General features: G+C 73.3%; 38 protein-coding genes and 1 pseudogene (1 of these 39 running past the window's edge). 13 read left to right on the plus strand and 26 right to left on the minus strand.

The genetic code is table 11. From position 1 onward, the window contains the following. The 6 genes from G407_RS0123035 to G407_RS0123060 all read right to left on the minus strand — a co-directional run. On the minus strand, window positions 1-406 hold the 5' portion of the coding sequence (locus tag G407_RS0123035; RefSeq protein ID WP_029032700.1) for an alpha/beta hydrolase. It extends 485 nt beyond the left edge of the window; the window shows 406 of its 891 coding nt (coding positions 1-406); the start codon lies at window positions 404-406; its stop codon lies beyond the left edge, outside the window. A gap of 101 nt (window positions 407-507) precedes the next feature. After that, window positions 508-1,287: a CPBP family glutamic-type intramembrane protease gene (locus G407_RS29590; RefSeq protein ID WP_052341780.1), complete on the minus strand. Its 780-nt coding sequence runs from the start codon at window positions 1,285-1,287 to the stop codon at window positions 508-510. Between the two features lie 38 nt (window positions 1,288-1,325). After that, entirely contained in the window at window positions 1,326-2,471 is a 1,146-nt protein-coding gene (gene recF / locus G407_RS0123045; protein ID WP_029032701.1) for a DNA replication/repair protein RecF, read from the minus strand. A gap of 46 nt (window positions 2,472-2,517) precedes the next feature. Further along, window positions 2,518-3,636 (minus strand): DNA polymerase III subunit beta, encoded by a 1,119-nt coding sequence (gene dnaN / locus G407_RS0123050; RefSeq protein WP_029032702.1) that lies wholly within the window; start codon window positions 3,634-3,636, stop codon window positions 2,518-2,520. 195 nt (window positions 3,637-3,831) lie between these two features. Further along, window positions 3,832-5,808 carry a bifunctional 2',3'-cyclic-nucleotide 2'-phosphodiesterase/3'-nucleotidase gene (locus G407_RS0123055; RefSeq protein ID WP_029032703.1) on the minus strand — a complete coding sequence of 659 codons (1,977 nt, stop codon included), beginning with the start codon at window positions 5,806-5,808 and terminating at the stop codon, window positions 3,832-3,834. Between the two features lie 136 nt (window positions 5,809-5,944). Then, window positions 5,945-6,727, minus strand: coding sequence for an HpcH/HpaI aldolase family protein (locus tag G407_RS0123060; protein ID WP_029032704.1), 783 nt, complete (start codon window positions 6,725-6,727; stop codon window positions 5,945-5,947). A 178-nt stretch (window positions 6,728-6,905) separates the two neighbouring features. Here G407_RS0123060 and msrP point away from each other — a divergent pair, with 178 nt between their 5' ends. After that, window positions 6,906-7,862, plus strand: coding sequence for a protein-methionine-sulfoxide reductase catalytic subunit MsrP (gene msrP, locus G407_RS0123065; RefSeq protein ID WP_029032705.1), 957 nt, complete (start codon window positions 6,906-6,908; stop codon window positions 7,860-7,862). Between the two features lie 331 nt (window positions 7,863-8,193). Here msrP and G407_RS0123070 read toward each other — a convergent pair whose 3' ends face one another. The 6 genes from G407_RS0123070 to G407_RS0123095 all read right to left on the minus strand — a co-directional run bounded on the left by G407_RS0123070 (window position 8,194) and on the right by G407_RS0123095 (window position 15,403). Then, window positions 8,194-9,084, minus strand: coding sequence for a LysR family transcriptional regulator (locus tag G407_RS0123070; protein WP_029032706.1), 891 nt, complete (start codon window positions 9,082-9,084; stop codon window positions 8,194-8,196). A gap of 361 nt (window positions 9,085-9,445) precedes the next feature. Further along, complete coding sequence (locus G407_RS0123075) at window positions 9,446-10,177, minus strand: hypothetical protein (protein WP_029032707.1); 732 nt, start codon at window positions 10,175-10,177, stop codon at window positions 9,446-9,448. 88 nt (window positions 10,178-10,265) lie between these two features. Next, window positions 10,266-10,544, minus strand: a complete 279-nt coding sequence (locus tag G407_RS0123080) for a DUF167 domain-containing protein (RefSeq protein ID WP_029032708.1) — start codon at window positions 10,542-10,544, stop codon at window positions 10,266-10,268. A 1-nt stretch (window position 10,545) separates the two neighbouring features. Further along, entirely contained in the window at window positions 10,546-11,145 is a 600-nt protein-coding gene (locus G407_RS0123085) for a GNAT family N-acetyltransferase (protein WP_084327748.1), read from the minus strand. A gap of 41 nt (window positions 11,146-11,186) precedes the next feature. Then, entirely contained in the window at window positions 11,187-14,429 is a 3,243-nt protein-coding gene (locus G407_RS0123090; RefSeq protein WP_029032710.1) for an efflux RND transporter permease subunit, read from the minus strand. Further along, window positions 14,426-15,403, minus strand: coding sequence for an efflux RND transporter periplasmic adaptor subunit (locus G407_RS0123095; protein WP_052341781.1), 978 nt, complete (start codon window positions 15,401-15,403; stop codon window positions 14,426-14,428). The genes G407_RS0123090 and G407_RS0123095 overlap by 4 nt, the downstream gene beginning before the upstream one ends. 279 nt (window positions 15,404-15,682) lie before the next feature. Between G407_RS0123095 and pncB the strand changes: the two genes are divergently transcribed. Together pncB and G407_RS32805 are read left to right on the plus strand one after the other, a co-directional pair. Next, window positions 15,683-16,978 carry a nicotinate phosphoribosyltransferase gene (gene pncB / locus G407_RS0123105; protein ID WP_029032712.1) on the plus strand — a complete coding sequence of 432 codons (1,296 nt, stop codon included), beginning with the start codon at window positions 15,683-15,685 and terminating at the stop codon, window positions 16,976-16,978. A 157-nt stretch (window positions 16,979-17,135) separates the two neighbouring features. Then, window positions 17,136-17,855: pseudogene (locus G407_RS32805) on the plus strand (CDP-alcohol phosphatidyltransferase family protein); the annotation flags it as partial. Window positions 17,856-17,916: 61 nt separating this feature from the next. Here the strand turns inward: G407_RS32805 and G407_RS0123115 are convergent. Beyond that, window positions 17,917-18,945 carry a lysylphosphatidylglycerol synthase transmembrane domain-containing protein gene (locus tag G407_RS0123115; protein ID WP_052341782.1) on the minus strand — a complete coding sequence of 343 codons (1,029 nt, stop codon included), beginning with the start codon at window positions 18,943-18,945 and terminating at the stop codon, window positions 17,917-17,919. Window positions 18,946-19,085: 140 nt separating this feature from the next. On the opposite strand from G407_RS0123115, the gene G407_RS0123120 reads away from it, so the two are divergent. Continuing rightward, a complete protein-coding gene (locus G407_RS0123120; RefSeq protein ID WP_029032714.1) occupies window positions 19,086-20,423 on the plus strand; it encodes an aspartate aminotransferase family protein in 1,338 nt (445 codons plus the stop codon). 49 nt (window positions 20,424-20,472) lie between these two features. On the opposite strand, the gene G407_RS0123125 is transcribed toward G407_RS0123120, so the two are convergent. Continuing rightward, window positions 20,473-20,796 (minus strand): hypothetical protein, encoded by a 324-nt coding sequence (locus G407_RS0123125; protein WP_029032715.1) that lies wholly within the window; start codon window positions 20,794-20,796, stop codon window positions 20,473-20,475. Between the two features lie 198 nt (window positions 20,797-20,994). On the opposite strand from G407_RS0123125, the gene G407_RS30815 reads away from it, so the two are divergent. From G407_RS30815 to G407_RS0123145, 4 genes are all read left to right on the plus strand, one after another. Next, window positions 20,995-22,425, plus strand: a complete 1,431-nt coding sequence (locus G407_RS30815) for a GGDEF domain-containing protein (protein WP_052341783.1) — start codon at window positions 20,995-20,997, stop codon at window positions 22,423-22,425. Between the two features lie 121 nt (window positions 22,426-22,546). Next, entirely contained in the window at window positions 22,547-24,184 is a 1,638-nt protein-coding gene (locus G407_RS29605; protein ID WP_052341784.1) for a thiamine pyrophosphate-dependent enzyme, read from the plus strand. Between the two features lie 135 nt (window positions 24,185-24,319). Further along, window positions 24,320-25,756: a dihydrolipoyl dehydrogenase family protein gene (locus G407_RS0123140; protein WP_210163152.1), complete on the plus strand. Its 1,437-nt coding sequence runs from the start codon at window positions 24,320-24,322 to the stop codon at window positions 25,754-25,756. 38 nt (window positions 25,757-25,794) lie between these two features. Beyond that, on the plus strand, window positions 25,795-26,268 hold the full coding sequence (locus G407_RS0123145) for a YHS domain-containing (seleno)protein (protein WP_029032717.1): 474 nt from the start codon (window positions 25,795-25,797) through the stop codon (window positions 26,266-26,268). Between the two features lie 39 nt (window positions 26,269-26,307). On the opposite strand, the gene G407_RS0123150 is transcribed toward G407_RS0123145, so the two are convergent. The 6 genes from G407_RS0123150 to rfbF are packed head-to-tail and all read right to left on the minus strand — an operon-like array spanning window position 26,308 to window position 31,573. After that, entirely contained in the window at window positions 26,308-27,078 is a 771-nt protein-coding gene (locus G407_RS0123150; RefSeq protein WP_029032718.1) for a cephalosporin hydroxylase family protein, read from the minus strand. Beyond that, complete coding sequence (locus G407_RS29610; protein WP_052341801.1) at window positions 27,075-28,025, minus strand: NAD-dependent epimerase/dehydratase family protein; 951 nt, start codon at window positions 28,023-28,025, stop codon at window positions 27,075-27,077. The genes G407_RS0123150 and G407_RS29610 overlap by 4 nt, the downstream gene beginning before the upstream one ends. Next, window positions 28,022-28,567 carry a dTDP-4-dehydrorhamnose 3,5-epimerase gene (gene rfbC / locus G407_RS0123160; protein ID WP_029032719.1) on the minus strand — a complete coding sequence of 182 codons (546 nt, stop codon included), beginning with the start codon at window positions 28,565-28,567 and terminating at the stop codon, window positions 28,022-28,024. Before rfbC ends, G407_RS29610 begins: the two co-directional genes overlap by 4 nt. Then, the gene (locus G407_RS0123165; protein ID WP_052341785.1) at window positions 28,567-29,811 is read right to left on the minus strand and encodes a class I SAM-dependent methyltransferase; all 1,245 of its coding nucleotides are present in this window, start codon (window positions 29,809-29,811) and stop codon (window positions 28,567-28,569) included. The genes rfbC and G407_RS0123165 overlap by 1 nt, the downstream gene beginning before the upstream one ends. Further along, window positions 29,808-30,806, minus strand: a complete 999-nt coding sequence (locus tag G407_RS0123170; RefSeq protein WP_210163153.1) for a GDP-mannose 4,6-dehydratase — start codon at window positions 30,804-30,806, stop codon at window positions 29,808-29,810. The genes G407_RS0123165 and G407_RS0123170 overlap by 4 nt, the downstream gene beginning before the upstream one ends. Then, window positions 30,788-31,573, minus strand: coding sequence for a glucose-1-phosphate cytidylyltransferase (gene rfbF, locus G407_RS0123175; protein WP_029032722.1), 786 nt, complete (start codon window positions 31,571-31,573; stop codon window positions 30,788-30,790). Before rfbF ends, G407_RS0123170 begins: the two co-directional genes overlap by 19 nt. A gap of 332 nt (window positions 31,574-31,905) precedes the next feature. Here rfbF and G407_RS0123180 point away from each other — a divergent pair, with 332 nt between their 5' ends. Together G407_RS0123180 and G407_RS0123185 are read left to right on the plus strand one after the other, a co-directional pair. Continuing rightward, complete coding sequence (locus G407_RS0123180) at window positions 31,906-32,718, plus strand: outer membrane protein (RefSeq protein ID WP_029032723.1); 813 nt, start codon at window positions 31,906-31,908, stop codon at window positions 32,716-32,718. 175 nt (window positions 32,719-32,893) lie between these two features. Then, entirely contained in the window at window positions 32,894-33,397 is a 504-nt protein-coding gene (locus G407_RS0123185) for a hypothetical protein (protein WP_029032724.1), read from the plus strand. Window positions 33,398-33,463: 66 nt separating this feature from the next. On the opposite strand, the gene G407_RS0123190 is transcribed toward G407_RS0123185, so the two are convergent. After that, the gene (locus G407_RS0123190; RefSeq protein WP_029032725.1) at window positions 33,464-34,645 is read right to left on the minus strand and encodes an autotransporter outer membrane beta-barrel domain-containing protein; all 1,182 of its coding nucleotides are present in this window, start codon (window positions 34,643-34,645) and stop codon (window positions 33,464-33,466) included. Between the two features lie 216 nt (window positions 34,646-34,861). Between G407_RS0123190 and G407_RS0123195 the strand changes: the two genes are divergently transcribed. The 3 genes from G407_RS0123195 to G407_RS29620 are packed head-to-tail and all read left to right on the plus strand — an operon-like array spanning window position 34,862 to window position 37,730. Continuing rightward, window positions 34,862-35,422, plus strand: coding sequence for a sigma-70 family RNA polymerase sigma factor (locus G407_RS0123195; protein WP_029032726.1), 561 nt, complete (start codon window positions 34,862-34,864; stop codon window positions 35,420-35,422). Beyond that, window positions 35,419-36,162, plus strand: coding sequence for a cupin domain-containing protein (locus tag G407_RS0123200; protein ID WP_029032727.1), 744 nt, complete (start codon window positions 35,419-35,421; stop codon window positions 36,160-36,162). Before G407_RS0123195 ends, G407_RS0123200 begins: the two co-directional genes overlap by 4 nt. Continuing rightward, entirely contained in the window at window positions 36,159-37,730 is a 1,572-nt protein-coding gene (locus G407_RS29620) for a S8 family serine peptidase (RefSeq protein WP_052341786.1), read from the plus strand. Before G407_RS0123200 ends, G407_RS29620 begins: the two co-directional genes overlap by 4 nt. Window positions 37,731-37,864: 134 nt before the next feature. Here G407_RS29620 and G407_RS0123210 read toward each other — a convergent pair whose 3' ends face one another. The 5 genes from G407_RS0123210 to G407_RS0123230 form a co-directional block, all read right to left on the minus strand. Then, the gene (locus G407_RS0123210) at window positions 37,865-38,107 is read right to left on the minus strand and encodes a type II toxin-antitoxin system Phd/YefM family antitoxin (RefSeq protein ID WP_029032728.1); all 243 of its coding nucleotides are present in this window, start codon (window positions 38,105-38,107) and stop codon (window positions 37,865-37,867) included. A 62-nt stretch (window positions 38,108-38,169) separates the two neighbouring features. Further along, window positions 38,170-39,162, minus strand: a complete 993-nt coding sequence (locus tag G407_RS0123215; protein WP_029032729.1) for a KpsF/GutQ family sugar-phosphate isomerase — start codon at window positions 39,160-39,162, stop codon at window positions 38,170-38,172. Continuing rightward, entirely contained in the window at window positions 39,159-40,022 is an 864-nt protein-coding gene (kdsA, locus tag G407_RS0123220; protein WP_029032730.1) for a 3-deoxy-8-phosphooctulonate synthase, read from the minus strand. Before kdsA ends, G407_RS0123215 begins: the two co-directional genes overlap by 4 nt. Before the next feature lie 72 nt (window positions 40,023-40,094). After that, window positions 40,095-41,594 carry a phosphomannomutase/phosphoglucomutase gene (locus tag G407_RS0123225; RefSeq protein ID WP_029032731.1) on the minus strand — a complete coding sequence of 500 codons (1,500 nt, stop codon included), beginning with the start codon at window positions 41,592-41,594 and terminating at the stop codon, window positions 40,095-40,097. Window positions 41,595-41,602: 8 nt separating this feature from the next. Then, window positions 41,603-41,936: cupin domain-containing protein (locus G407_RS0123230; protein ID WP_029032732.1), on the minus strand; the 334-nt coding region annotated here is incomplete at its 5' end.

Below are 41,936 nucleotides of genomic sequence, written 5' to 3' on the forward strand. Positions count from 1 at the left end.
GCGCGCGCCCGATCAGCCGCTGCGCGAGGAGCCCGCCGAGCGAATGCGCCACGACCACGGGCGCCTGCGGCAGCCGCTCGAGCGCGAATCGCACGTCGGCGAGGTAGTCCTCGAGCGTGGTCTCGCGCAGCGTCTCGCGGCCCTCGGAGCCGCCGTGGCCGCGCAGCGAGAGCGCCAGCGAGGCGCGCCCGCGCCGGGCGAGGAATGGCCCGAGATGTTCCGCCCACATCCATGCGCCGCCGAAGGCGCCGTGGATCAGGAGGAGCGGCGCGCCGACGCGCGGGCCGTCCGGCGCGGTCTCCACCAGCTCCAGCGCCGGCCCGTCGGGGCGCGGCACGACGCGCGTCTGCACGGTATAGCCGCCCTGGGGGCCGCCGCGATCGGTGGATGAGGTCTGGCTCGGCATGGCGCGTCGGCCCTCCGCGGGCCCATGGCGGTGCTGCGCTGCACACGAGATAGCCTGTCATCGAGGCGGAGTCATCAGGATGTCGGCGCCCGATCGCGAGATCACGCCAGACCGGCGAGGCCCGCCATGAGCGGTCCCGCGAGCCAGAACACGCCGGCGGTGAAGGCGTGGGCGAGGATCGCGTGCTCCAGCGTGTAGCGCCAGTAGAGCCACCCGTAGAGCATGCCGAGCAGCGCGTTGATCGCGACCGTACGGACCACGAGCACGAGGTTCGGCTCGACGGACGCGGAGAGCGCCGGCAGGTGTCCCGCGCCGAAGGCGAGCGCGACGACGACGATCACGCCCCACATCACGCCCCCCCGCCGCACCGCCGCGCGCCCGCCCGCGAGCTTCAGCACGCCCCAGGCGAGGCCCGTCATCAGGCCGTAGCGCAGCATCAGCTCCTCGGTGACGCCGCCGTAGAGCAGCGCCGAGAGCCGCGGAGCGAGCGCCAGGTCCGGCCCCGGCAGCCCGACGAAGGCGTCCGGCGCCGCGAGACGGAAGAGGACGTCGAGGACGAGCGCGACCAGCGCGAGCGCCGTCGTCAGCGCCAGCGTGCCGACCACGCTCGGGAAGGCGACGAGCGGCAGCGGGTCGCCGCGCAGCCGCGCGGTGAGCCAGGAGCGCAGGCCCGCCTTCTCCGAGACCGCGACGCCGATCGCCACCGCGACGGCGAGGAGCACGGCCGGCTGCGCCACGAGCAGCGCGAGCAGCACGCCGTCCGAGACCTGCGGAGCGCCCTCGACGGCGCGCAGCCCGTCGAGCCCGATGCGCGCGGCCATGGCGAGGATGCCGAGGAATCCGAGGGCGAACCAGGCGAGGAAGGGGAGTGCGAAGCGCATCGAGAACGACCGGGACGGGGGGACGGGGGAGGTGCGGCTCAGGCGCCGAGCGGCGTCGCCCGGCCGTCACCAACGGCGACGATGTCGGCTCGGTTCGCGAGCTCGTCGAACAGGCCCCGGTCGGCGCCGGTGAGCCAGACCTGTCCGGCGAGCCGCAGCAGCTCGTCGTAGAGCGCGGCGCGCCGGCGGGGGTCGAGGTGAGCCGCCACCTCGTCGAGGAGGACGAGGGGCGCGATGCCGGTCATCGTCGCGACGAGCCGCGCGTGCGCCAGGACGAGGCCGACGAGGAGCGCCTTCTGCTCGCCGGTGGAGGCGAGATGCGCGGGAATGTCCTTCGGGCCGTGGCGCACGGCGAGGTCGCTCGCCTGGGGGCCCGTCAGCGTGCGCCCTGCCGCCCGGTCGCGCCCGCGGCCTTCGCGCAGCAGCGCGCGGTAGCGATCCTCGGCGTCGACCGCGGGGAGCGAGGCCACGAGATCGTCGATCTCGCCCTCCAGCCCGAGCCGGGCGAAGGGGAAGGGCGAGGCGGGGTCCTGCGTCTCGGCGACGAGCCCGTCGAGCCGCCCGACGGTCTCCCGCCGCGCCGCCGCGACCGCGACGCCGAGCTCCGCCGCCTCCCGCTCGACGGCATCGAGCCAGCGCGGCTCGCCGTCCTCCTCGAGCAGGCGGTTGCGCGTGCGCAGCGCCCGCTCCAGGGCGGAGACCCGCGCGCCGTGCTCGGCATCGACCGCGAGCACCAGCCGGTCGAGGAATCGGCGCCGGTCGCCCGCCGGGCCGCGGAAGAGCGCATCGAGATCCGGCGTGAGCCAGACGAGGCGCACGTGCTCGCCGAAGGCGGCGGGAGAGGAGGCCGGCGCGCCGTCGATCCGGCAGATGCGCGTGCGCCCCTCGCCGGCGCGCGTCGTCGCGGTGCCGAGCCGATGGCTGCCGTAGACGCCCTCGATGGTCAGCGAGACGGTGAAACCCGGCGCGCCGTGACGAGCCATGGCGGCGAAGTCCGCCCGGCGCAGGCCGCGGCCGGGGGCGAACAGGGAGATCGCCTCGATCAGGTTGGTCTTGCCGGCGCCGTTCTCGCCGACGAGCGCAACCACGGCGGCGCGCGGCGCCAGGTCGAGCGTCGCCCAGGAGCGGAAATCCTGCAGGAGGAGCCGCGTCACGCGCGGGCCGGCTCCCGTGTCATCGGTCATGCTCGTCTCGCTCCGGCGCCCGCGCCGGAGAGCGGGCGAGGCGCCCTCACACGCGCATCGGCATCAGCACGTAGAGCGCCGGCGCGCCTTCCTTGTCCTGGATCAGCGTCGGCGAGCCGGGGTCGGCGAGCTTGAACAGCGCCGTGTCGCCGTCGAGCTGGCTCGTGATGTCGAGGAGGTAGCGGGCGTTGAAGCCGATGTCGAGCGGGCTCGCCTCGTACTCGACCTCGACCTCCTCGGTGGCGGAGCCCGAATCCGGGTTGTTCACCGACAGCGTCACCCGTCCGTCGGCGATGGCGAGCTTCACCGCCCGCCCGCGCTCCGAGGAGATGGTCGAGACGCGGTCGACCGCCTTGGCGAACTGCTCGCGATCGACGATCAGCGACTTGTCGTTGCCCGACGGGATCACCCGCTGGTAGTCGGGGAAGGTGCCGTCGATGAGCTTCGAGGTGAGCACCACGGAGTCGAACGTGACCCGGATCTTGGCCGGCGACAGCTCGACCCGGATCAGCTCGCCGCCCTCCTCGACGAGCTTGAGGATCTCGGCGACCGCCTTGCGCGGCACGATCACGCCGGGCATGCCCGTGGCGCCCTCGGGGGCGGGCATCTGGGCGCGGGCGAGTCGGTGCCCGTCGGTGGCGACCGCGCGCAGCACGGTCTCGCCCTCGCTCTCGATCGTGTGGAAGTAGATCCCGTTGAGGTAGTAGCGCGTCTCCTCGGTGGAGATCGCGAACTGGGTCTTCTCCACGAGCTTGCGCAGGTCGGCGGGCTTGACCGCGAAGGAGACGCTCATCTCGCCGGCGGCGAGATCGGGGAAGTCGCTCTCCGGCAGCGTCTGCAGCGTGAACTTCGAGCGGCCCGAGCGCAGCACCATCTGCCCGGCCTCGCCGGTGGCCTCGAGCGAGACCTGCGCGCCGTCGGGCAGCTTGCGCACGATGTCGTAGATCACGTGCGCCGGCACGGTGGTGGCGCCCGGTTGCGTCACGTCGGCGCGGATTGTCTCGGTCACCTCGATGTCGAGGTCGGTCGCCTTGAGGCCCAGGCCCTCGCTCTCCGCCCGCACCAGCACGTTGGAGAGGATCGGGATCGTCGAGCGCCGCTCGACGACGCGATGGACGTGACCCAGCGCCTTCAGCAGGGAGGCGCGCTCGACGGTGACCTTCATGGCGAAACCCGATTGTCGGCAATGGCGCCCGCGCCGCCCTGGGCGGCGCGGGCGCGAGAAGCAGGGAGCGCAGATTGGCGAAGCCGCCGCGCGAACGCAAGCGCCACGATACCGCGGTGCACAGGCGCGGCCCGCATGGGCCGGAGCGTCCCGGGGGAGGGTGAGCCCGGCCTCCCGGCCGGGCCCACCGTCGGCTCACAGCGTGATGCGGAACCGCGCGAAGCCGTCGGCGCCGTCGCCGGCGGGCTCGATGGCGACGCCCGACACCTCGGACACGAGGTCACGGGCCTTCGGGCCGGTGTCGAACAGCACCGTCGCACCCGGCACCGGGGCGAAGCGCCAGTTGGCGTCCGCCCGCGGGTCGATCGTGCCCTGCTCCACGATGTAGCGCACGAGCACGTCGCGGTTCGTGTCCGGCCCGACGAAGACGACCTTGTCTTCGGTCACGCCGGGGAAGTTGCCGCCGCCGCCCGCGCGGTAGTTGTTCGTGGCGATGACGAAGCGCTCGGACGGGTCGACCGGGCGCCCCTCGTAGGACAGCCCCACGATCCGCGACGCGTCCGGGTTCACGACCTCGCCCTTCGAGTCGTACTTCGCCGGCTGCGTCAGGTCGATCTCGTAGGTCACGCCGTCGATGACGTCGAAATTGTAGCTGGGGAAGCCAGGGTTGATCAGGACCTGGTCGGCCGCGCCGGGCTCGACCCGGTTGAACATGCCCGCCGACATCTCGAGCCACTCCTTCACCGTCGCACCGTCCACGACCATGGCGCGCACGGTGTTCGGGTAAAGGTAGAGATCCGCCACGTTCTTGATCGCCACCGGCCCGACCGGGACGTCGGTGAAGTAGTCGGGCCCGCCGCGGCCGCCGGCCTTGAAGGGCGCCGCCGCCGAGAGGATCGGCAGTCCCTCCCACTCGGTGCCCTGCATCATCTGGGCGATGTACCAGGTCTGCGCCTGGCTCACAACCTGCACCGACGGATCGTCGGCGACGAGCGCGAAGTAGGAGTGCAGCGGCGCCGCCGTCTCGCCGACGGGGCGGCGCACGTAGGCGAGCGTCGCCTCGTGCTCGGCCTGGACGGCGGCGAGCACGTCCGCCTCGTCCGAGACGAGGGCGGTGATCGAGCGGTCCTCGTTGCGCCGCGAGATCGGCCGCGCCTCGGAGGTCGAGGCGGCGATCCGCCAGCCGTCGCCGGTGCGCTCGAGCATCAGGTCGAGCACGCCGAGATGCGAGCCCCAGAAGCCGCCCATGGCGGCGGGCTTGCCGCGCAGGAGGCCCTTCTCCGCGTCCACGCCGGCCATGTCGACGAAGCTGTCGCCCGGGAAGACGAGGTGCTGGTGGCCGAGCACGAGCGCGTCGATGCCCTCGATCCCGGCGAGCAGCAGCGCGGCGTTCTCGGCGCCCTCGCCGGCGGCGGGGTCGATGCCCGAATGCGAGAGCGCGATGACGATCTGCGCCCCCTCCTCGCGCATCTGCGGCACGAAGGCGCGTGCCGCCTCGACGATGTCGCGGGCGGAGACGTTGCCCTCGAGGTGGCGCTTGTCCCAGCTCATGATCTGCGGCGGCACGAAGCCGATGAGGCCGATCTTGATCGGGTGCGCGACGCCCGCGCCGTCCGTGACCGTGCGGTCGAGGATCACGTAGGGCTCGACGAAGGTGCGGTCGTCGCGGGCGTTCGCCGCGAGCGCGCCCGAGGCGACGTTGGCGCACACGACCGGGAAGTCTGCGCCGGCCAGCGTCTTCTCAAGGAAGGGCAGGCCGTAGTTGAACTCGTGGTTGCCGAGCGTGCCGGCATCGTAGCCGAGCACGTTCATCGCGGCGACGATCGGGTGCAGGTCGCCGCCCTTCATCCCGCGCTCGTAGGCGATGTAGTCGCCCATCGGGTTGCCCTGAAGGAAATCGCCGTTGTCGACGAGGATGGCGTTGGTCGCCTCGGCGCGGATGGCGCGGACATGCGCCGCCGTGCGCGACAGGCCCACCGTGTCGATGGGCTTGTCGGCGTAGTAGTCGTACGGGAAGACGTGGACGTGGAGGTCCGTCGTCTCCATCACGCGCAGGTGCGCGGTATTCGCCTGCGCCCTGAGCGAGAACGGATGCATGGCGACGAGGGCGCCGCCGGCGGCCGCGCCGGCGAGGAAGCCGCGGCGCGTGAGGAGGGGGCGAGTGCGGGTCATGAGGATCGGGCTCCGGGGCCGCGTCTGGCGAGCGCGGCTTGCCGCGCCAGCGTTGCACCGGAATCGCGACCGTGGGAAGACGGACGTCGCCACATTCCACAGATCCGGCCTGCTCGATCCCGCATCCCGCGCGGGCTCAGCCCTCGAGCATCGCCAGCAGCGCCCGCGCTCCCGCCGCCAGGAAGACGGCGTCGGAGGCGGTCGCGACGAGGTCGAACCCCATCTGCTTGAACGCCACGGCGCGCGCGGCGTCGTACGCGTAGATGCCGATGCGCTTGCCGGCGGCGCGGGTGCGGGCGAGCGCGTGATCGAGCGCCGCGTCGACCGCCGCCGAGGCGGGCGCAACGCCGGCGCCGCCGGACAGCGCGACCGAGAGATCGGCGGGGCCGATGAACACGCCGTCGAGCCCCTCCACCGCGAGGATCTCGTCGAGCGCGTCGAGCGCCGCGCGGGTCTCGATCATCGCGAAGGCGACCGTCTCGACGTTCGCCCGCGCGAAGTAGCCCGCCGGGTCGAGGCCCGTCAGCGCGAGCGCCGTCGAGGGACCCCAGGAACGGTTGCCGACGGGCGGGTACTTCGTGTGCGCGACGAGGGCGCGCGCGTCGGCGACCGAGCCGATCATCGGCGCGATGATCCCCGCGGCGCCCGCGTCGAGCAGGCGCGAGGCGGTGGCGAAGCCGCCGACCGGCACGCGCACGAGCGTGGGCTTGCCGCGCGCCGCGACGAGCGGGATCGTGCGCGCCGCGTCGGCGAACTCGACGAGCCCGTGCTGCATGTCGAGCGTGATCGCGTCGAACGCCTCCTGCGCCAGCAGCTGCGCGGTGCCCGGGTCGGGCAGGGCGCACCAGGCGGACACGACGGGCGTTCCAGCGCGCAGGCGCTCGGCGAGGCGGAAGGGGGGAAGTGGGCTGTCGGGCACGGGTGCGCTCCTGCGGCGAGAGGTCGCGAAACCTAGCGCGCCTCGCCCACGAAGAGGAAGCCGCTCGCATGTCCCGGCCGTATGCGCGTGCGCGCGCGCTCCCTCCCTCGCGAAGCTTTGACTTGTGCGCGAGCGGGTTCGGGCCGACCGTGCCACAGAGTACGATAGGAGACGCCTCATGCTGATCAAGCGACCCCGCGGCTGGGAGCTGCCGGAGAGCGCCGCGACTCCCGAGCAGGTCTGGCTCGACCGGCGCAGCCTGATGCTGGGCGGTGCCGGGCTGATCGGGGCGGCGGCGCTGCCGCGCCTCGCCCTTGCGCAGGAGGGCGACCCCTCGGCCGACCTGTACCCGGCGCCGCGCAACGAAGCCTTCGCCCTCGACCGGCCGGTCACCGAGGAATCGGTGGCCTCCAACTACAACAATTTCTACGAGTTCGGATCCTCCAAGCGCGTGGCCGCGGCCGCGCAGCGCCTCGAGACGCGCCCCTGGTCGGTCGTGGTCGACGGCATGGTCGAGGAGGAGCGCACGATCGACATCGACACGCTGATCCGCGGGATGTCGCTCGAGGAGCGGCTCTACCGCCTGCGCTGCGTCGAGGCCTGGGCCATGGCGGTGCCGTGGACCGGCTTCCCGCTCGCGGACCTCGTCGCCATGGCGCGCCCGCTCTCCTCCGCGCGCTACCTGCGCTTCGAGACCTTCCTGAACCCGGACGTCGCCTCCGGGCAGCGTCAGAGCTGGTATCCCTGGCCCTACGTCGAGGGCGTCACGATGGAGGAGGCGACGAACGAGCTCGCCTTCCTCGTCACCGGCGTCTACGGCAAGCCCCTCCAGCAGCAGTTCGGCGCGCCGATCCGGCTCGCCCTGCCCTGGAAGTACGGCTTCAAGTCGATCAAGTCGATCGTGCGGATCACCTTCACGGACGAGCGCCCGGTGTCCTTCTGGGAGGAGCTCGCCGCCAGCGAGTACGGCTTCTGGGCGAACGTGAATCCCGATGTGCCGCATCCGCGCTGGAGCCAGGCGACGGAACGGATGCTCGGAACGGACGAGCAGCGCCCGACCGTGATCTACAACGGCTATGGCGAGTGGGTGGCGGGACTCTACGCGGGGCTCGAGGACGAGCCGCTGTACATGTGAGGGTGCCTCGCGGCACCGCCGTCGCGCAGAAAAAAGGCCGCTTCCGACATGCGGAAGCGGCCATGAAGTTTGTCGAGCTTCGACTGGGAGTGTCGAAACCCTCCAGAGGGGAACGGCCGAAATGGAACACCGCCGGGAGGACTAGCGGCTCCATCGCCTTCAGCCACTGCCGATATGAATGGCACGGTGCCTTTTTGCAATGCACACCGATGAGATACACCCTTGCATCCGTTGCATGTCTCCGGCCATTGCCGGGCGAAATCCGACACAAGATGCAAAGCTCCCCGGCCGAGGGTTGCCGGTCGGCGGGTCGCGCACGTTTCGCTGGGCCTCAATAGGCCCAGCGCTGCGCCTTCGAGACCAGGAAGTCCCGGAACACCTGCACGCGCGCGACCTGACGCATCTCCTCCGCGTAGACGAGATACGAATCGAGGGAGGGCATCTCGACGTCGCGCAGGATCTGCTCGAGACCGTTGTTCTGGTCGGCGACGTAGTCCGGCAGCACCGCGATGCCGGCACCGCTCTCCACGGCGGTCTTGAGCCCGGATATGTTGTTGATCACGCAGTGATAGGGTCTCGGATTGCGCACGTCGCGCCCGGCGGTGGAGAGCCAGTGCACCGCGAGCAGGTAGGAGGGCTGGTCGCCGCCGAAGGCGAGGAGCCGGTGCGAATCGAGGTCCGCCAGCGTCTTGGGCTCGCCGAACTGCTTGATGTAGCTCGTCGAGGCATAGATGTGGAAGTGCACGGTGAAGAGCCGGCGCTGGATCAGGTCCGGCTGCGTGGGCTGGCGCAGGCGGATCGCGACGTCCGCCTCGCGCATGGCGAGGTCGAGCTCCTCGTTGGAGAGAATGAGCTCCACGCGGATGTCGGGGTAGAGGTCGAAGAACTCCGGCAGGCGCTGGGTCAGCCACAGCGACCCCAGCCCGACCGTCGTCGTCACCTTGAGATCGCCGGAGGGGCGCTCGGCGGTCTCGGTGAGGCGCGCGCGCGTCGTCTCGAGGCGCATCTTCATGTCGCGCGCGGCGCGGAAGAGCAGGTCGCCCTGCTCGGTCAGAAGGAGCCCGCGGGCATGACGGTGGAAGAGGGGCGCGCGCAGGTCGCGCTCCAGCGCGCTGATCTGGCGGCTCACAGCGGACTGGCTCAGCCCGAGATCCTCCCCGGCCCGCGTGAACGACCCCGCCTCCGCGACGGTGAAGAAGATCCTGATCTTGTCCCAATCCAACGCCACACCCTCCGGCGGCCGCCGCCGGCCGTCGGCGCGGGGAACACGGCTGCCCGTTTCGGCGCCATTGTCACGATTCCGCAGCGTCGCCGCAAGGGGAGGCTTGCGTCTGGCGCATGGGATCGCGGCAGAAGGGGTTCGCCTCGCGCTTCGCGTGCCGGGGCTGTCGTCCCGGATGCCGAAGGCGGTACGCGCCTCGGAAGCTCCCGAGCGTCGAGGAGCGGCGTGAACACGCCGCGGCGCGAGACGCCTGCATCGGCGTTGCGCGGACGCGCGCGCTATCGCGCACGCTCGTCACGCACCCGAGCATCCGGGCCCCGGCCCCGCGTCGCGACCCGGGGGTGACAGAGGCGCGACCCGCTCAGATCGCCGCCGCGGGATCGCGCGTCTCGCCCTCGTCCGCCGGCACCTCCGCCTCGCGGCGGCGCCGGCCGCGCAGGCCGTCGCGGCGCAGGCGGCGGCCGCCGTCGAGGAGGGCGTCGGCGAGGGCGCGGACCGGGGCGAGCATGCGCTCGGCGTCGCCCATGCGCTCCATCGTGCGCTCGCCGCGCTTCAGCTCGCGGTCGAGGCGCGCCATCGTGCGGGCGAGGTCGACGCTGTCGTCGTCGTACCAGGTCTCCATCACGTTGGCGAAGACGAGCACCGCGCCCTGGATGCGCACGGGGCCGAGCGAATCCTCGGTGGGGATGCCGGCCGCCACCAGCATGAAGCGCTGGGAGTTCAGCGCAACCCGGTTGAGCGCGGCCAGCGTCAGCGGATCGCGGCGCACCGCGAAGTTGATGCGCCGGAGCGCCGTCTTGTAGGGCGTGAGCGCATCGATCCGGCGCATGTAGACATCGAAGAGCCGCTCGCGGGCGGGCTCGTCGGCGAGCTCCTCGGTCGTACCCTCGAGCACCTCGAGGTCGATCCTCCGGGCGAAGGCGGCGAGCACCGCGCCCTTGGACGGGAAGGCCTCGCGGAAGCGCGCGAGCGAGATCCCCGCCGTCTCGACGATGTCGCCGATCTCGATGTCGTCCCAGGGCCGCTCGGCGGCGAGCGCCATCAGCGCGTCGATGATCGCCTCGCGGTCGGGCTTGTTCGCGGCGTCGGGCATGTGCTCCTCCTCGGCTCCGATGGCAAGATAACGCGCGAGCCGCCGCATGGAAGCGTCCCGAAGACGCATGATCTCGTCCGGAGGTCCCTCACGCCCCGCGATCGATGCGGATCGTCTTCGTGCGCGCCGTCTCCCCGCGCACGATCGCCAGCGCCGAGCGGGGCAGGCCGAGCGCTGCGGCGAGGAGCGCGATCACGGCGGCGTTCGCCTTGCCGTCCTCCGGCGGGGCGGTGACGGCGACGCGCAGCGCGAGACCGCCGTCCGCGTCCCGCTCGGCCGTGATCCGCGCGGCGGACGCCTTCGGGGTCACGCGCACGACGAGCCTGTCGCCGACCTCGTCCGCCCAGGGCGCGCGGCGCTTGCCCATCTCAGCCCTCCGGGCGGCGCAGGCGGTAGAGCACGTGCGGGCGCGGCACGCGGCCGGGCGCGCGCGCCGGCATCACGAAGTCGCCGGCAGGGTCGCGCGCGAGGCCGAGCCTGCGCATCACCGCGACCGAGCGGACGTTGGCGGGAACCGTGAAGCTCACGATCTCCGGCAGGCGCAGCCGCTCGAAGGCGAAGCGGACCGCCGCGCCGGCGGCCTCGGTCGCGTAGCCGCGGCCCCAGTACGCGGCGGCGAGACGCCAGCCGACCTCCATCGCCGGGGCGAAGGGCAGGTCGTCCGGCGCCGGCGCGAGGCCGGTGAAGCCGACGAACGGCGCGCCGCCCATCACCTCCACCGCCCAGAGCCCGTATCCCCGCGCGGCGATCGCCCGCCGGAAGCGGGCGGCCGCCGCATCGCTGTCGAGCCGTCCGAGCACGCTCGGGAAGTGCTCCATCACCCGCGGGTCGGCGTTGAGCGCCGCGAAGGGCGCGAGATCCGCATCGCGCCAGGGTCGCAGCAGGAGGCGCTCGGTCTCGAGCGTGGCGGGGCGAGTGACCGGCCAGGGATCGGCCGCTGGGGAGGGGGGCGGCGATGGCGTCTGCACGGATCGTCGTCCCCCTCGGCGGCTCGCCCCGCGCGCCCGCCTCACGCACGCGCCGTCGTCGTCGGCCCGGTCCTGCCCCGCACGGCGACGTAGATCGCCGGGATGACGAGCACCGTCAACAGGGTCGACGAGATCAGCCCGAACAGCAGCGAGATCGCGAGACCCTGGAAGATCGGGTCGAACAGGATCACGCCCGCGCCGATCATCGCCGCGACCGCCGTGAGCAGGATCGGCTTGAAGCGCACCGCGCCCGCCTCGATCAGCACCTCGACGAGCGTCCGCTCGCCCTGCTCGGCGTGGCGGATGAAGTCGATGAGCAGGATCGAGTTGCGCACGATGATGCCCGCGAGCGCGATGAAGCCGATCATCGAAGTGGCCGAGAACGGCGCCCCGAACAGCCAGTGCCCGAAGACGATGCCGATCAGCGTCAGCGGCACCGGCGTGAGCACCACGAGCGGGGCCTTGAACGAGCCGAACTGCGCGACGACGAGGATGTAGATCGCGAGCAGGGCCACCGCGAAGGCCGCGCCCATGTCGCGGAACGTGACGTAGGTCACCTCCCACTCCCCGTCCCAGAGGAGCACGGGCGCGCGGTCGTCGAGCGGCTGGCCGGCATAGGCGATGGTGGGCTTCGGCAGATCGCCCCATTCCATCGCGTCGAGCCGGTCCTGCACCGCCAGCATGCCGTAGAGCGGGGCCTCGAAGTCGCCGGCGAGCTCGGCCATCACCATCTCGGCCGGGCGGCCGTTGCGGCGGAAGATCGGGAAGGAGGCGCGCTCGCTCACCACCTCGACCACGTCGCCGAGCTCGACCACGCCCCGGTCGCCCGGGAGCAGGTTGGTGGGGATCGGCGTCGTCAGCGACGCCTCGCCCACCTGCCGCTCGGCCTTGGGCCGCGCCAGCACGATCGGGATCGGGGCACGTCCCTCGCCGCGATGCGAGTAGCCGACGACCTGCCGGCCCCAGAGGGCGCCGATCGTGTCGAACACGTCGCGCTGCTCGACGCCGTGGAACTCGAGCGCGTCGTCGACGAGCGCGAGGCGCACGCGCTCGGCGGGCGCGCCGTACGAATCGTCGACGTCGACCACGAAGGGCACCGCCTCGAAGGCCTCGCGCACGCGCGCCGCCACGGCGCGCCGCGTCTCGGCGTCCGGGCCGTAGATCTCCGCGAGCAGCGTCGCGAGAACGGGCGGGCCGGGCGGCGGCTCGACGACCTTCACCGTCGTGCCTTCGGGCACCGCCACGGCGGCGAGCCGCTCGCGGATCTCGAGCGCGATCGGGTGGCTGGCGCGATCGCGGTGCTCCTTCGAGGTGAGGTTCACCTGGATCTCGCCCATCTGCGGCTCGGAGCGGACGTAGGTGTGGCGCACGAGACCGTTGAAGTCGAAGGGCGCCGCGGTCCCGGCATGGGTCTGCATGCCGACGATCTCGTCCATGTCGGCGAGGGCGTGCGCCAGCGCGGAGAGGACGCGGTTCGTCGCCTCGACGCTCGCGCCCTCGGGCAGGTCGACGACGACCGAGAGCGTCGACTTGTTGTCGAAGGGCAGGAGCTTCACCGTCACGTCGCGGGTGTAGAACGGCGCGAGCGAGACGATCGTGGCCACGCCGACGAGGACGAGGAAGACGATCGCCCGCGCCCGGCTCGCCAGCAGAGGCCGCGCCACCGCCGCGTAGCCGCGCCCGAGCGCGCCGCCGTGGTGGGCGCCGTGGCCCGCCTCGTCGGGGGACGCGGCGTGCTCCTTGCCGAGCTTCACCATCAGCCAGGGCGTGACCATCACCGCGACGAAGAACGAGAAGATCATCGCCGCCGAGGCCACCGCCGGAATCGGGCTCATGTAGGGCCCCATCAGCCCGGAGACGAACAGCATCGGCAGGAGCGCGGCCACCACGGTGAGGGTCGCGACGATGGTCGGGTTGCCCACCTCGGCCACCGCGTCGATCGCCGCCTTCGCCTTGGCGCGGCCGTCGCGCATGCCCCAGTGCCGGGCGATGTTCTCGATGACGACGATGGCGTCGTCGACGAGGATGCCGATGGCGAAGATCAGCGCGAACAGGCTCACCCGGTTGAGCGTGTAGCCCATCAGGTTCGCGGCGAAGAGGGTGAGCAGGATCGTCACCGGGATGACGATCGCAACGACCAGCGCCTCGCGCAGCCCGATGGCGAGCCCGACGAGCAGGATGATCGAGACGGTGGCGAGGCCGAGGTGGAACAGGAGCTCGTTCGCCTTCTCGTTCGCCGTCTCGCCGTAGTCGCGGGTGACGCGCACGGCGACGCCGTCGGGGATCAGCGTTCCGTGCAGGCTCTCGACCCGCTCGATCACCGCGTGGGCGATGTCGACGGCGTTGGCGCCGGGCCGCTTGGCGACCGCGAGCGACACCGCCGGGGCGGCCTCGAGGGCGCCCGCCGCGTCGCGCGCGAGGTCGAAGACGTAGGTCTCCGCGGCGTCGAAGGCGAAGGCGACGTCGGCGACGTCGCGGACGTAGACCGGGCGCCCGTCGCGGGTGGTGACGAGGAGATTGCCGATCTCGGCGGGGCTCGACAGCGTCTCGCCGGCGGCGAGCGCGAGCTGGTCCCCGTCGACGCGCACCCGGCCGACGGGGAAGGCCCGGTTCGCGCCCTCGAGCTTCGCGGCGAGCTGCTGGAGCGTGACGCCCATCGTGGCGAGCCGCGCGGGATCGGGCGCGACGCGGATCTCGACCGGCGCCTCGCCGACGAGATAGGTGAGGCCGACGTCGTCGATCTTCGAGACCTCGACGCGCACCTCCCGCGCGATGCGGGTGAGATCGCTCGCCGTGAAGCGGTCGGCAGCCTCCGGCTCGGGCGTGAGCGTGAGCACCACGATCGCGACGTCGTCGATCCCGCGCCCGACGATGAGCGGCTCCGGGATCCCGATGGGAATGCGGTCCATGTTGGCGCGCACCTTCTCGTGCACGCGCAGGATCGCGTCGTCGGCGTCGGTGCCGACCTCGAACCGGGCCGTGACCATGGCGCCGTCGTCCATCGTCTGCGAGTAGACGTGCTCGACGCCGTCGATCGACTTGACGATGGTCTCGAGCGGCTCGGTGACGAGCTCGACCGCGTCCTCGGCGCGCAGCCCCGCCGCCTGGAGGTGGATATCCACCATCGGTACGGAGATCTGCGGCTCCTCCTCGCGCGGCAGCGTGACGAGCGCCACGAGGCCGAGCGCGAGCGACGCGAGCAGCAGGAGCGGCGTCAGGGGGGAGCCGATGAAGGCGCGGGTCAGGCCGCCCGCGATGCCGAGCTTCTGGGGCGCGTCGCTCATTGCACGACCTCGTCGCCGGCGCGCAGGCCGGATACGATCTCGACCGCGCCGTCAGGGAGGCGCTCGCCGAGGAGGACGACGACCTCGCGCGGCCCGTCGGGCCCGGCGAGGGTGACGAAATCGACGCCGCCGCGGGTCTCGACGGCGGTCGCAGGGAGGGCCAGCGTCTCCCGGGTGCCGACCGGCACCTCGACGAGCGTGCGCGCGCCGACGAAGAAGCCGCCGATGTCGGCGACCTCGACATCGGCCTGGACGCGGCCGTTCTCGATCTGCGGGTAGAGCTTGGCGATGACGCCCTCGCGCGCGCCGTCGTCCGCCGCGATCGTGACGGTGGCGCCCTCCTCGAGCAGGTCCGCGTGGCGCTCGGGCAGCGACAGGCGCAGGAAGAGGCCGCCGCCGGCGATGGTGACGACCGTCTCGCCGGGCATGACGACGGAGCCCGGCGTCGCCGGCGCGGCGACGACCCGCCCCGCGATCGGCGCCTCGACGGCGCCCTCCGCGGCCTGCTGGTCCAGCACCGCCCGCTCCGCCTCCGCGGCCGCGAGCTGGTTCTCCACGACGCGCACCTGCGTGCCCAGCTGGTCGACGCGCTGCTGCGTGGAGACGCCGCGCGAGACCAGCTCCTCGGCGCGGCCGAGCTCGGTGCGGGCGTTGTCCAGCTCCGCCTGGAGCGCGCGCAGCCGCGCCTCCAGCGCGTCGCGCTGGAGGGCGATCTTCTCGTCGACGACGAGGCCGATCCTCTCGCCCGCGGCGACGACGTCGCCCTCCTCGACGCCGCGCTCGACGAGCGTGCCGCCGATCCGCGCCCGCGCCGGCGCCTGCTGGCGCGCCTCGACGGTGCCGTAGACCGCCTTCGTCTCGACGACGGTGACCGGCGCGATCGGTGCGGCGAGGGCCGGGGCTGCCGTCATCAGGGCGGCGAGCGCGGCCGCGAGCGCCGCGGCGTGCGGCGCGGGAAGGGGGATGCGGAGCATGGCGGGCCTCGGATCTGTGTAAGTTAGGTGTTTCTAATATAAGAGATCGGCTCGGCGTTCAAGGGCGGCGGGGTCCGTGAGAATGCGCAGCCGGGCTCCCGTCTCGCGCCGTCCTCGACACGGCGTGTACTTCGCCTGCCGCTTCGTCGACCACGGCGCCGGCCACGGCACGACGCCCGGCGACGCCCGCCGCGGCGTGCGCGAGCGCGACCTTTCGCCCGCCGCGCGGCTCCGCTAGTCTCGGCGGCTCGCGCACGTGCCTCGGGAGCTGCTACGCGCATGGTCGATATCGCCACCCGCGTCTACAATCACACCTGGAAGATCGATCCGATCGTCCGGTCCGTGCTCGACACCGACTTCTACAAGCTCCTGATGGCGCAGACGATCTTCCGTCGGCATCGGGACGTGCGGGTCACCTTCGGCATCCAGAACCGCACGACCTCCGTGCGCATCGCCGACCTCGTCGACGAGGGCGAGCTGCGCGAGCAGCTCGATCACGTGCGTTCGCTCTCGCTCACGCGCGGCGAATCCACCTGGCTGCGGGGCAACACCTTCTACGGCGTCAGGCAGATGTTCTCCCCGGACTTCATCGCCTGGCTGGAGGGCTTCCGCTTCCCGGACTACCACCTCGAGAAGCACGACGGGCAATACGTCCTGACCTTCGAGGGACCGTGGATCGAGACCACGATGTGGGAGATCCCGGCGCTCGCCATCCTCAACGAGCTGCGCTCGCGCGGCGTCACGCGCTCGATGGGCAAGTTCGAGCTCCAGGTCCTCTATGCCCGGGCGATGACGCGGGTGTGGGAGAAGATCCAGGCGCTGAAGCAATTGCCCAGTCTCTCGGTGGCCGACTTCGGCACCCGCCGGCGCCACGGCTTCCTGTGGCAGGACTGGTGCGTGCAGGCGATGACGGAGGGCCTCGGCCCCTCCTTCTCCGGCACCTCGAACTGCCTCATCGCCCTGCGGCGCGAGGTCGAGGCGGTGGGCACGAACGCCCACGAGCTGCCGATGGTCTATACCGCGCTCGCCGCCGACGACGAGGACGCGATGGCGCGCGCGCCCTACGCGGTGCTCGCCGACTGGATGCAGGATTACGGCGGCAACCTGCGCATCATCCTGCCCGACACCTACGGCACGACGCAGTTCCTCGCCCACGCGCCGGACTGGGTCGCGTCCTGGACGGGCATCCGCATCGACTCGAAGGAGCCGATCGAGGGCGGGGAGGAGGCGATCCGCTGGTGGGAGGCGCGGGGCCAGAACCCGCGCGAGAAGCTCGCCATCTTCTCGGACGGGCTCGACATCGAGCCGATCATCCGCATCCACCGGCGCTTCAACGGCCGCATGCGGCTCGGATTCGGCTGGGGGACGCTGCTGACGAACGACTTCCGCGGCTTCGTCCCCGACGACCGCCTCGACCCGATCTCGATCGTCTGCAAGGTCGTGTCCGTGAACGGGCGCCCGGCGGTGAAGCTCTCCGACAACCCGACGAAGGCGATCGGCCCCCCCGAGGAGGTGGAGCGCTACAGGCGCGTGTTCCACACCGAGCGGCAGGTGGCGCAGCCGGTGCTCGTCTAGGCCGACGCGCTCGCCGACCGCGGCAGCCCCGGCGCACGGCCCGCGCGGCACAGCGTGCCGTGTGCCTCGCGGCGCGGCGCCGCACCAATGCCCTGAACCGGGCGTCACCTCGTTGCGTAGACGCCTATCGAGTGCGGCGTAGAGGGAGCCAACGGGCATGGACGTCCTGTTCGGACGAGCGGGAGAAGGCGGGCCGGCATCGGCTGCGGCCGGGCCGGCGGGCGATCCGCTGCCGCGGACGCTGGCGGCGCTCGCCGGCGGTTTCGCGGTGCTGCTCGCGCTCGGCGTCGCCGTCTCGAGCCTCGCCGCGCCCTCGGCGCCCGCGGTGGCGACGGCGCTCGGGTTCTACGCCGCGATCGCCGGCGTCGTGGCGGCCCGGGTGCGTCCCTATCACCCGCATGCCCGATTCGGCGCGGCGAACGGCGTCACCCTCGTGCGCGCGGCGATCAACTGCCTGCTCGCGGGCATGCTCGTCGACGTCGAGCGCCTGACCGCCCCGGGGACGCCCCTCGGCCTCGTCGTGCTCGCGCTCGCGCTGGGGTCGCTCGCGCTCGACGGGTTCGACGGCTTCTTCGCCCGGCGCCTGCGGCTCGAGTCGCGCTTCGGCGCGCGCTTCGACGTCGAGGTCGACGGGCTCCTGCTGACGCTGCTCTCGATCGCCGCCTGGCGGCTCGACAAGGCGGGAGCCTGGGTTCTCCTGATCGGGGCGACCTACTACCTCTTCCTCGCCGCCCGCCGGCTCCTGCCCTGGCTCGAGGGGCCGCTCGCGCCGTCGCTGCGGCGCAAGGCCGTGTGCGTGCTCCAGGGCACGAGCCTCATCGTGCTGATGCTGCCGATCGTCGAGCCGCCGGTCAGCCAGGCGATCGCGGCGGTGGCGCTGGCGGCGCTGGCCTGGTCCTTCGGCGTCGACGTGCGCGACCTCTGGCGCGCGCATCGGCTCAGCGGCGCCGGCGCAGGCCGAGCAGGACGAGGCCCGGCAGGCTCCCCGCGAGGCTCGTCAGGCCATACAGGATCGCGACCGCGAGGGCGTGGGACGCGTCGACGCCCGCCAGCGGGAGCAGAGCCGCCGCCGCGCCCTCGCGAACGCCCCAACCGCCGATCGAGACGGGGATGAGCATCGCGGCGAGAACCAGCGGCGCCAGCGCGATCCAGGCCAGTGCCGGCAGGACGATGCCGAGCGCCGCGCCCGCCAGCGCGAAGACGGCGACGTAGCTCGCCACGATCGACAGCGACAGGGCGATCTGCGGCAGCCAGACGCCGCGCTTCCAGAACACGCGGGCGATGTCCGGCCCGAGGTCGGCGAGGGCCTCCCTCAGCGCCTTCGGCCCGATCCGGCTCGCGGCGACCACGGCGAGCGCGATCGCCGTCGCCACCGCGAAGGGGATCGCGATCAGGTGGCCGGTCCCGTCGGGCGCGGCGCGCGCGAGCGCGACGGGTGCGAGCGCGAGGCCCGACGCCGCCACCGCGAAGAACACGACCTGCCCCGCCGCACGCTCCAGCACGATCGAGCGCACCACCGGGCGCCAGCGCGGCGACCCGTCGGCGTCCCGGTCGCGGTTGCGCACGGCGCGGATGGCGTCGCCGGCGACGCCGCCGGGGAGGACCTGGTTGAGGAAGCTCGCGACGTAGTACTCGCGGACCGCCGTCCCCAGCGTGATCGGCACGCCGAGCCGCTTCGCGGTGATGCGCCAGCGTACGCCGGAGAGCGCGATCTGCGCCTGGACGAGGACGAGCCCCAGCAGCAGCGGACCCGGCGCGGCGCGCCCGAGCGCCGCGAGCGTCTCGCGCCCGTCGACGAGGCCGAACAGCAGTGCCATCAGCGCGACGAGCGCGAGCGCCCGCAGGCCGACGCGAAGGCGCTCGTCGCGCAGGAGGCCCGCGACGCGTCCGCCGAGGGAGCCGCCAGCGGGCGCTCCTCTCACGGGTGCCGGATCGTTCGGCAGGTGCGTCGGGGAATGGTCGGCCATGGGGGAGGGCGTCTCGTCGCGGCTCGGGGATGAGGGTCTGAGAAGAAAGGCGTCGGGGAATCGTGATTGAACCATGTGTTTCATCGTGCTAGCGACATGAAACACCTCGATCGGGAGCCGGCGGAGCCGGACCGTTGCACATGACCTCTCCCTCCACGCACGTTCTCCACCGCACGCTCTCCCATACCTATCCTGTCGCCGTCTGGGGGGAAGGGATCACGATCCGCGACAGCGAGGGGCGCGCCTACATCGACGCGAGCGGCGGCGCCGCGGTGTCCTGCCTCGGGCACGGCCACCCCGAGGTCGGCGCCGCGATGAAGCGCCAGATCGATGCGCTCTCCTACGCTCATACGAGCTTCTTCACGACCGAGGTCGCCGAGCGGCTCGCCGCCCATCTCGTCGACCGTGCGCCGCAGGGGATCTCGCACGCCTATTTCGTCTCCGGCGGATCGGAGGCGATGGAGGCGGCGCTGAAGATGGCGCGGCAATACTTCGTCGAGACCGGCGAGCCGCAGCGGCGCGTCTTCGTCGCCCGTCGCCAGTCCTACCACGGCAACACCCTGGGCGCGCTCGCGGTCGGCGGCAACGAGTGGCGGCGCGCCCAGTTCGCGCCGCTGCTGGTGGACGCGCACCACGTCTCCCCGACCTACGCCTATCGCAACCGGCGCGCCGACGAGACCCTCGAGGCCTACGGCGCGCGGCTCGCCGCCGAGCTCGAGGAGACGCTGCTGCGGGTGGGGCCGGACAGCGTCATCGGCTTCGTGGCGGAGACGGTGGGCGGGGCGACGGCGGGCGCGCTCGAGCCGCCGCCCGGCTACTTCGCCCGCGTGCGCGAGATCTGCGACCGGCACGGGGTGCTCCTGATCCTCGACGAGGTGATGTGCGGCATGGGCCGAACCGGGACGCTGCACGCCTGCGAGCAGGAGGGCGTCGCCCCCGACCTGATGGCGATCGCCAAGGGCATGGGGGGCGGCTACGCGCCGATCGGCGCGACGCTCGTCTCCGAGCGGATCGTTGGCGCCTTCCAGGCGGGATCGGGCCTCTTCCAGCACGGCCACACCTATCTCGGCCACGCGGTCGCCTGCGCGGCCGCGCTCGCGGTGCAGACCGTCATCGAGCGCGACGGGCTCCTCGCGAACGTCCGCGCCATGGGCGCGGCGATGCGCGAGGACCTCGTGGCACGCTTCGGGGCGCACCGGCACGTCGGCGACATCCGCGGGCGCGGCCTGTTCCAGGCGATCGAGCTCGTCGCGGACCGCGGCACGAAGGAGCCCTTCGACCCGGCGCGCAAGCTCCACGCCCGCATCAAGCGCGAGGCGATGGCGCGGGGGCTCATGGTCTACCCGATGGGCGGCACGATCGACGGCAGGCGCGGCGACCACGTGCTGCTGGCGCCGCCCTACATCGTGTCCCGCGCCGACGTGACCGAGATCGTCGACCGGCTCGGCGCGGCGGTGGACGCGGCCCTCGCAGAGTGACGCGTCCCGTGCCCTGCGCCACCGCCCGACGGGCGTCCGCGGCAGCGCATCAGAAGCGGGGCAGGCGCAGCGGCGGAACCGGCCCGGGCGCCGGGGCGGGGCGGTCGGAGAACGGGTCGATGACGATGCCGATCGGGCCGAGGGGGTAGGGGGACTCCCGCGCCACCTCGGCGCAGAAGGTCTGCGGCCCCACCGCCCAGCGGCCGTTCGGCGCCGAGCGCGGCAGGACGATGCCGTAGCTCCAGGCCTCGCCGCCGCACGCGCGCGGCGTCGCGACGGCCTCGTCGGCCGCCGCGGGCGTTGCGAGCGTCACGCTGGACAGCGCGAGCGCCGCCGCGGCTGCCGTGCGGCGGATGTTAACGAGCATCGGCATCTCTTCGTCCCGTTTCGGCACGCAGGCGGGGTGGATCGCACCGGCTGCCGCAAGGTCCGTGCCCCGCCAAGCGGCGCGAATCCCGGGCGCGCGCTCGAAAAACCCGCCGAAACGGAACAATTCGACGGATCGCCTTCACCGCGTCGCATGGGGGGCGGGGCTAGCGTCGTCCCCGTCAACGAGGGCTGATTCGGTTCGATGATTCCAACCGTCCATACCAGCGACATACGCGATCATGCCACCGCCCCAGAGGCCGGCGCGATCCTCGATGCCTTCGCGGAGCTCGCCGGCGACGACGGGCGCGCGCCTGTCGACGCGCTGTTCGCACGCCTGGACGAGGCGGTCGCCAGCGGCATCGAGCTGCTCGAGCCCTGGGGAGACGACGACTGGTTCTACCTGCGCTACGGCCCCGCGGTGACCGCGACCTACGGCCTCGACATGGCCGGGCGGCTCGTCTCCGAGATGCCGGAGCCGTCCGCCCAGGCCTATCGCGAGCTGCTCCACCGGGTTCGCCGCGAGCGCAAGCCCATGCTCGCCGTGCTGCAGTCGCTCGCGGTCCAGCGCGTGCGCTCTTGGGAGAAGCTGATCCTGCCCTGCAAGGCGCCCTGCGGCGCCGACCGGATCGCCACCTTCGTCACCGCCCGGCTCTCGCGCGAGGACCTGCTCACCGCCGTGCTCGAGGCCTCGCAGGACGGCATCATGAGCGTGCGCGCGGTGCGGGACCCCCAGGGGCGCGTCGTCGACGCGGTGATCGTCACGGCGAACCAGCAGGCATCCGAGTATTCCGGCCACCCGGTGTGGCGCCTCGTCCACGGCTCCTTCAAGGCCCTCTTCCCGGGCCTCGTCGCGCGGCGCGTCTGGGAGCGGTGCGTGCGGGTGATCGAGGAGCGCGCCACCGAGCGCTTCGAGATCAACATCTCGCATCGGCGCCTCGACACCTGGCTGCGGGTGACGATCGTGCCCCTCGACGACGGCTTCGTGATCTCGTTCTGCGACGTCACCGACCTGAAATACGCGCTGATCGAGGCGGAATGCTCGCGCGAGGAGCTCGCCGCAGAGATCGAGCAGCGCCTCGCGCTGGAGCAGGAGCTGCGCCGGCTCTCGCACACCGACGAGCTGACCCAGACGCTGAACCGCCGCGGGTTCGACGCGGCGCTGCGTCGCGAGCTCGCGCTCGCCGGCCGCTACCAGCGTCCGTTCTCGCTCGTCGCCGTCGACATCGACCACTTCAAGCGCATCAACGACGTGCACGGCCACGCCGCCGGCGACCGGGTGCTCGGCGCCGTCGCCGAGCTGCTGCGCTCCGCGGTGCGCGCCGACACCGACGTCATCGGCCGCATCGGCGGCGAGGAGTTCGTGCTGCTCCTGCCCTCCACCCGCAAGGAAGGCGCCATGGCGCTGGCGGAGCGCATCCGCGAGCGGCTCGCCGCGCGTAGCTTCGACGTCGCCGGCGTGCGGATCTCGGTCTCGGCGAGCTTCGGCGTCGCGGAGGGCGCGCCGGACGCGGACGAGGACTCCGTCCTGCGTGCCGCCGACGCGGCGCTCTACGCGGCCAAGCGCTCGGGCCGCAACCGCGTCTGCCTCGCCCGGCCGCCGGCGGAGGTGGTGCGTCCGCAGCTGGCGAGCTGACCGCGCGCGCCCCGCGGCTCGTGCGGCCCCCCGCGGCACGGCCGCGCTCGCTGCCCTCTTGAACCGCATGCCCTCCCGGTCCAAACCTGTCGGCCTCGACAACGACCGGGGACGCAAGACGATGGACGTGGACGGCGCCGAGGAGACGAGCGGCGCTCACGCGCTCGCGCGCATGCTGCAGGCCCACGGGGCCGGGCCGATCTTCGTTCCGGGCGGGCTCTCCGGCGACCCGCTCGACCGTGCCGTCGCCGCGCTCGGCCTCGCCTATGCCCCGATCGTCGACGCCCGCGCCGCCGCCTTCGCGGCCGATGCCTATGCCGAGGCCTCGGGGCGGGTCGGGCTCCTGATGCTGCCGCGCTCGGCGGACGCGACCGAGCTCGCCTGCGGCCTGCGTGTCGCGCGGGAGGCGGGCTCGCCCGTGATCGCGCTCCTGCCCGAGCCAGACGCCGTCGCGGCCGGCGTGCTCGCAGCGACTTGCAAGGAGGTGCTGCGCCTCGCCGCCGCCGCGGACGTGCCGGCCCTCGTGCGCCGCGCCTTCATCGCCGCGACGACCGGGCGACCCGGTCCCGTCGTCCTCGTCCTTCCCGCCGCGGCCCTGGCGGAGTCCGCGACCTTCGTCCCCGCCGACCTCGTCGAGCACGGCCGATTCGAATCCGCCTCGGCTCTGCGCGCGCGCCCCGACCTCGAGGCGCTGAACGAGGCGGCGGATCGGCTCGCCGTCGCCGAGCGTCCGCTGGTGCTCGCGGGACCCGACGTCCATGTCTCGCGCGCCGCCAAGGCGCTGCAGGACCTGGCCGAGAAGCACGCGCTTCCCGTCGCCCACACGCCCGGCGGCAACGGCGCCGTCGCCTGCGCGGCGGACGCCGCCGCCGGCCTCCTCGCACCCGGCACGGCGGCGGCACGGGCGCTCCCCGACGCCGATCTGGTGCTCGCCATCGGCGGCGCCCTCGACGAGATCGCGGCGGACGCGCCGGACCTGCTCGGCTTTCCCGCGCAAGTCGTCGCCCTCGAGGCGCGGGCGGAGGCGATCGGGCGGGCGCGAGCGGTCTCCGTCCCGCTCTGGGGAGACCCGCGGGCGGGGATCGAGGCGCTGGCGCACGTGCTCGAGAAGCGCGGCGCCGAGCCGCCGGCGGCCCGTGCGGACTGGGCGCGCGAGGTCGCCGCGGCGGCGCAGGCGGAGCGCCGCGACGCGGCCGAGCGGCTGCGCGGCGAGCCGGGCGAGCCGACCCGCGCCCGGCTCGTCTCGCTGCTCGACGAGTACATGCCCGCAGACGGGCTCCTGCTGGTCGACCCGGGAGCGGAGGCGCGGGCGGCGCGGGCCGGATACACGGTGAAGCGCTGCGGGCGCGGGCTCATCGCGGCGCGCGACCCCGGGGCGGAGGGCTCCGCCTTCGCCGCCGCGATCGGCGCCGCGCTCGCCGCGCCGGGGCGCGTCGTCGTGGCGCTGGCGAGCGAGCGCGGCGCGGCCCGCGCGCTCGGCACGCTGGCGAGCGCCCGGCGGCTCGGGCTGCCGGTCAACCTCGTCGTCGCCAACGCGAGCGCGGCCCGTGCCGCCCTCGATCCGGAGGGGGAGGGCGCCGCGTCGGACCTCGTCGAGACGCGCTTCGACGAGGCCGCGCGCGGACTCGGCTGCCTCGGGCTCAGGGCCGAGAGCGCGGACGATCTGGCGACTTCGCTCGAGCGAGCGCTGTCGTTTCGCGACGGGCCGGCGCTCGTCGACGTGAAGATCGCGTCCGAGGCCGATCTCGACGAGAGTTGAAGCGTGCTCGCGATCGCCTCACGCAAACGGGACCGCGCGTGAATGAGGCTTTTGTGGCGCGCGCCGCGGATACGGGCATTCTCCGCTCGACCCCGACCGCGATCGCCGCGGCGGCCAGCGAGCGGAGACCGAGCCATGACCGCCATCCCCTCCGACATCCTCCACGCCGACCTGTGCGTGATCGGCGGCGGCTCCGGCGGGCTCTCCGTCGCCGCGGGCGCCGCGCAGATGGGTGCCCGCGTCGTGCTCGTCGAGAAGCACAAGATGGGTGGGGATTGCCTCAACACCGGCTGCGTCCCCTCCAAGGCGCTCCTCGCCGCCGGGCACGCCGCGCAGGCGGTGCGCACGTCCGGGCGCTTCGGCGTCAACGGCCACGAGCCGGTGATCGACTTCCGCAAGGTGCGCGACCACGTGCAGGGCGTCATCGCCGGGATCGCGCCGCACGACAGCCCCGAGCGCTTCCGCGGGCTCGGCGTCACCGTGATCGAGGCGCCCGCGTGCTTCCTCGACGCCCGGACCGTGGACGCGGGCGGGCAGCGCATCGTGGCGCGGCGCTTCGTCGTGGCGACGGGCTCCTCGCCCGCCGTGCCGCCGATCCCGGGGCTGGCCGAGACGCCCTATTTCACCAACGAGACGCTGTTCGAGAACGGCGAGCGGATCGAGCACCTCGTCGTCGTCGGCGGCGGCCCCATCGGTCTCGAGATGGCGCAGGCGCATCGCCGGCTCGGCTCGGCGGTGACCGTGCTCGACGCCGCGCGCGTGCTCGTCCGCGACGACGCGGAAGCCGCCGCCATCGTGCGCGACCGGCTCGTCGCGGAGGGCGTCTCCATCCGCGAGTACGTCAAGATCGAGCGGGTCGACCGGGCGGGCAACGGCGTCGCGGTCACGATCCTGGAGGACGGCGAGACGCGGCGCATCGAGGGCTCGCACCTCCTCGTCGCCACCGGCCGGCGCGCCAACGTCTCGGGCCTCGCGCTGGAGGCGGCGGGCATCGACTACGGGCCCCGCGGCATCACGGTCGACGCGCGCCTGCGCACCACGAACAAGCGCGTCTTCGCCATCGGCGACGTCGCGGGCGGGCCGCAATTCACCCATGTCGCCGGCTATCACGCGGGCGTCGTCGTGCGCCAGGCGCTGTTCCACCTGCCGGCCAAGGCGAACCACGACGCCGTGCCGTGGGTGACCTACGCGGACCCCGAGCTCGCCCATGTCGGGCTGAACGCCGCCGAGGCCGAGAAGCGCGGCGTGCCCCACACGGTCGCGCGCTTCGCCTTCGCCGAGAACGACCGCGCGCGGGCCGAGCGCGAGACGGAGGGCTTCGCCAAGGTCGTCGTCGGCCGCGGCGGGCGGGTGCTCGGGGCGACCATCGTCGGCGCGCACGCGGGCGAGCTGATCCTGCCCTGGGTGCTCGCCGTGACGCAGAAGATGAAGATCGCCGCGGTCGCGAGCGCGATCGCGCCCTATCCGACCCTGTCGGAAGTCTCCAAGCGCGCCGCCGGCGCACACTTCACCCCGAGCCTGTTCTCCGAGCGCACGCGCAAGGTCGTGCGCTTCCTGCAGCGCTGGACCTGACCCGACCCCGACGACCCGTCGATCCGGAGGTGCCCCCAATGACGACCCTGTCCCGCCGCGGCCTCCTCGCCCTGCCGCTCGCCGTCGCCGCCGCGGCCACCCTGCGCGCCGCCCCCGCCCGCGCGGCCGCCGACCCGGTCTATACCGGGCGCTTCTCCAGCCTCGCGCTCGGCGGCTACGATGCCGTCGCCTACTTCCGCGAGGGGCGCCCGGTGGAGGGCTCGCGCGATCATACGGTGGAGTGGAACGGCGCCACCTGGCGCTTCGCCTCCGCCGACAACCGCGCCGCCTTCGAGGCCGACCCGGAGGGCTTCGCGCCGCAATACGGCGGCTACTGCGCCTGGGCGACGGCGGAGGGCTACCGCGCGCCGGGAAACCCGGACTACTGGCGCATCGTCGACGGCAAGCTCTACGTCAACTTCGACGGCAACGTGCAGCGCACCTGGGAGACCGACATCCCGGGCTTCATCGCCCGCGCCGACGCGAACTGGCCGGGCATCCTGGCGGACTGACGGGAGGCGTTCCCGCTCCTCCGCGGTCGGGGCGCGAGCCTATCCGACGCGCCGGAGCCAGGCGCTCGGCCAGCCCGTGATCGGGCGGTCCAGCGCGCTCTCGTTGAAGCGCCAGGCGGGCGGGGCCAGCGCGAAGTCGGGCCGTCGGGCGGCGAACTCCTCGGCGGCGGCGGCGGGGTTGTCGTCGACCCATTCGGGCTTGCCGCGCGGCGCGTCGGCCACCTCGCGCATGATGCCGTCGGTCGCGACGATGAAGCTGCCCGGCGTCACCAGCGGCGCATAGGCCTCGAGCTCGCGGGCGACGTGCGCCCTGGTGTGGTTCGAATCGAGGATGACCATCACCCGCTCGCCCGGGCGGATCAGCGCGCGCACGGCGTCGACGATCTCGGGGGCGGCCGAATCGCCCTCGATCAGGGCGATCATCGGCGCGAGCGGGTGCGCCTCGATCGCCTCGCGGTTGTGCGGGCGGATCTCGATGTCGACGCCCACGACGAGGCGCCCGAAGCCCATCGCCTTCATCAGCCCGGCCGAGAACACGAGCGAGCCGCCGTGGGCGACGCCGGTCTCGACGATCACGTCGGGCCTGACCGCGCAGATCGCCTCCTGCGTCCGCACCATGTCCTCGGGATGCTGGATGATGGGCCGGTCGAGCCAGGTGAAGGTGTAGGGGTACTTCGCGTTCCAGCTCGTGCGCAGCCAGACGTCGGAGATCAGCTCGAAGGCGTCCTTGCCCCACAGGTCGAGGGTGCGCGCCGCGCCGTCCTCCTCGACGGCGAGGGTGCGGGCGTCGGTGTCGATGGTGATCCTCATGGGCGTGCCTCCTGTTTGTGCGTCCGCTCGCGCCGCATCTCGTCCCGCACCGCCGCCACCGTGCGCGCGAGCCCGTCATCCAGGGAGACGGCCGGGCGGAAGCCGACCTCCGTGGTGAGCCGCGTCACCGCGGCGACCATGCTGTCGGGGTCGTGGGGCGGGCGCGGGCGGGCGCCGAGATCGACCCGGTTCGCGCCTCCGGCCTGCACGGCGATGCGCGCGACCAGGTCGCGCAGCCGAACCGCCTCGCCGGAGCCGACGTTGACGGGACCCTCGACCGCGCTGTCGAGGAGCGCGGCGACCGCCTCGGCGATGTCGGACACGTAGAGGAAATCGCGCTCCTGCGTCCCCTCCGTCGTCGCGACCCGCTCGCCGGCGACGAGCGCGCGGGCGACGGAGCCGATCAGCTTGCCCGGCGGCTCGCCGGGGCCGTAGGGGGTGAACAGCCGCGCCCAGGCGAAGGAGATGCCGTGCGCCAGCGCCGCCGCGGTCCCCGCATGGAACAGCGCGGCCTTGGCGGCGCCGTAGGGGGTGGCGGGCCGGATCGGCGTCGTCGCCTCGTCGAGGCGCGCGTCGCCCGTCGCGTATTCCGCGCAGGTGCCGAGCCCGACCGCCCGACGCCCGCCCGCAGCGCCGAAGGCGTCGAGGAGGGCGGTGCCGGCTTCCAGCCAGGCGAGGTTCGCGGGGTCGCTCCAGAACCGGCCGGGCGTCGTCGTCCAGGCGCCGTGGACGAGCGCGTCGGGGCGCGCGCGCGCCACGAGCGCGCGGCAGGCGGCGGCATCCGTGAGGTCGGCGCGCTCCCAGGCCGCGACGCCCGCGACCACGGGAGGATCGGCCCGCGACGTCGTGCCGACGATGCGCCATCCGCGCCCGGCGAGCGCACCCGCGAGCGGGCGGCCGACGAAGCCCGTCGCGCCCGTGAGGAGGAGCGTGCCGCGCCCGCTCACGGCGCGATGTCCGCGGGCGCGAGCAGCGGCCACGCCGCATCGCGCTCGGACAGGATCGGGTCCGCCACCGGCCAGTCGATCGCCAGCAGCGGATCGTCCCAGCGCAGGCCTGCCGCGGCTCCGGCCACGTAGGGCGTCGTCATCTGGTAGAGGATCTCCGTCTCGTCGACGAGCGTGACGAAGCCGTGGGCGAAGCCCTTCGGGACGTAGAGCGCCGCCCGCGAGGCCGCGTCGAGCCGCAGCGCGTGCGAGCGCCCCCGCGTCGGCGAGCCCGGCCGCAGGTCGACGATGACGTCGTGGACCGCACCCATGGTGACGCGGATCAGCTTGTCCTCGCCGTGCGGATCGCGCTGGAAGTGCAGCCCGCGCAGCGTCGCGGCGCGAGCGTTGAAGGAGACGCTCGCCTGCACGAAGTCCGCGCTCATGCCGCGGGCGGCGAAGGCCTCGCGGTCGACCATGCGGGCGAAGAAGCCGCGCGCGTCCGCGATCGGCTCCGGCGTGATCACGAAGGCTCCGGGAAGCGGCGTCTCCTCGATCAGCATCAGACGATCCGCACCTCCGGCACCGGGATCACGAAGCGCCCGCCGGCCGCCCGGTAGGCCGCCTGCTGGGCGAGGATCTCCTCGGCGAAGTTCCAGGTGAGCAGCAGCGTGTAGTCCGGCCGCGCCTCGAGCAGGCGCTCGGGGGGCACGATCGGCAGCTTCGTGCCCGGGCCGTGCAGCCCCTGCTTCGCCGGCGAGCGATCGGCGATGAAGTCGATCACGTCGGCGCCGAGGCCGGCATAGTTGAGGAGCGTCGCGCCCTTGGCCGAGGCGCCGTAGGCGGCGATGCGCGCGCCGCCGGCCTTGAGGTCCCGCAGCACCCGCGCGAGCGTCGCCGTCAGCCGCTCGACCCGCGCGGCGAAGCTCGCGTAGTAGGGCTCGTCCGTCATGCCGAGCCGTCGCTCGTCGGCCAGCAGATCCGCCGCCGCAGCGCTCTGCGCCGTGCCCGCGTGGGCCGCGAAGGCGCGCAGCGTGCCGCCGTGGAAGGGCGTCGTCTCCACGTGCGCGAGAACGAGCCCGTGGCGGGCGAAAAGGGCGTCGAGCGCGGCTCCCGAGAAGTAGCACAGGTGCTCGTGGTAGATCGTGTCGAACTCGCACTTCTCGACGAAGTCGCGGGCGTAGGGCACCTCGATCACGCAGACGCCGCCGGGTTTCAGGAGCCGCTTCATGCCGGCGACGACGCCGTTCAGGTCCGGCACGTGGGCGAGCACGTTGTTGGCATGGATCACGTCCGCGGCGATGCCCTCCGCGGCGAGCGCGTCCGCGAGATCGCGCCCGAAGAAGGCGATGCGGGTCGGCACGCCCGCCGCGATCGCCGCGCGCGCGACGTTGGCCGCCGGGTCGATGCCCAGCACCGGGACGCCGAGCGCCCGGTAGCCCTGGAGCAGGTAGCCGTCGTTGCTCGCGATCTCGACCACCTGCGCGCCCGCGCCGAGCCCGCGCTCGGCGACGAGGCGGCGCGCCAGCGCGCGGGCGGCGGCGGTGAAGCTCTCGGAGACCGAGGAGAAATACGGGTAGTCGGAGAACATCAGGTCCGGCCGCACCGAGACCGTGAGCTGGAGGAGCGTGCAATCCCGGCAGAAGACGAGCGCGAGCGGATAGCGCGGCTCGGGGTCCCCCAGGCGCTCGGCCGGCACGAGGGCGTTGGCGAGCGGCGTCTCGCCGAGCGAGAGCACCGGCGCGAGGTGGCTGCCGCCGCAGGAGCGACAGCCGGTGATCCGCGTCGTGGCGGGCGCGTCGCTCATCGCGCGAGCCTCTCGCGGTACCAGGCGATGGTGCGGTCGAGCCCGTCCTCGAGGCCGTAGCGCGGCGCCCAGCCGAGCTCGGCGCGCGCACGCGAGGCGTCGAGATACTGCTCGGCGATCTCGTGCGTCGCCTCCCCGAGCACGACCGGCTCGAGATCGCTGCCCATCCGCGCGCGGATCAGGTCGACGAGCGCGCGGGCGGAGAGGGGAATCTCGGTGGAGAAGTTGAAGGCGCGCCCCGCGAGCGCCCGGTTCCCGGCGAGGCGCTCGGTCAGCGTCATGTAGGCCTCGACCGCGTCGCCGACATAGATGTAGTCGCGCACCAGCGTGCCGTCGGAGCGGATCACCGGGCGCTCGTCGGCGACGAGCGAGCGGATCGTCCCGGGCACGATCCGGCTCCAGTTCAGGTCGCCCCCGCCGAAGAAGTTGCCGCAGCGGGTGATGGCGACGGGCGTGCCGTACGTCGCCGCGTAGGATTGCGCGATCAGGTCGGCGCAGGACTTCGACGCGTCGTAGGGGTAGAGCCCGGCGAGCGGCGTCTCCTCCGTGTAGGGCAGCACCGCCGCCTGGCCGTAGGCCTTGTCGGAGGAGGCGACGACGATCTCACTCACCTTCGGCGAGCGCCGCGCCGCCTCGAGCAGGCGCCAGGTGCCGGCGACGTTGGTCTCGAAGGTGGAGACCGGGTTGCGGTTGGCGATCGGCACGATGGTCTGGGCGGCGAGGTGGATCACGCTCGCGATCTCGTGCTCGCCGAGGATGCGCTCCATCGCCGGCTGGTCGCAGACGTCGCCCCGCACGAGGGTCACGGCCCGCGCCCACTCCTCGGACAGGAGCGGGCTCCGCGGCACCCAGTCGCGCACCAGCGCGACGACGTCGCAGCCGAGCGAGACGAGCTCGGCCGTGAGGTGCGAGCCGACGAGCCCGGAGGCGCCGGTGACGAGGACGCGGCGCCCGCGCCAGAAGCGCTCGCGCGGGCTCATTCCCAGATCCGCCACGGCGCCGCTCCGCTCTCCCACATGTCGTTCAGGATCCGCCGGTCGCGCAGCGTGTCCATGCACTGCCAATAGCCTTCGTGGCGATAGGCCATCAGCGCGCGCTCGCGCGAGAGCGGCTCGAGCACGTCGCCTTCCAGCGCGGCGTCCTCGCCCGGGATGCGCGCGAGGATCTCCGGCTCGAGCACCATGAAGCCGCCGTTGATCCAGCCCTCGCCGATCTGCGGCTTCTCGATGAACTCGCGGATCTCGCCGTCCTCCCCGAAGTCGAGGCCGCCGAAGCGCGCCGGCGGGCGCACCGCCGTGATCGTGCCGAGGCGCCCGTGCGCGCGGTGGAAGGCGAGGAGCGCGTTGAGGTCGATGTTCGAGACGCCGTCGCCATAGGTCAGCATGAAGGGCTCGTCGCCGAGGAAGTCCTTCAGGCGCAGCAGGCGCCCGGCGGTGAGGGACTCGAGACCGGTCTCCATGAGATGCACCCGCCAGGTCTCTCGGAGGCTCCCCGGGCGCCCGGCATGGGGCCGCAGCCCGCCCTCGGCGAGATCGATCGTGAGCGAGCCGCGCAGCCGGCCGTAATCGTAGAAGAAGCGCTTGATCACGTCGCCCTTGTAGCCCAGCGCCACGACGAACTCGTCGAAGCCCTGGGCGGCGTAGATCTTCATGATGTGCCACAGGATCGGCATGCCGCCGATCTCGACCATCGGCTTGGGAACGTTGACCGTCTCCTCGGAGAGGCGCGTGCCGAGCCCGCCGGCGAGTATGACGACCTTCACGACGGACCTCCGGGTCGCGTGCGCGCCCCGCCGCGGGGGGCCGGCCGAATCGCACGCTCGAGGCCGGTAGGATAGCCGCCCGGCGCGTCGCGGCCAAACGCGACGGGCCCGCCCTCTCTCGGCGAGCGGTCCCGGCGCCGCGGCCGAGGATAACCTATGTAAATTCATGATTTGGTTCCATGAAGAGGTGGTAGACGTGAACAAATTTTTGCCACATGATGGACATCATTGCCCGAGCTTGACAATAAGCAATGTAGACCTGATGCATAGAAGCAACAGCATCTTCCCCGCCAAATGCGTTACGTTGGCGGCTCATGCAAAGAGGTGCTCTCATGACACGTACCATTCTCCTCGCGAGCGCGGCGTCCTTCGTCCTCGCCGGTGGGGCTCTCGCAGCGGATCTTCCCTCGCGCGTCGAGGCGCCGGCTCCGGTCTTCGTCGCGCAGCCGGTCTTCAGCTGGACCGGCTTCTATGCCGGCGTGAACGCGGGCGTCGGCTTCAACGCCGGTGACGACCGCGACAGCGTGGTCGTCGTGGCGCCGAACGCGACCGCCGTGCCCGCGGGCACGACGATCCGCTACGGCGACAACAGCGAGGACGCCTCGTTCACCGGCGGCGGCTTCATCGGCTACAATCACCAGTTCGTGAACAACTTCGTCCTGGGCGCCGAGGCGGACATCCAGTTCGTCGGGCTCGGCGACGACGACACGGCGGCCCCGATCTCCGTGACGCCCGCGACGGCGGGCTTCGAGCCGCTGCGTCGCGGCATCTCCGGCGTCGACTGGTTCGGCACGGTGCGCCTGCGCGCCGGCTACGCCTTCGACCGCACGCTCGTCTACGCCACCGGCGGCCTCGCCTACGGCGGCGGCGACGCGGCGCGCTTCGAGACGGCGGCGGGCAACCGCGTGCTGTTCGAGGACGACGAGGTCGGCTTCGGCTGGACGCTGGGTGCGGGCCTCGACTACGCCGTCACGAACAGCCTGATCGTCGGCCTCGAGGGTCTCTACGTGAACCTCGACCGTGACCTCGACGTCAACGGCACGGCCGGCTTCATCGGCGGCGCCGTGGTTCCGGCGGCGAGCGAGTCGAACGACGACAACGTCGAGTTCGGCGTCGTGCGCGCTCGCCTGAGCTACAAGTTCTGACGCCGCGCGCCATCGCGCGACCGTCGCAGGAGCCGGCCCCTCGGGGCCGGCTCTTTTTGTTTTGCGGTCCGGCTGAGATTCTTCCGCGGCATCGAACCGACGGCCGGCGTCCTTCGACGAAGGAGGCGAGCGGGTGACAGGCACCCGTGAGCCACACTCCAGAAGGAAGCCCCCCATGCGCCGTTTCCCCTCCCGCCCCGTCGCCCTGCGCACCGCCGCGACGGCGATCGCCGGCATCACCGCCCTCGTCGCGCTCGCGGGAACGAGCGAGGCCCAGGTGCTGCGCGGCGATTGCTTCATGCGCGTCGCTCCGGCCTGCGCGCAGATCCGAGACGTCGATGCCGCGCATCGCTGCGTGGTGCAGGAGACCAACGCGTGCGAGGCGAAGCTCGCGGAGCGCGACCGCGAGAACGAGCCGCCGCGGACCCGCATGCGTGCGCTGACGCATCTCACGACGGCCTATTCGGACGGCGACCCCGGCGGCCAGACGGACCCGGGCCCGGGCGGTGACGGCACGCCGGCGGGCGGTGACGGCACCCCGGCCGGCGGCGACGGCACCCCGGCGGGCGGCGACGGCACACCGGCGGGCGGCGACGGAACCCCGGCCGGCGGCGACGGAACCCCGGCCGGCGGCGACGGAACGCCGGCGGGCGGCGACGGTCAGTCCGGACGCCGCTGACCGACCCTGTCCGCGTTTCGCCCGGCCTCCTTCGGACGGCCGGGCGTCTCGTCCCGGCGCGGCCGCTCAGAACCGCAGGCCGAGCCGCCCCGAGACGGTCACGACCGAGTAGGCCGGTCGCGCCAGCCCCGACACGTCGACCTCGAGCGACAGCGCGAGCGCCGGTGTCGGCGCCGCGCGCAGGCCCGCCCGCAGCGCGACGTCGCCCTCCGGCAGGTCGTCGATGGGCGTCGTCTGCGTCGGGCTCTCGATGCGCGAGACGTCCCACGTGGCCGTGGCGGCGACGAACGGGGTGAGCGTGCCGCCCGATGCCCCGGCGAAGGCGCGCGACACCTCGGCCCCCGCCCGCAGCGTGGCCGTCTCGACGGTCAGTGCCGGGTACGCCGTGCCGAGGCTGTCGCGGTAGGCGCCCTGCCGGTCCGAGACCCAGACCATGCCGACCGTCGGCGCGACCTGGAACCCGCCCGCGTCGAGGTAGGCCGTGAGGTTCGCCGCGAGCGCCCGGCGCTCGGCGTCGAAGCGCCCGCGCACGGCGGCGTTGCCGACGTCGCTCTCCCCGCCCTGCCAGAACGCCGAGACGTCCGCGACCAGAACGTCCGTGAGCGACGCGCCGGCGTAGACGCCGGCCCCGCCGAGCCGCCCTTCGAGGAAGCCCGCGCCGGCGGTGTCGAAGTCCGAGGTCTCGTAGAGACCGAGCACGCCGAGGACCGCGCGCGCGCCCACGAGGCGATCGACGCCCAGCGAGATCCCGGACTGGACGCCGTCGTAGCCGAAGACGGGGTGGGTGCGCTCGGCCCAGGTGGCGCGGGGGGAGACCCACGCGTGCCACAGCGGCGCCGACGAGGCATCCAGGGAGGCGAAGGCCGCCGGCGGCAGCCCTCCGGGCGCGGCGGCGGCGGATGCGACCGCGCCCGCCCCGAGCCGCTCGCCGACGAGCGTGCGCATGTCCGTCGACAGGAGATCACCGACCTGCGCATGGCCCGCCCGCAGGAGCGCGGCGGCCTGGCCGCCGGTCAGGATCGGCGCCGGCGCCGCCGGCTGTTGGGCCGGAGCCGGCGTGCCGCCACCCGTCTGCCCTCCGCCCGTCTGCCCTCCGCCCGTCTGCCCTCCGCCCGTCTGCCCTCCGCCGGTCTGTCCTCCACCGGTTTGCCCACCGCCGGTCTGACCGCCGCCCGGCTGGCTCTGCGCGAGCGCGGCCGAGGTGGCGAGGACCAGGCATGCGGCGAGGGCGATCGAGCGGCGTCTCATCGCGACCATCCGGGCACGGGGCGGTAGCCGCGAGCTTAGCCGCACGGCCGGCGCGCGCGAAGGGGGCGCGCCACGCCCGCGGTCGATCGCGGCGCGCCGTGGCCGTACGGGCACATCGCTCGCCCGCGATTCCGATCTCCCGGCGCGATCGTGTAATCTGGGCCGTGAACCTTCCGCGGCTTTCGTCCGTCGAAGGAGCCGGGAAGACCGACGACGATGAGGGACGACGCCGATCTCGCCGATCTCGCCGCGATCGCCAGGGGCGACGAGCGCGCGCTGCGCGCGCTCCACGCCCGCCACGCGACGAAGGTCTTCCGGTTCGTGCTGCGGCTCGTGCGCAACGAGGCCGTCGCGGAGGAGGTGACCAATGAAGCCTTCGTCGAGATCTGGAAGGGCGCCGGACGCTTCCGCGGCGGCTCCGCCGTGGGCACGTGGCTCATCTCGGTCGCCCGCAACAAGGCGATCGACCGCCTGCGCAAGCGTGGCGAGGAACCGCTCGACGAGGAGGCCGCCGCCCGCCTGCCGGACGGGGCGGACGATCCCGAGATGGAGCTCGCCAAGCGCGACAAGGGGGCGCTCATGCGCCGCGTGATCGAAGGCCTCTCGCCCGTCCACCGGGAGATCGTGGACCTCGTCTACTACCAGGAGCAATCCGTCGCCGAGGCGGCGGCGGTGCTCGGAGTGCCGGAGAACACCGTCAAGACGCGGATGTTCTACGCCCGCAAGCAGCTCGCCCGGCTCTTCGCCGAGGCCGGAATCGACAGGGGGTGGCCATGACCGCCGACCGCATCCACGACGACCCGCCGGAGGGGATCGACGCCGACGATCCGGCCCTGCTCCTGCCCTGGTATGCCGCGGGCACCCTCGACGCGGCCGACCGCGCCCGCGTCGAGCGCTTCCTCGCCGACAATCCCGAGCAGCAGGCCCATCTCGCCGCGATCGCCGAGGAGCGCGAGGCGACGGTGCTCCTCGCCCGCGCGGCGCCGCTGCCGAGCGCGGGCTCCGTCGACGCGATCCTGGCCAAGGCGCGTCGCGAGGCGCCGCGCGGGGCGCCCGACGAGGCGTTCTCGAGGGCGTTCGACGGGAGCCCGAGCGCGGCCGCGGCCCGACGCGGCTTCGCGGCGCGGGCGCTCGCGGGGCTGTCGGGGCTGCTCGACGCGCTCTCGCCGCCGATGCGCGGCGCCGCGATCGCCGCGCTCGTTCTCCTCGCCGTGGCGCAGGCCGGCGTGATCGGCGGCCTCGTCGGCGCGCCGCCCGCCGAGACGACCTTCCGCACGGCGACGGGGGAGGGCGCCCCGGCGCCGGCGCAGGCGACGATCCTCGTCATGTTCGAGCCCGAGGCGACGGCGCGGCAGGTCGAGAGCCTCCTCGTCGCGCTCGACGCGCGCGTCGTCGACGGGCCGCGCGCCGGCGGGCTCTACGCGCTCGCGCTCGAGGAGGGTGCGGACGCGGACGCCGTCCTCGCACGGCTGCGCGATGCGGGCGACGTCGTGCGTTTCGCGGGGCCGGGGTCGTGACCGTGCGCCCGCCGATCGCCGCCCCGATCCTCCTGCTCGTCGCCATGCTGCTCGCCGCGCCTCCGGCGCAGGCGCAGTTCGCGGCGCCCCCGCCGGTCGCCCGCCCGCCGCTCGCCCCGCCGCCGGTCGCGCCTCCGCCCGTCGCGCCGCCGCGCATCGCGCCGCCGCCGGTGATCGCGCCGAGGCCGGTCGTGCCGCGCATCGTGCCGCCGGTCGTTCTGCCGAGCCCCATCCGGGACGACCCGCAGCGCGTGCGCCCGTCCGGCCCGGCGGACCGCGACGTCGATCCGCTCCCGCGCGCACGGCCGATCCCGCCGCGCGATCCGCCGCGCGCCGCGGATCGCGCGGCCCCGACGGCGCCGCCTGCACGCGTCCGGATCGGCGAGGGCGCCCCGCTGCCGCCGCCGCGGATCGGCTCCCTCGCAGCCCCGGAACCGCTCGCCGGTGGCGCCTACGATCCGGACGCGGTCGAGGCGCGGGTCGTCGTCGCCACGCTCGCGGACGGCCTCGACGCCGATGCCGCCGCGGCGTTCGCCGCCGAGAACGACCTCGTCCTCGTCGAGAGCGTCGAGCTCGCCCTCCTCGGCGGGCGGCTCGTGCGCCTGCGCATCGACGACGCGCGGACCGTCGAGGCCGTGGTCGCCGCCCTCGCGGGGGACGCGCGGGTCGCGCTCGCCGGCCCGAACCGGATCTACCGCACGCAGGCCGGCGCCGGCGCGCAATACGCGCTCGCGCGGCTCGGCCTCGACCCTGCCCCGCCGGAGGCCGGGCGCGGCACGCTGATCGCCGTGATCGACACCGCGGCGGACCTCGCCCATCCGGAGCTCGCGCCGGCCCGGGTGCGGGCGGCGAGCGTGCTCGACGAGGCCGCGCCCGCACCGATGGACCACGGCACGCAGGTCGTCGGGCTCATCGCGGGCGCCGGGCTCCTGCGCGGCGCCGCGCCCGCCGCGGACGTCCTCGCCATCGCCGCCTTCGACGCCGCACCGAGCGACGGCGGCCCGGCGAGCACGAGCTACCGCCTGCTGCGTGCGCTGGACCTCGCCGCGGGCGAGGGGGCGCGGGTGATCAACATGAGCTTCGCCGGCGGCGCGGACGCGCTCGTGGCGCAGGCGCTCGACATCCTGGGCGAGGCGGGCGTCGTCCTCGTCGCGGCGGCGGGCAACAACGGCCCGCAGGCCTCGCCCGCCTTCCCGGGATCGCACCCCGCCGTCGTCGCCGTCACGGCGACGGACGCCGCGGACGCGCTGTATACGGCGGCGAACCGGGGCGCCTACGTCGCGCTCTCGGCGCCGGGCGTCGATCTGCTCACGCCCGCCGCCGGCGGGCGGTACGCCCTCGGCTCGGGCACCTCGCTGGCCGCCGCCTACGTCTCGGCGGCCGCGGCGCTCGTGCTCGCGCGCGATCCGCAGGCGCGCGCCGACGCGGTCGGAGCCGCCCTCGCTGCGGCCGCCGTCGACCTCGGCGAAGGCGGCCGCGACCCCGCCTTCGGCCACGGCCTCGTCGCCCCGCTCGCGGCCGCCGAGTGGCTGGTGGCGGGCGGGGAGGTGGTGGTGGATGTCAGGTGAGGGGGAACTCGGTCGTCCTTCCCGAGGTGGGGCCGGGGCCGGACTTCCTGGAGCCGATCAGCGAAGAGGAGCCGAGCGCGTGGGACGGCGCGACATGGCGTCAGCCACGACTACCGATGTGCCGAGATAGAGGATCAATACCGATCCCCGTCGCGCATCCGACGCACGACCCCCCCCGCGCTCGGGGGCATGTCGCGCGTGAGCGCACGGAGCGTCTCGAGTTCGATCGGCCGGCGTGCGCGGACGGGCTCTTCCGGCGGGACGAGCCGTGCCACCGGCTCGCCGCCGTCGGTAATGGTCACGGCCTCACCGGCCTGGGCGCGGGCGATCAGCTCGGCCAGCCGCTCACGGATCTCGTCCACGGTCACGTCCGGCATGCGGGCGGCTCCTTCGGCTCTCGCGCACGATGAGCCGCATCGTGAGACCCGTCAACGCTCCCTCACGCAGCCCCCGTCCGCAGCAGGTCGAGCACGTGCACGAGCCCTACCGGCCGGCCGTCGCGCACGACGACGAGCGCGGCGACCTTGCGGCTCTCCACGAGCTCCAGCGCCTCGCCCAGCAGCATGTCCGGGCCGATGGTGAGAGGTCGCTTCGTCATCACCTCGTCGACCGTGCGGGAGAGGAGGTCGTTGGCCATGTGGCGGCGCACGTCGCCGTCGGTGACGATGCCGAGCAGGCGGCTCTCGGCATCCACGACGATGACGCAGCCGAAGCTCTTGTCGCTCTGCACGGCGAGCGCGGCGCTCATCGGCGTGCCGGTGGGCACGAGCGGCAGGCGCTCGCCGACGTGCATGATGTCCTTGGCTGTCTTCAGGAGCGCGCCGAGCTTGCCGCCGGGATGGTAGAGGCGGAAGTCCTGCGCCGTGAAGCCGCGCGCCTCGAGCAGCGCCACCGCGAGCGCGTCGCCGAGCGCGAGCTGCATCGTGGTGGAGGTGGTGGGCGCGAGCCCGTTGGGGCAGGCTTCCTTCGCCTTGGGCAGCGCGAGGCAGATGTCGGCGGCGCGCCCCAGCGTCGAATCGCCGTTGGCGGTGAAAGCGACGAGCGGCACTCCGTGGCGCTTGGCGTAGGCGATCAGGTCCGACAGTTCCCCCGTTTCGCCCGACCAGGAGAGGGCGAGGATCGCGTCCTCGCGCAGGATCATGCCGAGATCGCCATGGCTCGCCTCGCCGGGATGGACGAAATAGGCGGGCGTGCCGGTGGAGGCGAGCGTCGCCGCGATCTTGCGGCCGACATGGCCGGACTTGCCCATGCCCGAGACGATGACCCGGCCGGGCCGGTCCTTGATCGTCTCGACGGCGGCAGCGAAGGCCGCCCCGAGCCCGTTCGCGAGCGCCGCCTCCAGCGCCGCGAGCCCCTCGCGCTCGACGGCGATGGTGCGCAGCGCCGGCGCCAGGATATTCGCGCCGGGCGCCGAGCGAGCGGCGGCGCTCATCGCGCCACGTCCGCGCCGGCGACGCGGCGCTTGGCGAGCGCGTCGAAGGCCATCAGCTCGGCGAGCAGGTCCTCCATCTGCGAAAGCGGCACCATGTTCGGCCCGTCCGAGGGCGCGCGCTCGGGCGCCTCGTGGGTCTCGATGAAGACGCCGGCAATGCCCACCGCCACGGCGGCGCGGGCGAGCACCGGCACGAACTCGCGCTGGCCGCCGGACGTCGTGCCCTGGCCGCCGGGCTGCTGCACGGAATGCGTGGCGTCGAAGATCACCGGCGCGCCGGTCGCCGCCATGATCGGGAGGGCGCGCATGTCCGAGACGAGCGTGTTGTAGCCGAAGGAGGCGCCGCGCTCGGTGGCGAGGACGTTCGGGTTGCCGGCGCCGACCACCTTGTCGATCACGTTCGCCATGTCCCAGGGTGCCAGGAACTGGCCCTTCTTGACGTTGACGACGCGCCCCGTCTTCGCCGCCGCGACGAGGAGGTCCGTCTGCCGGCAGAGGAAGGCGGGGATCTGGAGGATGTCCACCGCCTCGGCGACGGCGGCGCACTGCGTCGCCTCGTGCACGTCGGTGAGGGTGGGCAGGCCCAGGCTTTCGCGGATCTCGGCGAAGACCGGGAGCGCCGCGTCGATGCCCATGCCGCGCGCCGAGCCGGCGGAGGTGCGGTTCGCCTTGTCGAAGGAGGACTTGTAGACGAGGCCGAGGCCGAGCCGGCGGCAGATCTCCTTCAAGGCAGCCGCCGTCTCGAGGGCGTGCGCGCGGCTCTCCATGGCGCAGGGGCCGGCGATCAGCGCGAGCGGCAAGGCGTTGCCGAAGCGCACGGGCCCGGCGGCGACGACGGGGGCGGGAGCGGGATGTGCCATGGCGCGGCTCTAGCCGGTTTCGCGGCGCCGGTCAAAGCCGCTTCGTGCGCCGCGATCCGCCCCTCGCGCGCCTCAGATGGTCTGGTTGTAGGCGCCGACCTCGGGGCTCTCGCGCAGGATCGCGTCGACCGCCGCGAACATCTCCTCGAGCCGCGCCCGCGAGACCGGGCTCTCGACTACGACCACCAGCTCCGGCTTGTTGGAGGAGGCGCGAACGAGGCCCCAGGTGCCGTCCGCGAGCGTGACGCGCACGCCGTTCACCGTCACCACGTCGGCGATCGCCGCGCCGGCGATGGGCTCCCGGGCCGCCCGCATCGCCTCGATCCGTCCGGTCACCCGGGCCACGACGTCGTACTTCACCTCGTCGGGGCAGTGCGGCGACATCGTCGGCGAGCCCCAGGTCCTCGGCAGCGCCGCGTAGAGGTCGCTCATCGTCCGATCGGGATTGCGGTCGAGCATCTCGAGCACCGCGATGGCGGTGACGAGCCCGTCGTCGTAGCCCCGCCCGATCGGGGCGCCGAAGAAGAAGTGGCCGGACTTCTCGAACCCGGCCAGCGCGCCGAGCTGCTTCACCCGCGCCTTGATGTAGCTGTGGCCGGTCTTCCAGTAGTCCGCCACGGCGCCGAGCCGCGCGAGCTCCGGGTCCGTCATGAACAGGCCGGTCGACTTCACGTCCACCACGAAGCGGGCGTTCGGGTGGAGCGCGGCGAGGTCGCGGGCGAGCATGACGCCGATCTTGTCGGCGAAGATCTCCGCGCCCGTCTCGTCGACGACGCCGCAGCGGTCGCCGTCGCCGTCGAAGCCCAGCCCCACGTCCGCGCCGGTCTCGCGCACCGTGTCCGCCAGAGCATGGAGCATCTCCATGTCCTCGGGGTTGGGGTTGTAGCGCGGGAAGGAGTGGTCGAGCTCGCAGTCGAGCGGGATCACCTCGCAGCCGAGCCGCTCGAGCAGCCGCGGCGCGAAGGCGCCCGCCGTGCCGTTGCCGCAGGCGGCCACGACCTTGAGCTTGCGCGAGAGCGAGCGCCCGCGGGCGAGATCGTCGAGATAGGCCTGCGCGAACCCGTCGACGTACTCGTAGCCGCCGCCGGGCCGCGCGGGGGCCGCGCCGGAGAGCACGATCTCCTTCAGGCGGCTCATCTCGTCGGGGCCGAAGGTGAGGGGGCGGTCGAGCCCCATCTTCACGCCGGTCCAGCCGTTGTCGTTGTGCGAGGCGGTGACCATCGCCACGCAGGGGCAGTCGAGCGCGAACTGGGCGTAGTAGGCCATCGGCGAGAGCGCGAGCCCGACGTCCTTCACCCGCATGCCGCCCGCCATCAGCCCGGCGACGAGCGCGAGCTTGATCGAGGCCGAGTAGGAGCGGAAGTCGTGGCCGACCACGATCTCCGGCGCGACCCCGCGCTCGCGGACGAGCTGCGCGATGCCCAGGCCCAGGGCCTGCACGCCCATCAGGTTCAGCTCGGAGCCGAACAGCCAGCGCGCGTCGTACTCGCGAAAGCCGGTGGGCTTGACGAGCGGCGTCGTCTCGTAGGCGTAGGTGTTCGGCGCGAGCGCCGGCTGCGGGGTCGGGAGCATGGGTCGCGTCAGGTCCTGTTGTAGACGTCTTCCAGCCGGACGATGTCGTCCTCGCCGAGGTAGGAGCCGGACTGGACCTCGATCAGCTCGAGGGGGATCTTGCCGGGGTTCTCGAGGCGGTGGACGGCGCCGAGCGGGATGAAGGTGGATTCGTTCTCGTGGACGAGGGTCTTGGTCTCGCCCACGGTGACGAGGGCGGTACCGCGCACCACGATCCAGTGCTCGGCGCGGTGGAAGTGCTTCTGCAGCGACAGCCGGCCGCCGGGCTTGACCACGATGCGCTTGACCTGGAAGCGCTCGCCGCGGTCGACACCCTCGTACGAGCCCCAGGGGCGGAACACC

It is taken from the genome of Salinarimonas rosea DSM 21201, from assembly GCF_000429045.1.
Classification (GTDB): Bacteria; Pseudomonadota; Alphaproteobacteria; order Rhizobiales; family Beijerinckiaceae; genus Salinarimonas; species Salinarimonas rosea.

Excerpts from the sequence above, each read along its gene's own strand:
- G407_RS29590 (WP_052341780.1), bottom strand. The coding sequence starts at position 1,287 with ATGCGCTTCGCACTCCCCTTCCTCGCCTGGTTCGCCCTCGGATTCCTC.
- recF (WP_029032701.1), bottom strand. The coding sequence starts at position 2,471 with ATGACCGATGACACGGGAGCCGGCCCGCGCGTGACGCGGCTCCTCCTG.
- dnaN (WP_029032702.1), bottom strand. The coding sequence starts at position 3,636 with ATGAAGGTCACCGTCGAGCGCGCCTCCCTGCTGAAGGCGCTGGGTCAC.
- G407_RS0123055 (WP_029032703.1), bottom strand. The coding sequence starts at position 5,808 with ATGACCCGCACTCGCCCCCTCCTCACGCGCCGCGGCTTCCTCGCCGGC.
- msrP (WP_029032705.1), top strand. The coding sequence starts at position 6,906 with ATGCTGATCAAGCGACCCCGCGGCTGGGAGCTGCCGGAGAGCGCCGCG.
- G407_RS0123075 (WP_029032707.1), bottom strand. The coding sequence starts at position 10,177 with ATGCCCGACGCCGCGAACAAGCCCGACCGCGAGGCGATCATCGACGCG.
- G407_RS0123080 (WP_029032708.1), bottom strand. The coding sequence starts at position 10,544 with ATGGGCAAGCGCCGCGCGCCCTGGGCGGACGAGGTCGGCGACAGGCTC.
- G407_RS0123090 (WP_029032710.1), bottom strand. The coding sequence starts at position 14,429 with ATGAGCGACGCGCCCCAGAAGCTCGGCATCGCGGGCGGCCTGACCCGC.
- G407_RS0123095 (WP_052341781.1), bottom strand. The coding sequence starts at position 15,403 with ATGCTCCGCATCCCCCTTCCCGCGCCGCACGCCGCGGCGCTCGCGGCC.
- pncB (WP_029032712.1), top strand. The coding sequence starts at position 15,683 with ATGGTCGATATCGCCACCCGCGTCTACAATCACACCTGGAAGATCGAT.
- G407_RS0123115 (WP_052341782.1), bottom strand. The coding sequence starts at position 18,945 with ATGGCCGACCATTCCCCGACGCACCTGCCGAACGATCCGGCACCCGTG.
- G407_RS0123120 (WP_029032714.1), top strand. The coding sequence starts at position 19,086 with ATGACCTCTCCCTCCACGCACGTTCTCCACCGCACGCTCTCCCATACC.
- G407_RS0123125 (WP_029032715.1), bottom strand. The coding sequence starts at position 20,796 with ATGCCGATGCTCGTTAACATCCGCCGCACGGCAGCCGCGGCGGCGCTC.
- G407_RS30815 (WP_052341783.1), top strand. The coding sequence starts at position 20,995 with ATGATTCCAACCGTCCATACCAGCGACATACGCGATCATGCCACCGCC.
- G407_RS29605 (WP_052341784.1), top strand. The coding sequence starts at position 22,547 with ATGGACGTGGACGGCGCCGAGGAGACGAGCGGCGCTCACGCGCTCGCG.
- G407_RS0123140 (WP_210163152.1), top strand. The coding sequence starts at position 24,320 with ATGACCGCCATCCCCTCCGACATCCTCCACGCCGACCTGTGCGTGATC.
- G407_RS0123145 (WP_029032717.1), top strand. The coding sequence starts at position 25,795 with ATGACGACCCTGTCCCGCCGCGGCCTCCTCGCCCTGCCGCTCGCCGTC.
- G407_RS0123150 (WP_029032718.1), bottom strand. The coding sequence starts at position 27,078 with ATGAGGATCACCATCGACACCGACGCCCGCACCCTCGCCGTCGAGGAG.
- rfbC (WP_029032719.1), bottom strand. The coding sequence starts at position 28,567 with ATGCTGATCGAGGAGACGCCGCTTCCCGGAGCCTTCGTGATCACGCCG.
- G407_RS0123165 (WP_052341785.1), bottom strand. The coding sequence starts at position 29,811 with ATGAGCGACGCGCCCGCCACGACGCGGATCACCGGCTGTCGCTCCTGC.
- G407_RS0123180 (WP_029032723.1), top strand. The coding sequence starts at position 31,906 with ATGACACGTACCATTCTCCTCGCGAGCGCGGCGTCCTTCGTCCTCGCC.
- G407_RS0123185 (WP_029032724.1), top strand. The coding sequence starts at position 32,894 with ATGCGCCGTTTCCCCTCCCGCCCCGTCGCCCTGCGCACCGCCGCGACG.
- G407_RS0123190 (WP_029032725.1), bottom strand. The coding sequence starts at position 34,645 with ATGAGACGCCGCTCGATCGCCCTCGCCGCATGCCTGGTCCTCGCCACC.
- G407_RS0123195 (WP_029032726.1), top strand. The coding sequence starts at position 34,862 with ATGAGGGACGACGCCGATCTCGCCGATCTCGCCGCGATCGCCAGGGGC.
- G407_RS0123200 (WP_029032727.1), top strand. The coding sequence starts at position 35,419 with ATGACCGCCGACCGCATCCACGACGACCCGCCGGAGGGGATCGACGCC.
- G407_RS0123210 (WP_029032728.1), bottom strand. The coding sequence starts at position 38,107 with ATGCCGGACGTGACCGTGGACGAGATCCGTGAGCGGCTGGCCGAGCTG.
- G407_RS0123215 (WP_029032729.1), bottom strand. The coding sequence starts at position 39,162 with ATGAGCGCCGCCGCTCGCTCGGCGCCCGGCGCGAATATCCTGGCGCCG.
- kdsA (WP_029032730.1), bottom strand. The coding sequence starts at position 40,022 with ATGGCACATCCCGCTCCCGCCCCCGTCGTCGCCGCCGGGCCCGTGCGC.
- G407_RS0123225 (WP_029032731.1), bottom strand. The coding sequence starts at position 41,594 with ATGCTCCCGACCCCGCAGCCGGCGCTCGCGCCGAACACCTACGCCTAC.